This window comes from Nocardia sp. NBC_01730, from assembly GCF_035920445.1.
GTDB lineage: Bacteria > Actinomycetota > Actinomycetes > Mycobacteriales > Mycobacteriaceae > Nocardia.
The window spans coordinates 6,839,326-6,896,996 of record NZ_CP109162.1 but is presented as its reverse complement, the minus strand read 5'-3'; the positions used below and the strand labels follow the sequence as shown (position 1 = coordinate 6,896,996).

Here is a 57,671-nt window from a genome sequence, read left to right as displayed (position 1 = left end):
CACGGAGCACGGCCACTGGATCGGGTGTGGCGGTGACGGTCACGCGTGCACCTCGGCCACGGGCTTGGTGAGTTCGATGAACACCTCGTCCAGCGTCGGCCTGCGCAGAGCGATATCGATCAGTTCGATACCGGCCTCGTTGATTCGGCGCAATGCCTCGGCCAATGTCGCCGCACCGTCCGGCGCAGGCAGCGAAACCCGGTCCGCGGATTCGGCCACGGTGATCTCACCGAGTCCGGCGAGTGCGGCCGCCACCGCGGCCACGTCGTCGGCCTCGACCGGGACCACCTCGCAGCAACTGGTTCCGGAGCGAGCCTTGAGTTGATCGGCGGTGCCCTCGGCGATCACGGCGCCCTTGTCGATGACGATGATGTTGTCGCTCAACACATCCGCCTCTTCGAGGTACTGCGTGGTGAGCAAGATCGTCACGCCCTGCTCCTTGAGCGACCGCACCAGCGACCACAGACTCTGCCTGCTGACCGGGTCGAGGCCGGTCGTCGGCTCGTCCAGGAACACCACCCGCGGCGGGCGCACCAGCCCGCACGCGATGTCGATGCGCCGCCGCATGCCGCCGGAGTACTGACCGACCCGCCGGTCGGCCGCCGCGGTCAGCTCGAATTGTGCCAGCAATTCCTCGGCGCGCTCGCGAGCCGCCTTTCGGCGCAGCCCCATGAGGCGACCGAACAGCACCAGGTTCTCGCGACCGCTGAGCATCTCATCCACCGCGGCGTACTGTCCGGTGAGCATGATGGAAGCGCGCACCGCCTCCGCCTCGCGTACTACGTCGTGGCCCGCGACGAGCGCCCGGCCGGCGTCGGGCCGGATGAGCGTGGACAGGACGGAGACGGTCGTGGTCTTCCCCGCCCCGTTCGGACCGAGCACGCCGAGCACGCTGCCCGCGGGCGCCGTGAAGCTGACGCCACGCAGCGCCTTCACCTCGCCGAAGGACTTCTCGACGGCCTCGACGATGATCGCCTGGTCCGTATTCGATGCCAACGCCATATTCCCCGTCCTGGTACGCGCGAATATCCCTGTGGAACATTACTTTGGCAAGGCTAACCTATTTCTATCGGCCAAGCAGGGATACCACCTCGTCGAACGACGCCCCGCCCAGAATCGCGGTCACCGGCAGATCGCGCTTCAGATCCGACTCGATGCGTTTGCGCAAGTCCAGGGCCTGCAACGAGTCCAGTCCGAGGGCGACCAGCGGTGTCGACCCGTCGATGGCCTCCGACATGTCCATGCCCATCACCGCGCGAAGCGCGATGCGCACCGTTTCGGCGGTGTCGGTCGCCACCGTGACAGCGGAGGCCGCGGGCTCGGCGGGTGCGGCAGCTTCCAGGGTTCGCACCGCGACCGGGTCGGTCGGGACGGCAACCGGCGGGGCTTCGAACTCCAACTTGCCGAACAGCGGGCCGAACCCGAAGATGCTGAAGATCGCTTCGATCCGGTCCCAATCCGCAGTGGCCACGATGACGTTCTCGGCCCGAGTGGTGAACCCGGCCATGATCGCGCCGGCCGGATCCATCGGTACCAGGCCGCTTCCGCTGATCCGGTCGCGCACGTCCTGCCGGCTCATGCCGATCTCACGCCACAGCCCCCACTGCACCGACGTGCACGCGATGCCCCGGCTGCGGTACTGCGCGGCCGCGGCGTCGAGCATCCGGTTGACCGCCGAGTACAGCATGTGCCCGCGGCCTCCGATGGTCGCCGACAGCGACGAGCACAACATGATGCGGCCTTCGGCCGCGAGCGGGAAGTGCCGGACCAGCAGGTCGAGAGCGAGGGCTTTCGGGGCAGCGGCGGCGCGCACCGAATCCGGACCGACCTCTGCGGCCGCGGCGTAGTCGACCGCAGCGTGCACGATCAGATCCGCGGGCGTTTCACGGTATTCGGCGGCGAGTGTGCGCACAGCGGATTCGTCGGTCACGTCACACGACCGGACGACCACCTCGGTTCGGCCGAGTCCCCTGATCCGGTGGATCCGTTCAGCGGCTGAATCCGAGCCACCCGACCTGCTGATCAGGGTGATACGTCCGGCTCCGCCCCGCGCGAACTGCTCGCAGAAGTCGAGTCCGACTTCCCCCGTTCCGCCCACGATCACAACCTCACGCAGATCCGCGCCGCGCAACGGCCGGTCATCCGAAATAGGTTTGACGACAAGACGTTTAGCGTAAATACCACCGTCGCGCACCGCCAGTTCCGGCTCTTCGGCAACGTGGATCGCACCGGCAATCGCCTTTGCCGCCGCGGAAAGCGCTTCTCCCGGGGCCAGATCCAGATGTCGGAAGCCGACACCGATGTGCTCGGGCGCCAGGCAACGGAATCCGGCCTGTGCCGCCGCGTGGAACAGGTTCGGCACATCCGTGTCGAGCACCTGCTCGCCGCCGATGGTCACCAGCCACACGTCGCGCACGCCGTCGAGTTCCGGCAACCAGCCATCACTACCGAGGAACCCGGCCAGATCCGCTACCGCCGAATCGATGTCGGCGCCGGCTTGCTCTGGCAGCAAGACCACAACAGTGTCCACAACCGCACCGGTGCGGTTCGACATGGCGGCCAGGTCGATGACCGTCGCCCCCTGGCGCGGCGCGGCCTCCTGGATCGCGGACACCAGGTCACCACTGCGACCGGTGGGGTCGACCACCGCGACCGTCCGGGGCGGAACCACCGCCCGCCGACCGAGTCGCTCCCACACCTCGACAAGTGGGCGCACGGGTACCGTCTCGGCGACGGATTCCACCGCAGCCACGTCGGCCACCTGCGCCGGGTAGTCGAACGGCGCCCACAGATGTCTCGAGTTCATCTGGGTGTTCGGAAAGTCGAGCAGCGGAAGACACCCAGCGGCGCTCGATTCCGCGCGCAAAGCGGACCATCCGTAATCGAGGTCGTGCACGGCGGCGACCGCCAGATTCCTGGTGAACTCGCGAAGATCCTCGGCGGTGCGCCGTGACGTGCCGATCATCTGGAAATCGCGCGGTGTGCTGACCGTGCTCAGGTTCTCCATGATCGCGAGCATGAGCGCAGGATGATCGGCGATCTCGATGAAGGTGTCGACTCCTTGCGCCACAGCTTCGAGAATTGCCAGGTCGAATCGAACCCTGTTGCGTAGATTCCAGAACCAGTAGTCGCCGATCGGGAAGTCGGCGGAGATCGGCGCGCCGAGCGTCGCTCCGATACAGGGAATCTCGGTCTCGGCGAACACGGGATGGTCGAGTTCGTCGGCCAGGCCGTCGCAGAGTTCGCGGCGGAACTTGCTCACGATCGAAGTGTGCGCCGGGTAGGCGACGCGAATCTCTTTGGCGAACTTGCCCTCTTCGGTCAGCGTGGCGATGACATCGGACACCAGCGACAGCTCACCGGAGATGGCGATCACATGCGCCGAATTGACCACCGACAGTTCTGCCCAGCCCGACTTCCGCGCCAGGAGTGCTTCGCATTCCTCCCGGTCCACCCCGACGACCGCCATAGAGTACCGGCCTTCCAGACCTTGCTCATGGCAGATGGTTCCGACCAGGTTGGCCCGTAGCGTCACCACGCGCACACCATCGGCCAGCGACATGATGCCCGACACGCACGCGGCCGCGATCTCGCCCTGCGAGTGCCCGATGGTCACCGCGGGTTCGACACCCGCGGCTCGCCACATCGCCGCCAGGCCGATCATCTGCATGAACAGCGCAGGCTGGACGATCTTGACATCATCGGCCAGGTCGTCGTCGCCGAGCAGATATGACCGTGGCGATATCTCGAACAGCTTCTGGAAGATCACTTCGCACTCGTCCACGGCAGCCCGGAAGACCGGCGAATGCTCGTAGTACAGAGTTCCCATGCCGGGACGCTGGCTGCCCTGGCCAGGGAATACGTAGCCGACGCGGCGTGGACCGGCTGGCTTCGCGTTGGCCACAACGGCCGGATGCACACCGCCGGAAGCGATCGCCCGCAGTGCGTCCAACAGATCGTCGCGGCCGATCACCATGGCCAATGCGCGATGCCGACGGGCGACCCTGGTGCGGAAGATCATGTCGGCGACCTGATCCGGCGTCACCGCGGGTCGGCTCTCGAGATAGCCCAGCAAGGCGGTGGCCTCGCGGCGCAACGAATCGGCGGTGTCCGAGGACAGCAGCACCGGAATGCGACCGTCCGGAAGTCGATAGCTAGACATGGATATCCTCCAGAACGGGCATGCTCACGATCGCGTGTGCGTTGGTGCCTGCCACGCCGAAAGACGAGACCGCTCCGTAACGAACGCCGTCCCGGGGCGCCCAGTACTCGAGCTTCTCGGCCAGACGCACGCTCGACGAATCCCAATCCACCTTTCTGCTGGGATTGTCCGCGAATCTGGTCGGCGGGATGTGTCCGTGCAGACCACTGAGCAGCACCTTGATCAGGCCGAGCAGGCCGGCGGCGGCTTGTGCGTGGCCGAGGTTCGACTTGACCGAGCCGAGCAGCGGACCGTCGCCGGTCGGGTGCACGGCAGCACCGTAGATATGTTGCAGCGCAGCCAGTTCGATCGGGTCACCGACCGCGGTACCGGTGCCGTGGCCCTCGATCATCTTGATCAGTGCCGGCTCGATACCGGCGGCGGCGACGGTCTTTCGGATCAGTCGTTCCTGTGCCGCGGTACTCGGGACCGCGATCGGCGCGCCTTTGCCGTTGTGGTTGACCTGGGTACCCAGGATACGGCCGTACACCCGATGCCCCATCCGCCGGGCCCGCGACTCCCGCTCCAGCACAACCACTCCGGCCCCCTCGCCCCAGAGCGTGCCGTTCGCGTCATCGGAGTACGGTCTGCACTGCCCGTCGGCGGACAGCGCGTTGGCCTTCGAGAACTCGAAGAACCCGGCGGGCGAGCCGAGTACACACACCGCACCGGCCAGCGCCCATTCGCAGTCCCCTGCCCGAATCGCGGAGGCAGCCAGGTGCACCGCGGTCAATGACGACGCACACGCGGTATCCACGCTGATCGTCGGCCCGACGAGCCCGAGGCAATGGGAGATCCGGCCCGACACCGCGCCGGAAGCGGAGCCGGTCGCTCGGTAGCCGCTGTACTCGTTCACCTCGGCCCCGCGCGGGCCGTACTCGGTGTACGACACGCCCATATAGCAACCGCCGTCGTCACCGTCCAGCATCGCAGGGTTGATACCAGCGTTCTCCAGAGCACGCCATGCGACCCGCATCGCGACGCGCTGCTGGGGATCCATCGCGACCGCCTCGCGTGGTGTGATGCCGAAGAACATCGGGTCGAATTCGCCTGCGCCGTCGAGGAAGCCTCCGGCATCGGAGACCTGGCTCCAGCCCTCCACCTGTGACAGCGAGAGGAGCCGGTCGATCGGCCAAGCACGGTTCCGAGGAAAGGGCCCGGTCAGGTCACGCGATTCGGCGAGCGCGGTCCAATAGCCCGGCAGGCTGTCGATACCGCCGGGTGCCTCCACCGCCATGCCCGCGATGACGACCGGATCCGCTGCGCTGTCCGCCGCACTCATCGGCCCACCACCTGAACCGGTTCAGCGGAAAGGATTTCCGTGATGTCGGGCACGCGGTCGTACAGATAGAAATGCCCGCCGTCGAACATCGTCACCTCGAGCGACTGCTCGGTGTGCTGCTGCCAGGCGTACAGATGGCCGACCCCGACGAATTCGTCGTCGCTGCCGCCCATCGCGTGGATTCTGGTGCGCAGCTGGATATCTTCGGCGCAAACGTACCGATCGAAGGCGCGGTAGTCCGCTTTCAACGCGGGCAACGCCATGCGCATGAGCTCCCGGTTGCCGAGAACGTCGCCGCCGGTCCCGTCCAGTCCGTCGAGGTGGTCGAGCAGTTCCTCGTCCTCGGTCGGATGCGGTGGCATGTCGGCTACCTGCCATGGCGCCACGGCGCCGGACACGCCGAGCAGCCGGACCGGCACTCCTGCGGCCTCGGCACGCCTGGCGAACTCGAACGCGACCATCGTGCCCATGCTGTGGCCGAAGATGGTGATGGGAACGCCGCGGTTGAACGGCGACCGGGCGAATTCGTCGAATGCGCCGGCCGCGATGCCCTCGATGGTCTCCTCGGCGGGTTCGCGGACTCGATCCTGCCGCCCCGGGTACTGGAACAGAATGACGTCGAAATTCTCGCTGAGCCCTTTGGAGAAAGGCCGGTACGTCGATGCGCCGCCGCCCGCATGCGGGCAGATCAGCAACGGCGGGTTTTCCGCGGAACGCGGTTTGTGGAACTTCCGGATCCATCCGGGTGTAGATGCCATGAGCTAACTCCTGTCCAACTCCACGTTCACTGCCACATCCGCCGCATCACCAACATGCCGAGGTCTTCCTCGTCGATGACCAGCACGTCGCCGACCAGGCGGTCGGGATCCTCGGCGATGGCGAACAGTGTGTTGTGGAAGGCGGTTTCGATGATTTCGGCCTCGACCGCGTCGAACGAGTCCTCGGCGTAGAAGACGACGGCCTGTACGGCATCAGCGGGCAATAGCGAATTCGCGGGAAAGATCATCACCAGCAGCGCGTTGTCGGTGGCGCCACCACCTTCGAAGGAAACCAGCTCGAGCTGCTGTTCGCCCAGCAGCCGAGCTAATTCCTCCCGCCCCGGCGGATAGGACTGGAACACGAACATGCTGTCGAAGAGCCTTCGAGCGCCGGAGGCCCGGATCGCCGAGGTGAGGCGGTACTGGTGGAACTCCATGAGCTCCACGCGCCTGCGTTGAATTCTCGCGAGGTGTGCGCGCCAGGACTCATCCTCCCGAAACCCGATGGCTACCGGGAGGGTGTTGGCGAAGCAGCCGATGGCGTTGTCGACATCGTCGAGGTCGGCAGGCCTGCCCGACACCACCTCGCCGAAGACCGCCGAATCCTCGCCGGTCACGTGGCGGAGGACATTCGCCCACGCCAGTTGGCACACGACGCTGAACGTCGTGCCCAGTTCCGATGCGAGGCCGGTGAGCTTATCGACCACCGTGGCGTCGATCGGGGCAGACCTTCCGGTAGGTATGCCCGCACTGCCCGGCACGCGATTCGGCGCCACGACGCAGGGCCGCACGCCCGCCAGATAGTCGGACCACGCCGCTTCGGTGGCCGCCGCACGGTCCTGAGTCATCCGCAGGAAGTTCGCGAAGGTCTCCGGATTGCCGAGCGGCCGCGCGCCGGGGTGGGCGTACTCGGCGAAGATCTCCCTGGGCAGCAGTTGCCCCGACCATCCGTCGGTGAGCAGATGATGCGATGTCAGCACCAGCATGTGCACCTCGTCGGGCAGATGGATCACCGTCGCTCTGCTCAGCGAACCGAGGGCCAGATCGAACTGCTCGGCCTGATCCGCGAGCAGATACTCGTACAGCGGGTCCGGCGCATCCGGCAGTTCGGTGACATCGACCTCCCTGATGCCGATCGTCACCTGGTCGGCCACGATGGCATACGGCTGCCCGGAGTGCGACACCGAAACGGCAATGCGCAGGTTCGGATACCGGTTCAGCACGGTGTCGATCGAATGCGCCAGGCGAGTGATGTCGAGATCGCCACGGACGCCGATCATCGTCTGAACATTGTAGAAGTCTTTTCCCACGGCACCGAGCGCGGTGAAGTACAAACCGGCCTGCATCGGCGCCAGCGGATGGACATCGGTGTATGGACCGTACAGCGTCTGCCATCGGTCCAGATCCAGCTGCGTCACCTCTCGTGCCAGCACATCACTCGGTGTGAGCCGACGAACGGGGTTGTCGCGCACCGTCTTCGCGAAGTCACGCAACGCACCCGTCCAGAGATCGGCGAATTCGTCTACATCGGCGGCGGTCAGCGGGCCGTCCGGAAACCGGAACGAGGCGTGCAGAACGGGTGTGTCGTACTCGGTCAACGTCACGGTGTTGATGTCGAGCAGAGCTGCCGCGGGCATGGATTCACCCGCATGCCCACCGAGATAGCCGAACTCCGGTGCGGCGGCCCACGTCTGCACAGTGCCCTGCGATCCAGTGCGGACGAAGCGGCCCATGTAGTTGAACGAGAGCTGGGGGGATCGACTCTGCTCCAGTACCTTCCGGGTGTCGTCGCCGAGCCAGCGCAGCACTCCCCAGCCGATGCCGGAGTCCGGCACCGCGAGCAGTTGTTCCTTGACCGCCTTGACCGCGCTGACCATGTCGAGCTCGTCGGTTCGTCCCCCTTCGACATCGAGCTCGACCGGGTAGGCACTGGTGAACCACCCGACCGTATTCGCTAAATCAACACCGCTGAACAGGGTTTCGGCACGACCGTGCCGCTCCATGGTGCACGACACCGTCGCGACGTCCCGGTCCCGGGCGCGCCGGAACCGATGGGTGGCCACAGCCAGCGCCGCCACCTGAATGTCGAGGAAGTCGCACCCGAATGCCTGTGCGGCGGTGGTCATCAGGAATTTGGTGTCCTCGGCGTCCAGCTCCGCGGTCACTTCGCACAGCGCGCCCACGGTATCGATGGCTGGGTCGAAGCCGCGGCTGCCGAGCAGCGGGTCGGCGCTCTCGGCGATCGACTGCCAGAACGGCAGCGAGTCGACCACCGCGTCCGTGTGGGCGAGGCGGGCGAGATTCGTGTTCCAGGTCTGCACCGAGGTGCCCGCATCATCGGCCGAATGCGACTCGTGGTCCCACAGCTGCCGCAGGTCATCGTGGATGATGCGCCAGGAAACCCCGTCCACCACCAGATGGTGCAGCACCAGCAGCAGGCGCCCGGCCGACTTGTCTTCGGTGTGCACCCAAACCGCACCGAGCATGCGGCCCGCGGCCGGGTCGAGCGATTCGCTGACCTGACGCAACTGTTCGCGCAGCACCTCCGGTGCCGTGCGCTCCCAGGCAGCCCGCTCGATACCGATCTCGGCGAGCGACGGATAAGTGAAAGGCTCGTCGGACCCCGGTACGTAGTAGGAGGTTCGGCCGTCCGGACCCACCGCGATACGGGCCCGGAGCAGCGGGTGCTTGTCGACGATCTTCTCGACCACCGTTTCCAGACGCTCGAACGAGCAGTGCGCCGGCGTCACCACGGCCGTCGCCTGGGTGTAGGCGGAATAGTCGGCGGCCTGCTCGATCAGCTGGGTGGCGATCGGACCGAGCGGGATCCACCCGGTGCCGTCACCGGATTCCACCAGCGTAGGGGCGGTCGCCTCAGCCATCGGCTCGGTCGCGGCGGCGATCAGCGCTATGGTGCGGGCCTCGAACAGTGCGCTGGTGGTGATGAGCAGATCGCGCTTTTTCAACGCTGAAGCCATCCGGATCGCGCTGATGGAATCGCCCCCGAGCGCGAGAAAGTCGTCGTCGGCGGCCAGCTCGGTGGTTTCCGGGATGCCGAGGACCTGTCGGACCACGTCGGCCACCGCGTGCTCAGCAGCATCGCGCAGCGCCCGGCCGCGTCCGGTGCTGCCACCCAGATCCGGCGCAGGAAGCGCCTTCCGGTCCAGCTTTCCGTTCGCGGTGAGCGGCAGCGCCGCCAATCTCACCAGGGCTGAAGGAATCATGTAGTCGGGCAGCAGCCGCGCGAGATGTGTTTGGATCTGCCCGGCGTTGTCCGCGTCGGAGCCGGCCTCGTACGCCGAACCAGGTTCGGCCACGTAGTAGGCGACGAGCGTCGCGTCGGAGTCCCGCTTGACCGCAATCGCCGCGGCGGAGACGATGCCGGGCAGCTGGCGCAGTACCGAACCGACCTCGCCCAGCTCGATCCGGTGACCGCGGATCTTGACCTGATCGTCGACCCGGCCCAGGTATTCCAGACTGCCGCTGGGGTGCCAGCGCACGATGTCACCGGTGCGGTACATCCGCGCGCCGGGCTCTCCGGAGAACGGGCAGGCCACGAACGTCGCCGCGCTCAGCCCGGCCCTGCGGTGGTAGCCCTGCGCGAGTTGCGCGCCGCCCAGATACAGCTCGCCGGTGACGCCGATCGACACCTGCCGCAACTGTTCGTCGAGTACGTACACCGCCGAATTCGATTCCGGTACACCGATGAGTGCGGAGCGGAATTCCTCCGGCGCGGCCAGCGGGCCCGCGAAGTCCTCGTGGGTGAGGTCCATCGCCGCCTCGGTCGGGCCGTAGAGCCCGAGAACAGTACCGCCGAATACGCGGCCGGCTTCCTCGACCAGCGGCGGTGGAACCGCCTCGCCACCGAGGTAGACGAAGCGCATCGAGCGCAGCCGCGCCGGATCCGGCCCGGCATCGAGGAACGCGCGCACCACGCTGGGCACCAACGACAGCTGGGTGATCCGGTGCCGGTCGATGATGTCGGCCAGCGCCACTACATCCGCCTGCCACCAATCCGGCGGCGGCAGCACCGTCGCCGAGCCGGTGCACAGTGCGTTCACCAGCTCGAAGACCGACACGTCGAAGCCGATCGGCGCCTTCTGCAGAATCCGCTCCGCCCCGAAACCCAGCTGGTCCCGCATCCACTGGACATGGTTGGCGACCGCGCGGTGCTGGATCACAACGCCCTTGGGGCGCCCCGTGGTTCCGGACGTGTAGAGCAGATAGGCGGCGTCGAGCGGATGGAGCGGCCGGGCGAGCTCGTCGCGCCGGACCGGCGAACCATCCAGCCGGGCGAGATGATCGGCCACCCGCGGATCGTCGAGGTCAACCACCTCGATCTCGGTGACGATGTCGTGCTCCGGCGACCGCGCCGCGGCAACCGACCGGACCAGCAGGGCGGGTTCCGCGTCGCCCAGCATGAACTGGATGCGGTCGGCGGGATAGCTCGGGTCGATGGGGACATACACCGCGCCGACCCGGAGCACCGCGGCGAACACGACGGGCAGCCGCTCGCTGCGTTCGGCGAACACACCGACTCGATCGCCGGAGCGCACGCCCTGCTCGATCAGCAGGCGGGCGAATCTGTTGACCCGGGAATCGAATTCGGTGTAGCTCAGCTCGATATCACCGAACACCACCGCGACCCGATCCGGGTGAGCACGCGACGAGTCCCGGATCATGGCGTCGACCGTCGCCGGTTCGACCGGCACGATGGGGCCACGCGACCAGGTCTGGAGCGCGGCGCGGTCGCCGGCGGAGAGCACGAGCAAGTCGTCCACTCGACCGCGCGCGGCCGCGTTCGCCAGGGTCTGGTCGATGTAAGCGTGCAGCCGTGCGATCGTCGCGGCGTCGAACAAGTCGGTCCGATAGGTGATCTGTACATCGACCCGGTCGGCGTGCATGAAGACCTCGACCGCGATCGGCAGCAGCGACGCCCCGTGGTCGGCCAGCTGCCAGCGGGTGACAGCGCCGGGCAGCTGCGGTCCGTCGATCTTCTGGTGCAGGAAAAGCACCATGGTGTCGAACAGTTTGGAGCCGATGTTTCGGGTCGCGCGGTTCACCGCGCGGACAATGCCCTCTTGCGGAAAGTGCTTGTGCCGGAATGCCTCCGTGGTCACCGTACGCACCTGCTCCACCAGATCGGTGAAGGTGTCGGCGCCGCCGCCGGTGATGCGCAGCGGGAGCATATTGCTGAAATTGCCGATCAGCAACTCCATGCCGGACTCTTCGCGGTTGGCGACCGTCGTGCCGATGACCACGTCCGACTGGCCGGTGATCTGCCGCAGCGCAAGGTAATAGGCGGCCAGGAAGACCGCGAACGGCGTCGCGCGCAGTTCCGTGCTCAGACTGCGCAGATTCGCATCCGCCGCCCGGCCGAGCGGACGGTCCAGGCGGGTGCCGCGCTCGGTGACCGTCACGGGTCGCCGATTGTACGGCAGGTGCAGTTCGGGCACCTCGCCGTCGAACCGCCCCGCCCAGAACTCGATCTCGGCCGCGTGGTCCTGGGAGCTGAACCGGTCCTGCTCCCATTCGGCGAAGTCGGCGACCTGCAGGCGCAGCGGCTCGACCTGGACCGCGCCGACGAGCGCCGCGCGGTAGAACCGCTCGACATCCTTCGACAGTGCGGGCAGGGTCATACCGTCCCAAGCGATGTGCTGGATGACCACCACCACGACGAGCCTGCGCGCGTCGATTCGGACGAAACTCAGCCGCATAGACGATTCGTTCGACAGGTCGAATGTCTCGTGGGCGGCGTCCTCGACCAGGGCGGCCAGGCGCTGTTCCGCCGTGGCGACATCCACGGCGGTCAGGTCGACCTCGGTCACCCGCGGCGGCAGATCGGCGTGGATGAGCTGGTAGGGATTGCCCTGGTCGTCGTTGTGGTACGTGGTGCGCAAGACCTCGTGCCGCTGTACCAACGCCAGAAAGGACTGTCGCAAAGCGTCATCGACGACGTCGCCATCGAAGGTGAGCGCCAGGCAGAGGTTGTAGGCCGTGCTGTTCGGCGAGATCTGCTGGTGGGCCCACACATAGCGTTGACCGAAGGACAGCGCCGCGCGGGTCGGGTCCCGACGCACCGGCGCCGTCGCAGGGGCGGCCAACCCCTCCTGCGCGAGCCTGGCCCGCATCGCCTCTTGTAGGTCTTCCAGCGACTTCATCTAACTCGAACCAATCTTTGTACATCGAAAACTCCCGGGCGGACAGCGTGTTCCCGGGTCAGACCGCCGCCGGTTCCGGAATGGTCACCTCGGCGAGTTCGAGCAGAATCCGGCAGACCTGGGTCAGCCGGGAGGGCGTCTGCTCCGCCGCCGACAGCGCGGCACTGATCCGGCGCACGGTCCGGCCTTCGAGCACACTGGTAACACCGAACCCAGATACGGCGAGCAGACCGCGGATCTTCGCGGTCAGCGTGGTCGCGAGGATCGAGTTGCCGCCGATTTCGAAGAAGTCCGTGTCGACTCCGACTTTGTCGAGTCCGAGCACCTGGGCGGCGATGTACTCGACGGCCGCTTCGACCTCGTCGGCCGGAGGCACGTAACAGGTGCCTGCATCGGTGTCGCCCGAGGCGAGCAGTCTGCGGATGGCGGAACGATCGAGTTTGCCGTTGCCGGTGAGCGGGATATCGCCCAAAACCTCGATGAACTCGGGAATCATGTAGGCGGGCAAGAGGTCCCGCAATTCGTCACCGATCCGATCGGTGTCGATCGGACGGTATGCGGTCACCGCCACCGCCAGCCGGGCCGATTCGGTGATTACTGCGACGGCCTCTCGAATATCCGGCAGCGCGGTCAACGCCGACTCGACCTCCCCCAGTTCGACACGGTAGCCACGAATCTTGACCTGGTGGTCGGCGCGGCCGAGGAAGTCGACGGTGCCGTCCGGCAGGTAGCGCGCCAAGTCGCCGGTCCGGTACCACCGCACACCGTCGACTTCGACGAACTGATCGGCTGTCCGCGCAGAATCGCCCCGGTAACCGGCGGCGACACCGGCCCCGCCGATCCACAGTTCGCCGAGAACCCAGTCCGGACAGTCCTCGCCGCGCTCGTTGACCACACGCAGCCGAACATTGGCCAGTGGAGTGCCGTAGGGAACGTTCGCCCACTTGGCCGAAAAGTCGTCGGTGACCTCGCACACCGTGGAGTGGATCGCTGTCTCGGTGGTGCCGCCGAGCCCGACAAAGCGCAGTCCGGGTACCAGCTGCCGCATCCGCTGTCCGAGCTGGGTTTTCACCCGGTCACCGCCGGTCAGCACCAATCGCAGCGACGAAAGCTGCTCCGCCGTTGCGATATCGAGCAGCATGCCGATCAGTCCTGGCGCGCAGTTGATCACGCTGACCCGGGTGTCCGCGATCAGCGAGGCCCACGCCGCCGCGTCTCGATCGATCTCCTCGTCGACGCAGACCAGCGCACCACCCAGCGACAGCGGGCCGAAGATGTCCAACACCGAGAGGTCGAAACTCAGGGCGGACAACCCGATGAACCGGTCTTCCGCGCCGATCGCGAACCGCGTCGCGATCGCATCGATGGTATTGGCGGCGGCGCGGTGGCTTACCTCGACGCCCTTCGGCTCGCCGGTGGAGCCGGAGGTGAACAAAAGGTAGGCGTGCGCATTCGGTGCCGGACTGTGCGCACGATCGAGCCGCGGCCCGGTCAGCGCGTTGGCCGGCACGACGCGGGTCAGCTGCTCCGGGAGTTCGTCCGGCCCCTCGGTAATGACGACTCGCACGCCACCGCGTTCCAGAATCCGATCCCGGCGAGCCTGCGGCTGATCAGTGCTGATCGGCAGATAGGTCGCGCCCGCCGCGAGCACCCCCAGCACGGACGGAATCTGCCGGTGCCCCTTCGGCACGATGACCGCCACCGTGTCACCCGGGCGAACCCCGGCCTCGACAAGCGCGTGTGCCACCGCCAGCGCCTGATCCGACAGCTCGCCGTAGCTGGTCGCGCCGCCCTGTCGCCACAGCAGCGCGACCCGCTCCGGATGCTGTTGTGCGAGCGCGAAGAAAGCGTCGTGCAGGTTTCGCTCGCCCAATTCCGCTTCGGTGTCGTTCACCGCGGCACGCACCGCGCGTTGCTCTTCCGGCAAGGCGACCGCCAGATCCGCGGACCAGTCGGCATCCGGCTGGATGAGAGTTTCAAGGGTGCGGCGGAATTCGGCGAACATCGTCTCGGCGACACCCGCGGGGAGCGCGTCGCGCCGGATGTCCCAGTTGACCAGGAGCCCGCCGGCAAGCTCGACAACCTGCGCGTCCACATCGACCTGCGGCCCCTGCGACAGTATCCAGACCGGATCACCGAAGACACGGGTGACCCGCTCGGCGAACAACTCACCGAGATCGAGTCCGGAGGTGAAGACCACCGAGGGGGTCACCGGTCCGCCGCGCAGCCGGCCCAGATCGCGCAGCACGTCCAAGCCCTCGTAGGTGGAGTGCGCTGCGCAGGTGTGCAGTTCGCGCTGCAGCCGCTTGGCCCTGGCCACCATCGACTCCGCTTCGCGCGCGTCGACATCCACCAGCACCGAGTTGGTGAAATCGCCGACCACCCGATCGATGTCGTCATGCAGCGGTTCCCGCGCGAACAGCGGCAGGTTGAGCAGGAACCGCTGGTGCGCCGACCAGCGCGCGACCACCTCGCTGAACACCGTGGCCAGGGCCACCGCGGGGGTAACGCCGTTGCCGTGCGCGTTCTTGTACAGCCGGGCCTTCGCGGTGGCGTCGAACCAGTGGTGCAGGCGGATGCTGCGGGCAGGGTCGCGGCGCTCGCTCTCGGGAACCACCGGCAGCGTCGGAGTGTCGGGTAGCGTGAGAATCTTGTTCTCCCACCACTTCTCGTCCTCGGAGTTGTCCGGCGCGGCGCGCTTCTCGGCAGCGAGGTAGTCCCGGAAGGTGAACCCGATGGGACCGAGCGAGTCGTCGTCAGATTCGTACAGCGCGGCGAGATCGTCGAGAATCCGGCGGTAGCTCTGCGCATCCGCGGCGACCATGTCGACGTCGAGATGCAGCCGGTGTCCGCCGTCCGGAAGCAGGGTGACGGCGATATCCACCACCTGCCCGGCCGACACGTCCATGCGCTGATGGCTTTTGTCCTGGCGGATCCGCTCGAGTTCGGCGGCCACCGCGGTGGTGTCGGATTCCGCCCTCAGATCAGTGGCGTGGTAGACCGGAACCAGCGGCTCGGGCAGAATCCGCTGGGTGCCGCTGTCGAGGAACTGGGCCCGCAGCATCTCGTGTCTGCGAACCAGGCGGTCCACCGCCCGCCGCATCCGCTCCGCGTCCAATCCACAGCCATCGAATTCGACGTACAGATGGGCCGCGACACCACCAAGACGCTGATCCTGTCTTCGGCCGACCCAGTAGGCGTGCTGCATAGTAGCCAGCTCGAATTCGTCGGAGCAGGAGGCCTCTTCGGCGATGATGGCCTGCTGCGGAACGGCATCCGGGGCCACCCGACCACCAGCCAGCAGCTCCGTCCACGCGGCAATGGTCGGCTGGAGCGCCAGGCTGGAGCTGCGCACCTCGTAGCCCTGCTTACGCCAAGTGGCCGCGAGACGCATGAGCTTCATCGAGTGCATACCCAAGCCGACGAGATCGTCGTCGTAGTCGATCGTTTCAGGCGCTACGCCGAGATCCGCCGCCACCATGTCGCGAACTTCAGCCTTGTCGAGCATGGAACTCCTCACAACCAGCCTTGCAAGATATAAAGGCTAGCCTTGCCTAACCCGCATGCATCGTAACTCAAAACCTGACCCGAGAGGCAGAATGTGGTTTGGCTTACCTATCTTCAGAATGTCGACCGCCACCCGTACCCGAACCATCAAGGGCGGGCGGCAACCAGTCGGTCTTCGACGAAGCCGGACAACACATCCGACCAGCGGGAGATACGAGCATCGGCCTCGGCGTCGTCGAGTACGGCAGAGTTGATATCGAATTGGGCCACCAGGGAGGGCCGGTTGCCGCGGGGGATCACCACCGTAGAAATTTCGGCGGTGAAACGTTGAGGGAGATCGGGATGGGGCGCGATGCCGAATTCCGCAGTGAAATCCGACATCGGAACCGGCACCCATGGACCGTCGCCGGACTGCAGCACGTCGAATCGACCGAGGTGGTTCACGCGCAGCTGACCGCGAGCATCGAGCGTGCGATCGGTCAGAAACGGCCGACCCTGCCGCGCTGTCCAGTTCTGCGCATGGGCGAGCAGTACCAGGATCGTCTCTTCTATGTTGAACCAGCCCACTCTGCGGGTGTCGTCTTCCGCGGAACGACCGTGTGACTCCCTTGTCACCGCGACGCGGCCGGTGTCGTCAACGCTGTCGTGGAAGGTGAGCACGCAAGCCATGATGAGCACGTCCTCCAACGGCACCTCGGTGTCCGCACAGCGCGCGAGCAGGTACTCGGTGCGGTCGGGACCGAGTTCCACCACCCGTTGGATCGCATTGCCCGCGCGATCGGTGGCAGGGTCGGTGAACCGCCCGCCGATCGGAGCACCGAGGATCTCGGCTCCCGACGTCGGTGCGACAGTCGAGATGTCCTGCGTCAGTTCCTCGTTGATGGGACGCAAACCTCGGTCCAGCCGTCGCAGATCGTCGATGAGGACCAGCCAGGACACAACATCGACCGCGAGATGGTGGATCGACAGCAGCAGCCGCCGTGGCACCGGCCCGCGACCATTCGCCCCGTCACCGACAACCCCCTCCAACACGGTAGCGGCGATCATATGACCGGCTTCCGGATTCAGCCGCTCCACGGTGTCGCGCAGATGTTTCGCATTGTCCGTCGGATTTTCGGCGACAACGGATAACAGCGCCGCGGCGCTCGATGACTCCTCCACTACCAGCACGGGCCGGCCTTCCGCATCCGAATCCAGCCGGGACCGCAGCGTGGGATGCGCGGTAGCCAATGCCTCGAGTCGGTCGGCGATTTCGTCGACCGAAACACCGTCCGGCAACGAAATCACCTGGCTATGAGACAGATAGCGGAAGTTGCCATTGGCAATGATCTCGTGTGCAAGCGCCGCGAGTGGCAGAACCGTCCCCACGGGTGTCACCTCCGCCGCGGACTCACCGTGACCGAGTGGGCTGAGCTCATCGAGTCGGCGCGCAAGATCGCGGAGGTCCGCGGCGGCAAGGATGTCTTTCGCGGCGACGCGATAGCCGCTACCGCGTAGCCGGGAGACCAGATCCATGACCCCGATGCTGTCCACGCCCAGATCGACCAGAGTGTCCAGGATTCTGGCCCGACCGCAGTGGCCGGTGCCGGATTCGCCCATGGCAGCGATCAATCCGAGCAGGGCACGCTCGGTGTCGGTGGCCGGCTCCGCCACGGCGGTACCTGCGGCCTGTCCGGCCAGCAGCGCGGTGGCGGCGTGCACATCCAGTTTGTCGTTGCGGTTCAGCGGGATCTCGTCGACGTGCACGATCCGGCTCGGCACCAGGAATTGGGGCAGTCGCCGGGCCAGTTCCGAGCGGATCTCGGTGACCGAACGCTCGGCAACGACCAACGCGCCCAGCTTGGTTCGGCCGTTTTCGACAAACGCCAACGCCGCGGCGTGCCGCACGCCATCGAGCTCGCGGAGCACGACGGTCGCCTCGCCGGGTTCGACGCGATAACCGTTGATCTTGACCTGACTGTCGATCCGGCCCTCGTACACCACGGTCTGGTCCGCCACGCGGAGCACCAGATCGCCGGTGCGATAACGCCTTCCGGCCGAGCCCGCGACGAAGGCCGCCGCGGTGGCGCCCGGCCTCCCGAGATACCCGAGCGCGAGTTGCGCGCCCGACAGATACAGCTCGCCCTGACCGCCCGGCGGCACCGGGCGCAGACGATGGTCGAGCACTTCGGCGGTCATGCCGTCGAACGGGCGCCCGATCGTCGGTGCCGGATGGTCGTGCACATCGGCCATCAATGCTTCCACGGTGGTCTCCGTCGGACCGTAGAAGTTGATGACGCGGGTGGTGGGCAGCCCCTGCAACCGCTGCCAAGTATCCGAGCTGATCGCCTCGCCGCCGAGCGCGAGGACGGTCAGCGGGCAGTGCGGCGTGCCGTCTCGTTCGGTGAAAAGGCCCGCGACGATCAAGCGGCTCAACATCGATGGCGAAGTGTCGAAGATATCGATCCGGTGGCGCTCGATGGCGGCGACGATCTGCTCGGCATCAGTGCGCACCTTGTCGCCGAGCAGGACCACCGTGTGCCCGCTGAGCAATGCCACGGTCGGCTGCCACGCGGCATCGAAGCCGGTCGACCAGCCGTGCCCGACACGCAACGGACGACCGGTCCGCGCGGCCGCGGGTGCGAAGATCCGCCGCTCGTGGTTCGACCAGTGGTTGAGCAGCGCCCTATGGGGCACCGCGACGCCTTTCGGGCGGCCGGTGGTGCCGGAAGTGAATACCACATAGAAAGGCGTGTCCGAGGTCGCATGCGGTGCGTCGTGGGTGGCGGTGGGCTGGCCCGTCAAGCGGAGCCCACCCGCGTGATCCGGAATCGCATGTCGCACATCGATGCCCTGTTCACGCGCTCGGTCGAGCGCCTCGCCGAGAGATTCGTCGCCCAGCACGACACGGACCTCGGCCGAGCCGAGGATGTAGGCCAAACGGTCGGCGGGCGTGGCCGGATCGACATGGACGCAGAGTCCGCCTGCGTGGCCGATCGCGAACGGCGCGTGCAGCACTCGCCTGTCGCGCGGCAGCACAACCGCCACCGCATCGCCGCGCCGCAGCCCCGCGGCACGCAGACCCTCGGCCAAAGCCCGTACCGCCGAACCGAATTCGATAAACGACTGCTCCCCCGACTCGTCGATCACCGCGATCCGGTCGGCGGCACCGTCCGCCACGGCCAGCAGCGCTTCCTGGACGGTTGTCGGCATCGTCCCAGCCGTGGGCTCCCCCGTTCCGGCGAATGCCGGGTCCCACTCGAGGTCAGCGGAATCCGCATCCGCACCGGACCCGGGCCCGGGCAGGAACGACGGCGCGCCTTCGGACTTCAATGCCCGCCCCAGCACGGCGGTTTCGTCTTCGAGCAAAAGGTCCACATCACAGCAGCGGGCCACGTCGACGATCCGGCGCACCACGGCAAGCATCCTGCGCGCCAAGCGGTCCGGATCGAACCTGGTCACCAGATCGGGCCGGATCTCGACCCGAGTTATCAGCTCACCGTTCTCGATGACCGGTACCACCGCGAGGGGATAGTGGCTCGGCGAATCGATCCGGCGCGGCGTGAGCGTGGCGCCCGCACCTATCGGCATCTCGGCGGTGATCGACCCTATCGGGGTATTCTCGAACACCAGCAGCGTGTCGAAGAGCTGACCGGCACCGGCCTGCCGAGTGATCTCGGCGATGCCGAGGTATTCGTGTGGCCGCAACTGGGCGACGTCGCGCTGCAAGCGCGTGCCGAGATCTGCCGGTGACCGCTCATCGAGCCGCACCCGGACCGGAATGGTCGTCACGAGCGCGCCGACCAGGCGTTCCGCATTCGGCAGCGATGCGTCGCGGCCGGAGGTGGTCTGCCCGAACACCACGTCATCGCGTCCGGTCAGCCCGGAAAGCACACGCGCCCAGGCCATCTGGAGCACGGTGTTGATCGTGAGTCCGCGACCGCGGGCCCAGTTCGTCACCAGTTCGGTTTCCCCGCGGCCGAGTCGCGCTTCGCCGAGCGCGGGAATATCGGCCGGTGCGGGTGCGGCGATCATGGGCATCGGCGTCAGGTCCGCGAGTGCCGCGGTCCATGCGCGGATCGAGGCGGTGGTGTCTCGCGACGCCAGCCAGGCCGCGTGCTCGCGCAACGGCGGCGCGGACGGCAGTGTCGCGCCCTCGCCGCGGTGCAGCGCGATCAGATCGGCGAACAACAGCGGGATGGACCACCCATCGATGATGATGTGGTGTGCCGTGCAGATCATTTCGTACGCATGCTCACCCACGCGTGCGACAGTCACCCGGAACAGCGGGCCGCTGTCCAGATCGATGCGCCTGCGGCCCTCCTCCCGGTAGAGCTGCCCGGCGGCCGCGTCCGGATCGTCGGCTCGACGCAGATCGACCTCATGCCAGGCGATGCGCCCCGCCGAGGTCATGACCAGCACCGGGTGCGGAAGACCGTCGGCGAGCACCGCGCCGCCGAGCTGCGGGTAGCGGTCGAGCAAGTGGTCGAATGCCGTTCGCAGCGTGGACACCTCGGCCAGATTCTCGATCCGCACCACGAAGGTGACCAGGTACGGATCGACACCGTGCGACATCGTGCTGACTGAATACAACCCACGCTGCAAAGGCGACAGCGCGACGACGTCGAGGATTTCGGTGCTCACTCGGCGCCGAACTTCTTGCCGAGCGCGGCTAAGACGACCGGGTCGAGTCCCGACGCGCTCATCGGCGCGACCTGTGCCTCGACGGCCGCCGTGCCGGTCGCCGCGGTATCGCCTGCCTCGGTCAGCTGGGTGGCGAGTTCATGGATCGCGGGGAAGCCGAACACCGTCTGCACATCCAGCACATACCCACGCTCCCCGAGGTCGGTGACCAGGCGCAGCGCGGCAATGGAGTCGCCGCCCAGTGAGAAGAAGGTGTCCTCGCGGCCGATCTCATCGTCCTCGTCGAGGTCGAGTACCTTCCGGATCGCCTCCGCGACAACGAGTTCAGCCTCGGTCCGCGGCGCACCACCGAGTCCGGAGACACCCATCAGCGCGGGTGTCACCGCGGGCCGGGTGAACAGCGCGACGCCGGTTCGCTCGTCCCGTCCAGCGGCCCACGCCGAGCACAGCCGTTCGAGATGCCCGGCGAATTCGTCGATTTCGGGGTGACCCGCCAGGCGCGCCGAGAAATCGAGAGTCACCTTCGCGCCGTCGGCCTCGGTCGCGACGTCGACAACCAGATCCACGCCGAGCGGGCGAGCGGTATTCCGGATGATCTCGCGCGCCGTGTAGCCGCGCCCGGCGAGCTCGACCGGCCCGCCCGCGCGGACGCCGACCAGCACCTGGAACAGCGCCCCGGTCGCCACCGCGCCGGTGCCCTTCAGTTCATGGGTGAGCCGTTCGATCCGGGTCTGCGCATGCGTACGCGCCTGCGCCATACTCCTCGCGGCGGCCTCGACCAGCTCGCGTGGCGTGCCCGCAGGCGCCGAATCGAGCCGCAGCACCAGCTGATTGGCGAAGTTCCCGATCGCCGTCCCGGCGCCGGGAGCCGACCTGGCGGTATCGACGATGCCCACCGGAATGTCCGCACCCATCCCAGCGTCGCGCAATGCGCCGGCCAACAGTGCCGCGAACGCGGCGGCGGTGTCCTGACCGGCGACCAGCGCCGCGATGGTGTCGGGTGGGACGCGGAACACCCGCCGCGCAGCACCTTGCCGATCCGCGGATTCCCCAGCCGGGACGGCACGTTCGGGCAGCTCGGCCAGCCGGTCCAGCCAATAGGCCAGCGCCGGGTCAGTGGCCACGGTGGTCGCCAGCCCCTTCAACTGCTGCGCGACGAAACTCCGATACTGCGCCGCGGCAGGCTGGGCCCGCCCGTCGTCATAGGCCGCGAACAACTCAGTGGCCAGCAACTCGAGTGTTCGGCCATCGGCCGCCACCGGATGCACGGCGATCGAGACGACCGCGCGGTCCGGCAGCACATACCAGCGGATCCGAGTCGGAATCTCCCGTACTAGATCGAAGCGATGCTCCGCGTCCGCGTGCAGTGCGGCATCGAGTGCGGCATCACCGAGCCGGATGACCTCTACCGCCGACTCCGGCACCGGGACGACGCGCTGATAGGGAACGCGCCGATCATCCGGGAAGACGGTACGCAGGATTTCGTGCTCGGCCAGCAGTGCGACGGCGGCGTGGTCGAACGCACCCTCCTCGAGCTCGCCCGAGATCTCCAGCGCCAGAAACAGATTCGCGGCAGGCGTGCGCCGAAGACGTTCCGGAAGGAGTGCGGCCTGCTGCGCCAGCGACAGTGGCGCGCCGCGGTCACCAGTGATCTTGGTCGTGTTCTTGTTCCGCACGAGCGAATCTGGCATTGCGATCCTTCCGGGCACCGAAGCAGCCACTCCGAGGCGCCACTTCAGCCTTCTGCTACCGATCAAATCTCGGGCGTGCGATCACGCCAATATGCAGGTTAGCCTATCCTAATACATCCCGCGACTCCGGCTGTGCGGGTCGGGCCTACTTGCCTACCGCCGCGAACGTTGAATCGAGCCTGTCCAGGACATAAGGCACCGACAACGCGGTCGGCGTGTTGATAGCGCTGATCGTCACCGTGTCGACAAAAGCAATGCCGTTGTTCCGCACCGACGGCAAGTCCGCGTAGCCGGGCAGCTGCTTGAACTTCTCCTCGAAGGCAGGCATCGCGCCGCAGATCAACATGTCGGAAGTCAAGTCGCCCAGTCGTTCCGGCGACATGGCCAGCCGACCGCCGGTAGGCGCCTCGCGTGCGATCCGCTCCGGAATGCCCATACCCAGCCGGGTGAACAGCGCGGCCGAGCCGTCCTTCGGATCCGCCAGCACCATCAGTTGCGCGGGTCCGGTCAACATGCAGGTGAGGAAGGTCTTACCTTTCAGGCCCGGATAGCGCTCGGCCACCGCGTCGATGCGCCCGTCGACACTCGAGACGACCCGGCTCGCCTCACCCTCCCTGTGCAGCACCTTGCCGAGCGTGGTCACCTGGTCGGACCACTGGTCGACCTGTGCGTCGGCTGTCACGGGCCCGATGGTCGGCGCGAGCCGGGACAGCTTCTCATACATCGCCTTGTCGACCATGAAGCCGGGAACCAGGATCAGATCCGGCTCCAGCGCGGCGATCTGCTCGGCCACATCGGCACCCATGTTCAGCACCTTGGCCTGGCCCAGCGAGTCGGGTGCCCACGGCACCTTCGACTTCGCGCCGAGAGAAATGTTGTCGGCATAACCGACCGGAGGAACACCGAGCGCCAGGGTGGCGTCCAACCACTGGTTGCCGAGGGTGACCACGCGCTGCGGGGTGCCCTCGACCGTGGTCTCGCCGAGGCGGTGCGTAATGGTCACCGCGCCGGACCCGTTGTCGCTCCGGTCATCCGACCCACAGGAGACCACGGTGCACAGCAATCCCACCCCCATCATCGCGAGACAGGTCCGTCCGAGTACACCGCGGACGCGACCCGCCGTCATTCCGCCCAGCTTCATTCCGTCAACTCCTCAGCGTCACCGACCGGCGCGTGGTCGCGCGGGTCCAATACCAACCACCCCTCGGTGGTCCAGCGGGCGTGGTCTCCGGACCGAAACAACCGGGCGCCCGCCAGGAACGGGTCGGCCACGAATCGGTCCACGGCGGGCGTGCCGGCATAGCCGGTCGCCAGCGCGGCGCCGCCGACATACACCTCGCCGATCACGCCGGGCGGCACGGGTTGTCGCGACTCGTCCAGCACCAGAACCCGGCTGCCTGGAATCGGGCGAGTGCGTCCGGTGCCGTCGAGCGGACCGCGCGCCACCAGCCCCGCGCAGGCAGGCACGGTGTAGGCAAAGGTAGCGACCGATTCGGGCGCGACAGCGGCGAGGCGGACGGGGAGCATTGGGGCCGAATCGGTTCCGGTTATATCCCAGCGCCGGATGGTCGGCAGCAGCACACCATCGGCGCGCGCTATCCGGGCGACCGTCTCCGCGGAGGCGACCACATGTGTGACCGCATGGGTCACGATGACCTCGGCCAGCTCCACTGTATTCGCCCGCTGCGCTTCCGTGGCGACGATCAGCGTCGCACCGTCAGCGAGGGCGGCGAGCATTTCTACCGCCACCTGGGCATCGCTCCACCCGGCGGCAATCAGCCGGACATCCGCCGAGCCGTACGCGGGATCCGAGTGCCTGCAGCGGTGTTCGGCGGCGACCGCACGGCGGTCCGCGACGGCGGCCGCCAGAGCGGCACCGGACAGCACGACGGTCTCCGACCCGGTACCGACCACGAGACCTCGGTCCGGAGCAATGCCGCCGAGGGCGGCCAGCAGCGGAACCAGCCGGTCGACCGACACGCCCGCCGCCGTTCCGTGGTCCTCCACTCCGGCGTCCAGGCGTGCGAACAGCTCCTCGTAGGTGAGAGCCAGTGCGCCGCAACGCACTGCGATCCGAATGCCAGGAATCGCACGACCACGGCGGACCAGTTCGGTGATCTCTGGAATGTCCGACAGTTCCACACCGGTCGCCCACTCACCGAGCATGCGGTGGCGCTCATCGGCGGTCAGCACATCCGGCGCGGCAACGGGAGTCGCCTCGATCAGCGCGGCGAGTCCCACGACGGTCGGCGCACCGAAGAGGACACGCACATCGATCTCGACGCCGAACTCGGCGCGAAGCCGCAAAACCAGCCGGTTGGCCAGCAGCGAATGCCCGCCGAGTTCGAAGAACGAGTCATCCGCGCCGACGCGGTGCAGACCGAAGATCTCCGCATACAGCTCGGCGACGCGAATCTCGATGGCAGTGACTGGTTTCCGGTAGCCGCGGTCGGTGCACCGCACGGGCGCGGGCAGCGCGCGCTTATCCAGCTTGCCGTGCGTGGTGAGCGGGATCTCGTCGAGCACGGCGAACGCCGACGGAACCATGTACTCGGGCAGGCTCGCCGCGGCGTGCGCGCGCACCTGCTCCAGGTCGAGGCCGGTCCCGTCGACCGGGACGAGGTAGGTGACCAGCATCGTCCCCACCGCCCCGTCCGCCACCGCGATCACCACACAATGACCGACATCCGGATGGCTCGCGATCGCGGCCTGCACCTCGCCGAGCTCGATACGGAACCCACGCACCTTCACCTGGTCATCGGCGCGGCCGACGAACTCGAGCTCACCGTCGCCATTGCGGCGGGCCAGGTCGCCGGTGCGGTACAGCCGCTGCCCAGGGAGAAACGGGTCGGCGACGAACCGTTCCGCGGTGCGCCCACGGCGGTCGAGGTAGCCGCGAGCCAATTGCGCACCGCCCAGATAGATCTCACCGACCACACCAGCAGGAACCAGCTGCAACCGCTCATCGAGCAGGTACACGTAGACATTGCGATTCGGGACGCCGATCGGCACGATGCGGGTGCCCTGCGGGCCCTCGACCGGCATATGCGTCGCCGAAACCACCGCCTCGGTGGGGCCATAGTGATTACGCAGTTCGGCGTCGAAGACACCGGCGAACCGGTCAGCCACCTCGCCGAGCAGCGCCTCGCCGCCGACCGGGACATGCCGCAGCGCCCGCCACTCGCGCACATCGGGCAGCAGCAGGAAGGTGCTCAGCATGGACGGAACCATGTGCAGCACGGTGACGCCGCACCGCGCGATCAGGTCGGCGACATAGGGGATGTCGCTGAACGCGCCGGGTTTCGGAATCACCAGCCGCGCGCCCACAGTCAACGTGACGAAGATGTCGAGCAAGGAGGCGTCGAAGCTGACCGACGACGACTGTAGCAATCGGTCCGCTGCCGTAATCCCCCACTCGGCGCTGAACCCCTCCAGGTGGTCGGCGATGGCAGCGTGCGAAACCAGCACACCCTTGGGCGTTCCTGTCGATCCCGAGGTGTAGATGACGTAGGCGAGATTGCCGGGACGCAGCGGGCGCACCCGGTCGTCATCGGATGGATTGCGCTCGGGCAGGCTGACACTCGCCTCTTCCGCGGCCGCCAATTCGACCGAGCCGAGCAGGATCCGGGGCCGTGCATCCCGGTCGATCAGATCGATCCGCTCGTCCGGATAGGCCGGATCGATCGGCAAGTAGGCCGCGCCCGCTTTGAGCACGCCGAGCGCCGCGACCACGAACTCCACCGAATTGGTGATACGCAGCGCGACGATGTCCTCGGCACCAACTCCCTGTCCGATCAGCCAGTGTGCCAAACGGTTTGTACGGCGGTTCAGCATCGCGTAGGTCAGCTCCACATCGGCCCCGTCGTGCTGGGGCGCGACCACCGCGACCGAGTTCGGCGCCGCCGACACGCGGCGCTCGAACAGCGCGACCATGGTGGTCGGCGAGGTGTCGACCAGTTCGCCGCGCGACAACGCGAGCAGCAGTGCGCAATCGTCGTCACCGAACATGTCGAGATCGCCGATGCGGCCGTGCGGCTCGGCAAGCGCACTGTCCAGCAGCTGCTCGTAGTGCATCAGCAACTGCTCTACCAGGCCGCGCTCGAACTGATCGTCCCAGTATTCGGCCTCGATGCGGGGACCCGCCTGGTCGAGCACGACGGTGAGCCGCAGCGGGACCGGCGCCACCGGGCTGCCGAGCTCGAGCGGAATCGCGGTGCAGCCGCCGAGCTCGAGTCCGCGACCGCGCTCACACACCCCGAAGCCCAGGGGTACCAGCTGTTCCAGACCGTCCCGGCCACCGGTGCGATTCGGATTCACGGCGTGGATGACCCGATCGATGCCGACCTGCCGGTGCGCGAACGCCTCGGCACACATATCGCGCACGGTCGCGGCGACATTCGCGAAGGTGTCCGCCGATCGCGGTGTGGCACGCAGCAGCAGAGTATTGCCGAAGTAACCGACAACCGATTCCGCGGCGGCGTCGCGGGTGCTCGCCGGAACCGCGACCAGAAAATCCGTTGCCGCGGTGTAGCGGTGGATCACCGCGTGATACCCGGCGAGCAGCACGGCGAACGACGTGGACGCGTGATCGCGAGCGAATGCGTCCACCCGGGACAGGAGTTCACGCGGCAGCTCTCTGGCACAGCGCCCGGTCCGACGTGTTCCGCTTGCGGACAGCGCTTTGCCCGGCAGCACCGGCGACTCCGGCAGCGGACTCAGGAGCCGGCGCCAGAATTCCACCGCGGCGTCATCGGGTTCGGCGTCATCGAGCGCCGCTGCCTCGGCGAATAGCTGTGGCGGTTCGGACAATTGGGCGCCGCTGTAGGCGGCGTTCAGATCGGCGGCGAAGACAATCCACGAGCGGTCGTCCCACGCGATGGTGTGCGCCACGAGCACCAGGACGAATTCCTCCGCGCCCGTGCGGATCAGCGTCATCCGCATCGGGGCATCGGTGGTCAGATCGAACGGTCGGCCGAGTTCGCGCCGCGACAGCACCTCGAGCCTACGTGCACGGCTCGACACGGGCAGCTCGGAAAGATCGTGTTCCTGCCAGCTCGAAGGACCGTTCCGCACGATCTGGTAGGGCTCGCCCTCCGCGTCGAGCCCATAGGTGGTGCGCAGGATCTCGTGCCGGGCGACAACTACCTCGGCGGCGGCGCGTAGTCGTTCGGGGTCCAGTGAGCCGGTCAGCCGATACGCGATTCCGATATTGAGCGTGACGTCCTCGGGATCGCGGGTCTGCAGGAACCAGGCGCGCCGCTGTGCCGAAGACAGCGGTTTTTGCTCGCCTGCCGACCGGGTGGGCGTCGCTGCGCTGCCGATCAGCCACGATGCGGCTCGACGGCGCTGCGAACGCTTCGCGTCGTTGGCTATGGTCGACATGAATTCCTTCGACCTCCCAGGTCGGACATTTGATTCCGGCAGGCTTGCCACGAATAGCGGCTCACTCCGGTGCGTCGGTGAGATATCCCCCGCGCGTGAAGAATTCGGCTCCAGAGTGTTCGACGCCATCCGCTGTGCGCACACGGGTGATCACCAGGCCGCGGTTGCGTCCACGAATCGCGTCCGACCCGCACACCACGACACCGCCGCTTTCCTGGACCACTACCCGCCCCACGGTGCCGCCGTAGCGTGCCGCGGACACCTCGGCGGCCAGAATCTCGACCTTCTCGCCGCGGTAGCTGCTGAACGCGCGCGGATACGGTTCGGACAGCGCGCGCACGAAGCGCTCCAGATCGACCGCGGACAACGACCAATCGATCCGGCTGTCGCGCGCGGACCGCTTGTGGAAGTAGGTTCGCTCGGCCTTGTTCTGCGGCCGCCACTGCGCGGTACCGGACTCGAGGGCGCTCAGCGCCTCTCGCAGTGCGCCGGGAATCAGCTCCATCCCGGCTTCGACCAGCTCGGTCCCGGTGGCGGTCGGCCCGATCGGCAGCGAGCGCTGCACAAGGATGTCGCCGGTGTCCAACTGCTCGTCCATGCGGTGCACGGTGAGCCCGAATTCGGACGCACCGCTGATCAATGCCCACAACACCGGCGAGAAGCCGGTGAACTTCGGTAGCAGCGAGTCGTGCAGATTGAGCGTGCCGTGCGGCGGCAGACTGTACAGCTCCGACGGCATCCAGGTGTACCAGCTGTTCACCACAATGACATCCGGCTCGGCCCGCTTGACCAGATCGATGGTCTCCGTGTCGGCCCGTTCGGTCAGATGCACCGGAATGCCGCGCTCGCGGGCCAGTTCCTCGACCGAATCCGACCAGATCGCCTTGTAGGACTGGGCACTTGCCGGATGGGTCACCGCGAGCACCACCTCATGCTCCGAATCGAGCAGAGCCTGCAGGGTTTTACGGCCCCAGGTCTGGAAGCCGAACGACACGATACGCATGAACCGAACTCTCATCCTCGATGGCCAGTAAGGCTAGGCTAGCCTATCTATGAGCGGACGTTGGGGCGGCCCGCCTGATCGACCCGGATCCGACCGGCTCCGTGGAAAGCACCCGATCCGAAAGTTCGCCGAGGCAGCTGAGGTTCGGGAAACCCGGCCCCTGAGCCAGACCCGCGAGATTCGGCAGATAGAGCTTCGCCTCGAGCCCGGACACCGCCAGGTCATGGCCGATCGACGCCTCAATCCGCGCCTGGGTGATCGGCCCGCCGATCGCCAGCTCGACCAGGTCCGCGGCATCCGCGTCGAACATGTCCAAGAACCACAGTGGCTGCCCCCCGGTCGCGTCGACCACGAGATCGAAGGCATGCACCTGGTCCGGGCGCTGCTCATTGCGCAGGGTGAGCGCGATGCCCTCGCCCTGCTCGACTACCCGCACGACCCGCCCCTGCAGGTGGTGAACACGGCTGTCGCCCAACAGGTTCTCCTGCACCCGCACCGAGAACACGCCGCGGTCGGTGCGCCGGACCACGTCGCGGCGCTCCGCGATGCTCAGCGCCCGCCACTTGACCGGATCGCTGTACAGCGAGTTCTCGAAGTAGCTCTCGCCACGGGTGTAGATCGTGGCCGAGGGCGAGATCACCGAAACGGTCAGCACGTCGTGGCGGACCAGTTCGTCCATCGCCGAGCCGCCGGTCTCGCCGCCGCCGATCACCGCGGCCCGCGACGACACCGGCAGCTGGCGACGGCCCGCGAGATCCCAGAAGTCCGCGATGCTCAACACCTTCGGGTGGTCGACCAGCGCGCGCCCACTGTCGCCCGGTCCGGTGATCATCAGCCGGTCCGCATCGATCTCGGCGACGACACCATCCGCGTCGATCACCGAGACCAGCCAGCCATCGGCCGCCGCGGAGATCTTGCGCACCGAACCGAGCACGAGCTCGACATCGGTCTTCCTGGCGACCCACTGCAGGTATTTGGCCCAGACATGATGCTGCGGACTCGGGCGGCCCCTGTCGATCCATTCGGCGAACATGCCGCGCTCGACCAGGAACGACGTCCAGCTGAAGGCCATCATCGCGTCGTTGATCGCACTGTTGTGCCTGCGCGACCAGGTCGAGCGGTAAGGAAAACCCACATCCTTCTCCGGACTGGTGCCGAGCCGGTGCCGACCATCGGTCCAGCCGCCGCTGGACAGCCAGTTACCGCCCACCGCATGCGATTCCACGACGATCACCTGCGGCGCGGGCAGACCCAGCTCGCGCAGTACATGCGACTTTGCCGCGACGGCCATGGCCTTCGGCCCCGCACCCACCACAAGCAGTCTGTCCACCGGTTCTCCCATCTGTGATTCCAGCCACCACACAGCTATCGGATCGAGCATTCAGCTGCGCAGACGGTCGCCGGCGTCTCGCGAACCTCACGGCATCCTATTTGGCGTCCGCCCATATTTGCATAGGCTTACCTTATATTGCTAGGAGTACCGCTGCCGCGGCGAAAACCCAGGCGCCGGACGACCGCACACCGAACGAACGGAAACTCAGATGATCAAGCGCTCCACGCGCGCGGCAATCGCCGCGTTCGCCCTCACCGCCGCCACCCTGGTCGGCACCATCGGCACCGCCGCGACCGCGACCGCAGCGCCGTCGATCGCCCACACCGCGGCACCGTCGGTCGGTGAGCTGCAGTCCAAGCTGCAACTGGTGCTGAACACCGGCGCGTCACGCGCAGGCCGGGCCGCGGAGCTGGAAGCAGGCGATCCGGGTGTGTCGATCGCGGACCAAGTCGCGGCCAGGATCGCGATGTTCCCGAGCTACCGCTGGTCGGTCGTCGGCCCGGTCGACGCGCATGGCGACAGTCTCACCGCCCAGCTGAAGACCGCGGTCGACGGCTTCGAGGACCTCCCGCTCATCGAGGTGTCCTGGCGTCAGATCGACGGAACCTGGAAACTGACGCGCGAAGCTTTGTGCACAGTCGCCTACTACGCGTCGGTGCCCTGCGCCGTATAGGCCACCGCCGCACCGGCATCGAGTCCCGGCGCTCGGCGTCGGCGGATCCGATCGCCCGGGACTTCGCCGCATCAATTCCACGGCATCCACCACAAGACTTTCGAGTTTACTTAGGCTAACCTTAGCCACATGGGCAAAGGAACCGAGGGCTTGCTTCTGAAGGTGTGGCGGGCAGACGACTACCGACTCCGCGTCACCTCCACCGAAAGCATTACCAACGCGTACCAGCGAATCGGCTTCACTGCCGGTGGGCTGCTCGCGGACCATCCGGTTCATCCCACACAGTGGATCCGCCTGTGGATCCCGGATACCAACAGTGAGAAGCTTTATCAGCGCGGTTACACCCTGGTCGATCAGGATCCGGCCGGCGACCGCTTTCACATCGAATTCGCCCTGCACAGCGGCCCGGCCAGCGAATGGGCACGGCGCGCGAAGGTGGGCGACGAGATCGAGGCCGCGGTGCTCGGCTCGGACTTCCAACTGCCCGATACGACACCGAGCGAATACGTCGTCTTCGGCGACACCGCCTCACTGCCCGCGATCAACTCGCTGCTGGATGCCATCGGCGACACTCCAGCTCGGATCTGGCTGGAGTGGCAGGACGAGTCCGATAGGACACTGCCGGTGCGCAACAAGCCACACCACCAGGTGACCTGGTTACAGCGCGTCGACGACGGGCGGCTGCTGCGCGAGCAGGCACACGAAATATCCTGCCCGCAGGACGCATACGGCTGGGTCGCCTGCGACGGCCACACCACTCGTTCGATCGTCAAGACCCTCAAGGCCGCCCACGGATTGCCCAAGACCGCGATCAAGTCCCGCGCCTACTGGAAGTAGCTCGCACCCCGCAACCGGATCGCCGGAGCGCGGCGTCTTCCCCGCCGCTCGCACTGTTTGTGTAGATAGTCGCGCCCTGCTGTTGCCGCGACCGCACCCGCAGTCGTCGGGGAGGATTCCATGGAGGCGCGGCCCGTCGGCAACGGGTCAGACCGGCGTGGGCTCCAGCCGCCAGCCGGACGCGCGCGACCGCTCGTTCCAGAAGTCGGCGTAGCGGCCACCGAGCTCCAAAAGCTCACTGTGCGTGCCACGCTCGACGATGCGGCCGCCGTCGAGAAAGAGGATCTGGTCGGCGTGCGCGATGGTTGCCAACCGGTGCGCGACGACGATCACCGTCTTGCCGCTGGTCAGCTCGTGCACGCCGCGCACGACGACTGCCTCGCTGTGTGGGTCCAGTGCACTTGTCGCCTCGTCCAGCAGCACGATCGGTGCATCCTTCAGCAACGCGCGGGCGATCGAAACCCGTTGCCGCTCACCGCCGGACAGGGTGGCGCCGCCCTCGCCGACAACAGTGCCGTATCCATCCGGTAGCCGTTCGGCGATCTCGTCCACGCGCGCCGCCTCCGCCGCCCGGCTCAGCTCGACATCGGTGGCGTCCGGCCTGCCGATCCGAATGTTGTCCGCTACCGACCGGTTGAACAGGTAGACGTTCTGGAAAACCAGCGATAGCTGGTTCAGCAGCGTCTCCGATGGCTGCTCCCGCACATCGTGCTCGCCGACCACGACCCGGCCGGACTCGGCGTCGTAGAACCGCGCGGCCAGCCGCAGCAGCGTGGTCTTGCCCGCACCGCTCGGCCCGACGATCGCCGTCGTGGTGCCCGCGGGCACACTGAAGGTCACCTCGGACAGGATGAGCTCGCCCGGCCGATAGCCGAACGACACGTTGTCGAACACGATGTTCGACCGACCAGGCGTAACAGGCGTAGTCGATTCCGGAAGTGTGGGTTCAGCGAGCAGCTCGGTGACCCGGTCGGCCGCGGCCGCGGCCGCGCGTAGACCGTTGCCCAGCTGCGCGGCCTGGTTCAGCGGCTCGATGAAGCGGGAGCTGACCGCGATCAACGCGATGGCGGCGGCGACCGAGATCGCACCGTCGGTCGCCCGACTCACCACGACATAGGTGAGCACCAGGAAGACCGCCTGAACGAACAGGGCGAAGACGATCAGGCCCGGCACCGAGGTGAACACCATCCGCGCGCTCGCCGCGCGCTGCCGGTGCAGCGCGCCATCGAGCGCGCGATTGCCTGCGCCGACCGCACCGAAGGCCCGCAGCACCGGCTGCGCCTGCGCGAACTCGACCACCCGCGAATCTGCTTCGGCCGCCGCGGCGTGCACCCGCTCGTCGGACCGGGTGTATGCGCCGTTGGCCAGTCCATTGACCAGAAAGAGCACCGGAGCGGCGAGCAACATGGCCAGCGAGATGCGCCAATCGATCAAGAGCATGCCCACCGCGACACCGAGCGGAACCACGATGCTGGTCAACACCTTGGCCAGCAGATAGGCGATGGCGCCTTGGATCTCGCGCACATTCTCTACGGCAATGCGAGACAGCGGCCCGGTGCCGCGCGTTTCGAACCAGCCCAACGGGAGTGCGTTGAGGTGGTCACCGATCCTGGTCTGCAACCCGCGCTGCATGCCGACCGCTATGCGCAGACCGATCGTCGCCTGCAGGTATCCGAAGACGGCCATGGCCGCGACGGCGACCAGCATCAGCAGCGTCCAGAACCACGCGCGGCCGAGGTCGTCGTCGAACAACGCCTCCAACACCGGCACCAACAGGAGATAGGCGATCGACTGGCACAGTGCCTGCGCGGTGATCGCGGCGAGCAGTTTCGTTGTCAGCGGTGCGAATTCATCCGGAACAAGCCCGAGCATCTTGCGAATCATCGCATTTCCTCGCTTTCGATCAGCGCAACCTCGCGCAGCGCCGCCTCGTTGATCTCCCAGAGCCGTTGATAGGTGCCGCCCGCGTCACGCAACGTTCGATGGTCGCCTCGCTCGACCAGGATTCCGTTGTCCAGCACCAGAATCTGGTCGACGCCGGTGACCGTGTGCAGGCGATGCGCGATAACCAGCACGGTCCGCCCTGCGACCAGCACGGCCAGCGCATCCTGCACAGCGGCCTCCGATTCCGGATCGGCGAAGGCCGTCGCCTCGTCCAGCACGAGCACCGGGGTATCCGCGAGCAAAGCGCGAGCGATCGAAAGCCGTTGCGCCTCACCACCCGACAGGCTCGCATCGATGCCGATCTCGGAGTCGTAGCCACGCGGGAGCGCCATGATCCGATCGTGGATCTGCGCTGCGCGCGCCGCCCGCTCCAGCGCGGCATCATCGGCGTCTTGCCTCGCCAACCGCAGGTTCTCACGGATCGTGCCACGGATCAGCCGGACGTCTTGGAACACGAAACCGACCGTGCAATACAGCTCGTCGGTGGAGTACTCGCGAATATCGCGCTGCGCGATCGTGATTCGACCGGAGCCGATATCGTAGAAGCGCGGCAGGAGCTTGGCGAGCGTCGACTTGCCCGATCCGCTCGGGCCGACCAGCGCGGTAATCGTGCCCGGCCGCAACTCGAGGTCGATATCGCGCAGCACCTGGTGATCGCCGCGGTAACCGAAGCAGACCGACTCGAAGCGAACCAGCCCCGCCTCGCCCATGCTCGAATGCTGCGCCGAAGTGCCGGCGCCGGAACGCAACTCGGGCGTCTGCTGCAGTTCATACAGCCGCACCGCCGCAGCGCCCGCAGCGCGCAGCGCCTGCCCGCCGTAGCCGAGGCCGAGCAGCGCGCCACCGAGGCCGAGGCCTGCCAGCAGGAACGGCAGCACATCCAGCGGCGCCAGCCAGTCCAGCTGCACCGCGGCGAGGCCGGCCACCACGATCACCACCATCACGAACACCGGCGCGACCACGATGTCGGAAGCCGACTGCAACCGGATCATCGGCGTCTTCCAGCGGTCGAGGCTTCGTGCCTGGCCCTCCACCGCGTCCCGGAACTCGCTGTGCGCCTTCCCTGCCTGGCCGAATGCGCGCACCACCTGGATTCCGTCGACGAACTCGATGGTCGCCTCCTGGACTCGCCGCTCCCAGCGGTTGTAGATCGCAAGGCGATCCCGGCTGTCCTGATCCATCATCTTGCTCAACGCGATCGCATAGGTCGCGAGCGGAATCAGCAGCACCAGGGTGAGCCGCCAGTCGACGGTGACCAGGTAGCCAAGGGTGACCAGCGGAACGATCAACGCGCCGACGAACTCCAGCCGCGCGTGCGCCACCAGGTAGTGCAGCGCCTCGACGTCGTCCTGCAGGTACTTCTTCACCTCGCCGGAACTGCGCTCACCGAACCAGCCGAGCGGCACCCGGGTGAGCTTGGCGGCAAGCAGCCGCCGCACTGTCAGCTGGTAGCCGGAATCGACCAGATGCGACCAGGTCAACGCGAGCGCTTGCAGCAGGCCGCGCACGACGAGCACGATCATCGCCGCCCAAAGCAGCTTCCAGACCCGATCGGAGTCCGGGTGGTCGGCGAGCAGTTCCCGGCACGCCTCGACGATCAGCACGAACGGCACGACGGTGCACACCGAGGCGATCGCCATGATGATGCTCGCGAACGTCAGCGTTCGGCGGACCGGCGCGAGGATCTCCTTGCGCGCCAACACCTCCCGCTGCTGGCGTTCCTGCTGCACCGCTCGCGGCGGGCAGTTCCCCGCCTCCGCGGCCGACAGCGACCCGACCTCCACCGTCATATGCCCTTGCCTCTCGACCATCATGGTTCTGCCACCAGAATCGGACCTATCTTCACAGAGAACAGGTCCAAAAGATAGGTTAGGCTAAGTTGAGTGACGGTCGGCCCCACTGCGCGACGGCCGTCTCGGCGTGCATCTCCAGTCCTCGGCTCTGCCGGCGCGTCGGATGGCACCGGAGGTGGGCCGGGCCGCGGACTCGCCCGCCGCCGACGTGCACGCGTCCTGCGCGGCGGTTGCCCGCAACCTCGCGTGATCTGCTCGCGCCCCCTCGGACTAGGGTCGATGTCGATGAGAAGGCGGCAGCAACCGCCGTTGCCGAAGCGGCACGGCTTGGATCCGGCCCGGCTGCGACTGCCGGAGCACGGCGACTGGGCGACGATTCGCGACCACCTCGTCGAGCGGCTGCCCCGGGTGCCCACCGCGCGGATCGACGAACTGCTGCGCGCGGGCGGCATCGTCGACCTCGACGGCCCGATCGCGCCCGACGCTCCGTACGTGCCGGGTGGCGCGGTCTGGTTCCATCGGGATCTGCCCGAGGAGGCGACGGTGCCGTTCGACATCACCATCGTGCACCGCGACGACGATCTACTGGTGATCGACAAACCACACTTCCTGGCCACCATCCCGCGCGGTAAGCACATTCTGCAGACCGCGCTGGTGCGGCTGCGCCGGGAACTCGATCTGCCCGACCTGATCCCGGCACATCGGCTGGACCGCGTCACGGCGGGTCTTCTGCTGTTCGTCATCAACCCGGCCCGGCGCGGTGCCTACCAGACCATGTTCCACAAGCGCGCAGTTCGCAAGGAGTACGAGGCGCTCGCTCGGTTCGATCCCGGACTGACGCTGCCGCGCGTGGTGCGCAGCCGGATCATCAAGGAGAAGCAGGTGCTCGCGGCCCAGGAGGTGCCGGGTGAACCCAACGCGGAGACCGAGCTCGAACTGCTCGAGCACCGCGACGGGCTCGGTCGCTACCGACTGCGCCCGCGCACCGGCCGCACCCACCAGCTGCGGCTGCATATGAACAGCCTCGGCATCCCGATCCTCGGGGACGACTTCTATCCCGTGCTCACCGACAAGCCGGTCGACGACTTCACCCGGCCGTTGCAACTGCTGGCCGCGTCGCTCGAGTTCACCGACCCGCTCAGCCGTGCGCCACGCCGCTTCGAGACCACGCGCACGCTGCAAGCCTGGACCGATCCGGAAGGATGGGCCGGCTGACGGCACTCGGGTCGGCAGGCCCTGACTCGGGACGCGGTGGCTCGGCCACGCCCCGCACGGGCCCCACCACCGAGTTCCGCGACATCCGAGGTCCTGTCCCCGGACGGCCCACACCTCGACCGACTCGGATGGCACCGAGAAATGTGACCCATCTGGCAGTGGAACCACGGCCCCCGGCGTACCTGCCGCCGATCCGTACACTGATCGGGATGTCCCAGCACGATTCCGCAGCGCCGACCCATCCCCGCCACAAAGTTCACGCGTACATCGACGTGGCCGTCGTCGTGATCGTCCTGGCAGGCACCAATCTGATCGCACACTTCACCACAACATGGGCGAGCATCGTCACGGTGCCGATCGCCGCCGTCGCGCTGCTCGCGCTGGTACGCAGGCGTGGTCTCGGCTGGTCGGAGCTGGGGCTCTCACCTCAGCACTGGCGACGCGGTTCGCGCTACGCACTCGGTACGGTGGCGGTGGTTCTCGCGGCAGTGGCGATCGGAGCGGCACTGCCCGCCACCCAACCGTTCTTCCTGGCCGACCGCTACGCGACCATCTCCGGCGCGTTGATCGCCTCGATGATCGTCATCCCATTGCAGACGGTGATCCCTGAGGAACTCGCCTTCCGCGGTGTGCTGCATGGCACACTCGACCGCGCGTACGGTGCACGCGGAGTCTTCGCGGCGGGCTCTCTCTTGTTCGGCATGTGGCACATCGCGTCCTCACTCGGACTCACCTCGGGCAACCACGGCCTGACGGGATTCGTCGGCGGTGGGATCGCCGGGCAGGTCCTCGGGATCCTGCTCGCGGTGCTCGCGACGGCCGCGGCGGGCGTGGTGTTCACCTGGCTACGCCGCCGCAGCGGCAGCCTGCTGGCCCCGATCGCGCTGCACTGGTCGATCAATGGCGCGGGCGCACTCGCGGCAGCGGTCGTCTGGCACACCACACTGACCTGATCCACCACTCATGATGGCCGCCCGCGAGAGAATCACTCGATATTCGCCGTCGCGCCGACCTTTCCATCCGGGGCCAACGGGGTTTCCGGAGGCGGTTCAGGCGCGAGCCGGAGTGAAATAATCGAACCAATTTTCGACACCGAACGCCAACGGCGAAAAGCGCCGCTCACCCGGATTTTTCGGCCGCATGGGGAATTTCGGCGGCCCGGCGTGTCGCCGTCGCTCCCGAACGCATGACATTGACCTCGGACAGAGGCCGGTTTAGTCTCACTCGGATCACACATATGTTCGAGCGACTCATGTCTCCACCGATCGGCATGACACCTGCTCTTGGGAAGGCTCGCGATGCCCGACGAACTGTCGCACGGTAGTTCCGAGATCGCCGCGCTGGCACAGCGGGTCGAGACCGCGCGCGGCAAATTGCCCCTGCAACACGACCCGGCGCTGTTGCAAGTATTGTCCGAACGCGAAATCGCCGCGGAACGCGAACTCGCGGAATGGATTCGCGCGCAACGACGCAAGCAGCAGCGCAGTGCGATCGAAGCGGAACTGGCCGCCGAGAAGCGCGACCGCAAGTCGGCGGCAGCCATTCGCCGCTCCGATGACGCCGACGCCCGCTGGCATCGACGCGCGTTGGCGGCACGGCGGCGAGTGTCCAGCGCGGACGCGAGACTGGCGCAGCTCTACCGGCGAGCCGAATGGTCGTCGCGAGCGCTGATCGCCGTCGTCGTACTCGGCATGGTGTGGGCCGGGGTCAATGTGCAGCACAACCTGGTGCCCAGCGGCGACATGTCGGATCCGCTGTACTGGTTGAGCTACGGCATCGAGGCGATGATCTCGATACCGATCATCACGATCATGGTCGCGGCGACGACAGCCGCACGGTGGGGCCGGGAACTGGCGCGCGGCAAGGTGATCTTCTTCGAGACAGCGCTACTTGGCACGACCATCGCACTCAACGCGGGACCACACCTCGCCGCGGGCGATCTCGGCCGCGCCGCCGAGTACGCGATCGCCCCGGTGATGGTCGGCGTCGTGATCTGGCTGCACGCGTGGGTATCCGCACGATACGCGGTGCTGATCGATGGCGCGCCGGTGGTCGAGCGCGACCCGCAGACGATTCGGATCGAAGCGGAGCTCGCCCCGGAGACAACTTTTGACAGTGGCCGCTATCGGCCGCTCGACGGAAGGGACGGTTCGGCGAACGCCGGCCGATTTCGGTGCGACGGAAATGCAGACGCAGCGCATCTGAGCCGTGGTCTCGCGGCGGATCACGTTGCTTCCGGAGCGCCGGTCCACCGGCCCGACACCCGGGACGTTCAGCACTCCGTGAACGACGACACCGTCGTTCACCCCGGTGTGACTCCCACCATCACGGCAGCTTTCACTCGAACCGACGCCTGGCGCGAGTCGGCCGTCACCTCGATAGCGACGAATCGACCCGCCGCAGCACCGGCCGACGATGCGAAGCCGTCCAGCAGCAACGCAGTCGATCTGCCGACCAACGGACAGGCCAAGTCCCTATCGATCAACGTTCATGCGGCCAACGACCATGCGGTCAATGGTCACGCGGTCAACGACGACCATGCGGTCAACGGCCCGCGTTTCACGCCGACGAACCATACGAACCGCGAAATCCCCGAGACGTCGATCACTTCCGGCCGAGCCGCCGAATCATCGAGTGACGGACACGCGGTCGCACCGCATACCGACAGCCCGATATTCCCGCAGGCCATAAATGGCCACACAGTTGCGAGCTCCGCCAACGGCTATTTTCACGACCTTCCGATCGACCGGCACACGGCCGCTCGGACCACCAACGGGCACACGGCGCCGCCTGCGAAGAACGGGAGCGCTGCTCCCGCGGTCGTCAGCGGCGAGAAGGCGACGGCCCCGGCCGACGATCACCCCGTTTCCTCGCTCGCCAAGTACGTCTTCGGCCTTCCGCCCGAGGAACACACCACCCCCTCGGCTGATGACCCGACGGCGCACTCTTCATCGACTGATGTGCAGGGTGAACCATTCAGCCCGGCGGGCTGGTCTTCGTCCGCCGACCCGGACCACGCACCGGTCGACGCGATGGGCAACGACGACAAGTCCGGCGCCAGCGCGAACAAGCCGACTGGGCTGACCGCGAATATGCCTGCCTCGCAACAGATCTCGATCGATGAGGTGCACGAGTTCACGGTCCGCGAGCGACCCGCCGCAGCGGACGGCAACACGAACCAAGCCTCGAACGGCCTTCCGCCACAGCAGCTCCCGAGTCCCGAACACGGTAGTCGGCCAACCGATCGAGCTCATCGCGGAGCCGATGCCGTCCAGCACGAGAGCCGCAATACCCTCGAGCCCATCCATACACTTCCCGTGGTGCCCGCCGGCACTGTTTCCCAGCAGAACACGAGTGCCACTGCGCCGCGGTCAGCACGCGGGAAATCGCTTTCCACCGAGCAGGGCGACCGTTCCGCCGACGCGGAGAGCGAACAACTCGTCCTCGAGGAAGCCCCCGAACCTGCTCATCCGAACCTGCGTTCCGAACCGATGCCGATCCTCGAGCCGGACGAGGACCAGGACCTGCCGATCGAGTCCGACGAAGCCGACACCGATGACGACGAGATCTCGGCGATCGCACGAGCCATCACCGGCAGGCATCTGTCGAATCTGCCGCTCGAGGAAGTCAGGGAGATCCTCGCCCTCGCCGACCAAGGCGGTACCACCCCTGCCATCGCCAACGAGCTCGGAGTCTCCCGCTCCGCGGTCACCCGCGTCCTCGACTCGGCGATCAAGGTCCACCGCCCCTACGCCATCACCGGCTGACCACACGACCTTCTAGCAGCGCAGGCACAGTCGACTGCGCCGAGCTCAACTGCTGCTCCCACCACCACAGCCGCTTCCACCACCACAACTGCTCCCACCGCCGCAACCGCTACCGCCACCGCAGCCACTGCCACCGTCGCCGCCGGAATCCCCGCCACCGTCCCCTGCGCTCCAACCGCGCCGACGGCGTCGCTGTCTGCCGCTGGACTGACCGCCGGCAATGCCGATGATCAGGATGAACACGACCGCCACAACCGCCACGATGAGCAAGAACTCCATGGGTGAACGCTATCCGCCCACCTACTGGTGTGTACCGATTCCGCTGCTGAAAGGGCTGTGCCCTCGGGAATTCCGAGCGCACAGCCCTGTTCCGGTTACTCAGCCGCGCTGTCGCCCCAGCTCTACTAAGACCCGCTCGCCTTAGCGGCCGAGGTTTGCTCAGCTCCCCGGTAGTAGGTCGCAGGCTCGTCGTATCCCGCTCCTCGCGGCCCGCCGGACTCCGAACCACCCGGCTTCCGGTCACCGTGCCCGGGCCACCACGCCTTGTGCCCGATCATCGCCGTGAGCGCAGGCGTGAAGAACATCGCCATGACGAACGCGGCCATCGCGATACCCACCGAGATGGCGAAGCCCATCTGCGCGAGCACATTGTTCCCGGCCAGCATCATCGACGCGAACGTACCCGCCAGGATCACCCCTGCGGCCGCGATGGTCGGCCCGGTGTGCCGCAGTGCCAGCGCCGCAGCTTGTTTCGGCTCGCTGCCTTCGCGCGCCTCCTCCCGCAGCCGGGCAACCATCAGGATGTTGTAGTCGGTGCCGAGCGCGACCACGAACAGATACATGATCACCGGCAGCGTGAAGATCAGGCCTGGCTCGCCGCGGAAGTGCTGGAACACCAGCACGGCGGCGCCCAGCGTTGCGGCGAACCCGAGAAACACCGACGCCATCAGATACCACGGCGCGACCAGACTGCGCAGCAGCAATCCGAGCACGATCATGATCAGGATCGCCGCCACCGGGAACACGATCGCGTAGTCGCGCGCCATCGCATCCTGGAAGTCGACGAACACCGAGGTCAACCCGCCGACCACGGCCGTAGCATCCGCGGGTGCCGCCGAGTGCGCGACATCCCGGAGCGGCCCCTTGACCGTATCGAGCGCGGCGTCCGACTCCGGTACATCGGAGAGCGTCACCACGAAATCGGCAATCGTCCTGTCCGCGGACAACTTCGGCTCCGCCACCTGTCCCACGCCCAGCACCGCGCCCAGCGCGCTGCGGTAGGAGGTGAGCTGATCGACAGTCAATTCGCCACCGCCGGACCGCAGCAGGACATCCGAGGGCTGGGTTGTTCCCGCGGGCATCCCTTTCACCAATTCCTTGCTGTAGACCACGGATTCGGATGCTTCCGAGGTCGACCCGGAGCTGAGATCGAAGGTCGGGTGGAAGCCGAAGGCCAACACCCCGAGCGCGACAAGCACACCGCCGGAGACCACCGCGAAGGCGCCGGGCCGCCGGCCGAGCGCATTGCCGACCGCGGCGAACCGCGCACCCTTCGGCTCGGTTCGCCATGCCTTGGAAGGCCAGAACACCTTGGTGCCCAGCAGCGAAACTACCGCGGGCACCAGCGTGAGCCCAGCCACCAGCGCCACCGCGACCGCGATCGCCAGCGCCGGACCGAGCGCACGGAACATGCCGAGCGTGGACAACACCAGCGCCATGAACGCGATGATCACCGCACCCGCCGCGGAGGTGATGGCCTCACCCACCCGAGTAACGGCGTTGATCATGCCGGTCTTCGGATCCTCACCCGCACGCAGCCGCTCGCGGTAGCGGAACATCAGAAAAAGGATGTAGTCGGTGCCGACGCCGAACAGGACGACCACCAGGATGGCGTTGATCGAAGCGTCGATCTGCAGGTCGAATGCCTTGGCCACCACGGCGATCAACCCGCCGACCATGCTGGAGATCGCCCCGATCACGACGATCGGCAATAGTGCGATCACCGGACTTCGGAAGATGACCAGCAGCAGCACCAGGATCAGCACGATGGTGGCGACGCCGATGATGGCCATGCCCTTCTCGCTGGATTCCTGCTGGTCCAAGACCTGAGCCGCCTGACCGGTGATACCCGCCTTCAGGTCGGTGCCCGCCACTCGCTTCTTCAGCTCCACACGCAGCGCCTTGACCGCGTCACTCTGCGTGGTATCGCTCGGATTGGTCACCTTGGTCATCTGCACCGCGATGATTTGGATCAGCCGGTTCTCCGAGGGAGGCGTCGGCTGTATCGCGGTGACGTCCTTGATCTGCGCGCCGAGCAGTTCGGTGCCGATCGACGCGACCGAGACCGCGTCAGCTTCGGTGAGCGGCGCCCCATCCGCCCGCGCGAACACGATGATCGCCGCGGGCGCGGAACTCTGTGGAAATGCCTTCTGCTGCAGTTCCAGTGCTTGGATCGACTCGTAATGCGAAGGAAGAAAGGCGGATTGGTCGGTCGTCGATTTCAGTTCCGGTGCCGAGGCCACCACCGCGATGGCGAGAAGCACCCACAGGCCGATCACCTTCCACGGATTGTGGACGACCATAGCCCCAAGTCGTGCGAACATCTGCGGAGATATCCTTTCCCGATTTCGTAAATGCTGGGGGTAGTTCAGATTCCGAGATTCTGAGAGGCCGGGTTCTCGGCCACGTCGACGACCGTCCGGTAGATGCGCTCCGGGATCCGCCCCTGCAGCTCAGCCGGCGAATCCACAATCTCGACCAGGTAGTCACCCCACTCTCGGTCACCGCCGCCGAACCCGAACAGGTCCCGCCAGCCCTTCCAGTCGGTCCAGTTGGTCACGGCCAGATCACGCCAATTGAATTCCTGCCGATGCACCACGAACTTGCCCTTGCGGCTCACGAAGACCCGCACCACCTCCATCCCCACCTTGCTGTACTCCCGCGATTCGCCGAGCAGCCTGCCGAAAAAGCGCTGTCTGCGCGCGCCGCCCGGCCCGACCCTCAGCACGATCTCGCGGACGTCGTCCACCCCGCCAGGCTCGGCGGACTCCTTCACGCAGGCTACGCCGCCGACCGGCTCGTCGATCGCATCCGCGCTGGTCGGGTTTTTCGGATCGATGGTCATGCCAATTCCCCATTTCGATAAATCAATACGCATTCACGCATGCGTATACCGTCGGCGGCCCCTGCCGGAATCTCGCCGCGCCGGTGTCGATTCGGTGTTGTCGGCGACGCTTCAGCGTCCCGTCTGGATCACTATAAGTAGATGTATACGTATAACGCAAGGGTGGGGACTCACCCCTGGGCGGGGCAGTGGCTCATGGCAGGTCCAGGATGCTGTCCGCTACCTCGCGACCCGCTCGGATCGCCATACTCACTGATCAGCATTACAGCGGCACCGAATTCGCCACTTGGCGCGAAACTCTGCCGTGCAGGCCTGCGCCAACGCAGACACTCACGACAGCAGCGGGCAGGTTCTCGAAGTGGCCCCGCCAGAAGAGCACCGTTGCTTGCCCTTCTCCAGCCCGACCAACCGCCAGCGCCTGGTGGCCGACAGCGGGCGGAGCCCCAGCACCGCGACACGGCCGCCGACGCCGGCGCTCTCGTTCTCCTCAGCTGAGACTTCGACGGGCCGTCTCAGTCATCCACCGAGCCCTGCACAGTCGAGCAGATAAGTAATCAGCGGCTGGTAATACTCTGGGCGGACTCCGTCGTCGAGCGGAACGGTCACGGCAATCTTGCCTTCGGCCTGTCCGGCGAACAGTGCCGGGTCGTTGCAGTCGGCGAATCCGACGGTCTCGATGCCTGCTTCGCCTGCCGCACCGGCCCAGCCATGATCGGCTATGACCAGATCGGGCCAGCGGCGGGGCTCGGCGTCGCTCAACTCCCGAAGTACCGCCCGCATGGGGTGCGGGTCATGGGTGTGTTTCAGCCTGCCGTCGGTGCCGAGCGCGGCAACCCCTGAGGTATAGACGATTTCGCGACTCTTCGGCCCACCGGGAGTGCTGACCTGATACGTCCACCCGGCGGCAGGTGCCAGCACCGCACATCCCGCCGCGCGCAATGCATCCTCGACAGCTCGATAGAGGCCCATGAGCGTCTCCGGATGCCCGGTCGCCAGGATCACCGTCTCCCGACGGCGGGCCGCAAGCCCGATCCGCGAGCCCACCGCCTCGAGCGCATCGATAGTCAGGTCCGCGTCGATGGTGTCGACGCCCCGCAGATGACGGGGGTCGGGGCTGACCCCACACAGCCGCGCCATCATGTCCAGAGTCTCGGCGGACGTCCAATCCTTCAGCGCCAGCCCGAACTGATACCCCGGGTCCTTCTCCACCATCTTGCGATAGTTCGCGAGATTCCCCTCCCTAGGAGTCGCCACCTCCCCCGCGATCCGCGTCTTCAGCAGATGCTTCCGCAGTAGCACTCGGTCATAGGATCGGCCAGGTCGAGTCACGTACCCCACCGTCCACACCTCCATGGCCGTCACCAGCACCAGCTGAGGCACCGAGCGTAGTCAAAGGGCGCCTCCGCTTCGCCCCGAAGCCACCATTTCACTACCCGACGATGATGGCTCCGCTCTGTCAGCGTGTCAGTTCATCCAGGGCCGCAAGGAACCAAGCCCGGCCAAGCCCAACCCCGGCGCTGCTGAGCAGCGTGGCTTCCCACTCCTGGTCTGGTGTCGTGAACACAGCCTGGAAGGGACCGTATCGTTCGTCGATCCAGCCGAGCTGTATGTCAAGACCGCCGTGGCGGATCTGCTCCCGCTGGCCGGGGTGCGGTTCCGGGTCAGCGGGAATCCGGAGGCCTCCTTTGCCGGGCCGTTGGGCGATAAGCCGGAGCTCGACGCCCCGATCCCGACCGCCGTCGTAGATCACTTCGATCTCTGCGCGGTTGTCGTCGAGTTGGATGTGTGCGGCGCTGTCGAGGTCGAGGCCGGCGAGTGCGACGGGGAAACCCTGATCGGCCACCCACCCGGTGGAAGACCAGTTCGCCTGGTGTGCGCCGCGTCGAAATGTCCAGAAGCCAATGGGTACGACCAGTTGCGCCGCATCGGCGTGGCGTGCCCAGTAGCTGAGCTGCGCATGTGAAGTCGCCGCGATCGCTTTCACTACACCAGCGTCGACTGGATGCAACGCCTGGTAGAGACCGAGCAGTTCGAGTTCGGTGAAAGTGCCTTCCAGCACGGACAGTTCGATGGTGGTTCTGCCCAATCGCGCGGAAGCAGCTTGATTGCCCAGGAAATCGACGCCGAACCAGACAACATGGGTGTCGTCGATGGGGACGGCGTGCGTATGGGATTTCCAGAGACAGGGCTGATCGAACGCAGGGAATGCCCAATCGTAATAGAACTGCTTGATGCGCAGTGTGCGATCGGTCCCGGCAATTTCGAATCGATAGGAAGAGAGGTAGTTGCCGTCTCGCGGACCCCGGTCTTCGATCGGCTCTACCGGCATTCCGGGAGGAGCCTCACGGCGCAGGGTGCCGGAAAGTAGTTGGCATTCGGCGGGCAAGCGTTCAGGTATCCATACGATGAAGTTGCACCAAGCCTGTGCCTCTGCAGGAGTAACCGTTGGTGTCAGGTTATCGAGGTCGGACGCGTTAGCGCACGTGCGGTGCTGCCACATCGGCTCGCAATTCCTGTCTCATTCGAAGATCGCCGGTGTCGGCGTCATGATTCCGTCGGGATCGTATCGGCGTTTGGCTCGCTGGAACGCAGCGTAGTAGTCAGCATACTGACGCTGCCAGTCGGCCGGACCGAACTCCGTCGCACCGAGGGGGTAGAGGGTGCCGCCGATGTCTCGCGCCCACTCATACCAACGGCGATTAGTCGCTTTTCGTGTTCGAACATATTGCGCGTCGACGGTCTTGCCGAAGCTGTCCGAAGAAACTGCGACCAAACACAGATGCCGCCCCAGCGCAGGGTCGGGTAGGCGCAGACCTGGCAATCGGAAGGCATCCCGATGCTTGCGGAACAGCAGCACAGTCGACGACCGGCTCCACTCACGTTCGCCGATCTCGTCGAGCAAACCGATGGTGACGTCCTCGAAATCGCTTCCCGGCCCAGGATCGGGCAAAAAGTTGTCCGACCACAGTTTCAGAGAGTCCGACCAACCGTGACGTTCGTGTTCGGCATAAAGGCGGTCGATCGACACGACGCGCTCCGGATAGGTCTCCTCCATGACGCTGACCGGTGTGCGACTGAGGCCACGCATCAGGTATTGGTCGTCCGGCGGGTTGCCGCTGGTGTAGTAGACGTTGGCGCCGAGGTCTGCCGTAGGCCCATCCGGCCGCCATTTCCAGCGCAGCAGCTGCTCGTCGATTCCGTCGCGGTCAGCCAGGATGCGTTGGTCCGCGAACGCTTCGCGCAGTTCGGAGTGCTGGTAGCGCAACGTATAGCCACGCACAAGAGGTGCCACCGGGACCATACTCAATCTGGCACGAACGATCACCCCGAACTGCCCGAGTCCACCGAGGACTGCCTCGAACAGATCGCTGTGCTGATCCGGAGAACAGGTGAGCAGCTCGCCGGCACCGGTGACGACCTCGAGTTCCTCGACGGATTCAGCGACCGAGCCGCCGACCCGGATCGTGCTGATACCGCCGACGGACAGGACGCCACCGACGGTGAGCCGCACGACAGCGGGTACACCCGTTCGCACTCTCAGCCCGTGTGCGAAGCCGACATCGACAACATCCTGCCAGAGTGCTCCGCCCTGCACATCTATGCTCGCAGTGCCAGTTCGAGGGTCCTTACTGACATCGAGCACTTGATCCAATGACCGCATGTCGATCGCGAGACCGTTCACCAGGCATTGGCCGAAGCTGGTATGCGCGGTGCCGCGCGGTGCCACCTGGATATTCTGTGCACGGCAGTACTGGATCATCCGAACGACGTCGTCGAAGGTGCCTGGTCGCAGAATCGACGTCGGTCGGATGCGGACTGTGTTGCCCTGGTCGTGAGCTGCGGCCTCGAGTGCGGCGGTGTCGTGCACCAGTGTGCCGGTCAACTCAGGTGTTCGAGGCCGGCCGGTGAATCGAACCGGTAGCGCAGCCGGTCCACGGCTGGACAGGCTCGGAATCCATTGCTGTTCATCGGTCGCAAGCTGTGGTTCGAGCGCAATTACCGCCTGTAGTGCCGCGGTGACGACAAGTGGGGTCAGCGACGACCCGGTACAGAAGTGCCTACCGAAGCCGAACCCGAGGTGCTGAACACCGGTGCGCTCCAGGTCGAGACGGTCGGGGTCGTGGAACACTTCCGGGTCGTGATTGGCCGCGCGCAACATAGCGAAGACGAACTGCCCTGCCTGGATAGTCGTTCCACCGATCTCGACATCCACCTGTGCACACCGCAGCGACGCCATCGACGGTGAGTCATACCGCAGCAGCTCTTCGACTGCCGCACCGATGAGTTCAGGACGGGTGCGAAGCAGCTGTAACTGAGTCGGGTTACGCAGCAGTGCCACCAGGCCGTTGCCGATCATGTGGCGAGCGGCTTCGTGGCCCCCGATCATCACCATCGAGACGGACTTGGCTGCTTCATCCACATCGAGGATCTCCCCTCGATCCAGGCTCGCTCGCAGCCTGCCGACGAGACTGTCCCCCGCGGTGTCCGCGACCTCGCCGATCAGCGCACGGGCATAATCGCCGCACTCCACAAGACTGGTGTGGGCGGCATCCACGATCTCTTCGGTCACGATCCCGGACCCGAACAGCCGGAAAACGTTGTCACTCCATCGCCTGACCTGGCCAACCAGCTCAGGAGGGAAGCCGATGAGCCGCGCGTTCACGAGTCCCGTGAGTGGTTCGGCGAGGTCGGCCACGACGTCGAACTCACCGCGTGCGCTTGCTTTCGACAGCAGCGCGTGCACCGTCTGGTCCACGAACGGAATCACAGCGCGAACCGCTCCCGGAGTGTAGGCCGGGCCGATGACCGTGCGAAGCCGACTGTGATCGGGCTCGTCGGTGAAGATCATCCACTTGGACAGCAGCCGGTAACAATCTGCGAGCTTCTCCCGCGCCTCGGGCGGGGTCGCTCCACGAATACGTCCGTTGCGATCGACCGAGAAGCGGGAGTCGTTGAGTACCGCGCGCACATCCTGATAGCGGGTGAGCACCCATGCCTCGAGGGTCGGCTCCCAGTGCACCGGATCTTCAGCGCGCATGCGATGGAAAACCGGATCCGGCTCGGCAAAGAAGGCGTCGCTGAACAGGTCGTAGGTCGAGCTCACAGATGAGGGCACAGCACAGTCTCCGCGTATGAGGTATCCATGTACTCCCGCACCACATGGATCTGCCCATCACAGACCTGAAATACCATGCAGTACTGGGTGTCATAGGCAAGGCCGGCAGCGCTGGTACCTTCTGCGTGCACCTCGGCGACCACGTGGTCTCCGTCGGCCATCACATGCAGCGGCTGCAGTTGCAACGTGCCGGGCTGGAACAACTTGCGGGCGCCAGGCATCAGAGACTCGACAATGGCTCGCTTGCCGACCGTCGTTCCGGACACCGGTAGCCGACCCCAGAGCGTGAAGGTGGCGTCATCGGCCAATAGCTCCTCCACCGCCGCGCGGTCTCCAGCATTGGAAGCCGCGAGATACCGCAGCACAACCTCGACACCGGCACCGGTGCTCACCGACGGCTCATTCGGCCGGGTATACACAGCGGAATCCAATCTCGTTGTGCCTATCGGTCAGCAGATCTTTGCCGCGGTAGTAAGTCGTCAGGCAGACCGGCGGCGAAGTCCAGGTACCACCGCGAAGGACATAGAAGGCATCCTGACGGTTCATGAACTCGACCGGTCGGCGGCCTCGGAAGAACGGGTCCATGTCCTTACGGCTGAAGAAGTTGGTCCGGGTCATCTCCCAGACGTTGCCGGCCATGTGCAGCAAGCCGTACGGACCAGCACCCTCCGGGAAGCTGTCGGCAGGAAACACCGGCCTCGCTGGGAAGTCCGCTTCCGTGACGGTGACCAACAACTGCTCCAGTTCAGCGAGATCGCTGACGCGGGTATCGAATGCCCGCTCGACGAAATTTGCGCGCTCGGGTTCCCAGGTATTCCCCCAGGGATACACCCTCCCGTCGCAGCCGCGCGCCGCCTTCTCCCATTGGTCCTCGCTCGGCAACATGCCACCGGCCCAGTTGGCGAATGCCCACGCGTCATACCAGTCGATGCCGACTACCGGGAGGTCAGGATCGTTGAAGCGTGCGTCGTGCTGATGAGCTGAGCGATGGCGTTCTTGTCCGTCCGGCTGATCCGGGTGGTCGAACGCCGTGCTGTCACCGATCTCATCGAGGAATTCCTGGTAGCGCCGGTTGGTCACTACGGTGCGATCGATAAGAAATGCGGGCAGATCGACTGAACGCGGCGGGTTGTCCGAGTCGTCCATGTTAAAGGGGCCGACCGCTTGCGCAGGTGCGCCAGCGGTGAACAGCCCGGCGGGGATCTCGACGACGTCCTCATGCCTGCGTGCGGGCCGAACAGTATCGGCTTTGGCACGCAGCTCGGCAAAATGTTCGTCCTCGAGCCGACGCAATTCTTCCGGATCACGGCTACCCAGAATCGAGATCAGTGCACGCTTGGTAAACGCGGCACCGCACCCGACAGGTTTACGAACGTAACCGTGTCGCATGAAATTGCTCGGCCAACCCGAGATACGGATCAGATCCCGCAGGGCCTCTTTTGTTCTCAGTTTCCCACATAGCTGAATAGCAGTGAACGACACCCAATCCGTCTGGTCATGAGTGGCTGCAATGATGGCCTCAACGGCCGAATCGCGCTCCCCGAAAGACTCGGCGAGATAGCGAATCGCTGACGCGCGAATGGGCCAATCCGGATGATTACACGAAAGAGAAATCAACAATGAGAGCGTTTCATCATCAATGGGGAGTTCACGCCACTCAGCGCTGATTTTCTCTACCGCAACCCAATACTCGGCATCAGTGCAATCATCAATGCCAGAGAACTGCTTCAACTACATCAGACTCTCTGCTATATCAGCTATCAGTGGGGGTTCGAGTGGACAATCACCACTTCGTGGCGATTTCGCCCTCGTCGCGAGAATCCAGGAATTGCTCGTCCGACATGGCGACCTCCTTATTTACATTGTGATCCGATGGCTCTTGGATTGCGTAAACATAACGCACGGTCCGCTACCTTGTCAAGGTTTCAATTCACGACTCCGACACGGCAATCCCGGCGCGGAAGGAAACCCGGCAGTAGCCACCATCAGCTCCCAAACCCCTTCCAGCACAATACATTTCAATAGCGCATCCACGCAACACTTGTCGCGAGTTCTACCGATACCGAATGTGTTGATATGTCAAATGTTGACTTCCCAGAAATGAGAAACAGACCTTCGAGTTCGACTTGTCAGCCGTGCAGCGAGATTACTCGGTCTTCCGGCACCTCGACCGACCGCCAGCGCTTGGTTGCCGACAGCGGACGGGTCTCCATCAGCTGAACACGGTCACCGATACCGGCGACCTCGTTCTCGTCGTGCGCCTCCCCCTTCGAGGTGGTGCGAATGATCTTGCCGTAGAGCGGGTGCCGGTCACGGTTCTCCAACTCGACAACGATCATCTTGTTCATCTTGTCCGAGACAACGCGGACACCGCGAGCTCCCTGCGATCCTCGGCAGCGCACTATCGAGCGAGGCGAATATCCACCTGGCCACAAGCTACCCGAGTCTGCTTCCGCGATAATCGATGACAAAGGGCCGTCGACTCGGAAAATTCCTAGTCGACGGCCCTTTTCAGACTGAGGAGGCTCTTACTTGGCCTTCTCCAGCACCTCGACCAACCGCCAGCGCTTGGTCGCCGACAGCGGACGGGTCTCCATCAGCTGAACACGGTCACCGATACCGGCGACCTCGTTCTCGTCGTGCGCCTTCACCTTCGAGGTGGTGCGAATGATCTTGCCGTAGAGCGGGTGCCGGTGACGGTCTTCCAGCTCGACAACGATCGTCTTGTTCATCTTGTCCGAGACAACGTAGCCGACACGAACCTTACGGCTGTTGCGCTGCCCTTCCACGTTTTCGCTCATGCCGCATCTCCCTTGCCAGCGGGTCCGGTGGCCAGACCGAGCTCGCGCTCACGCATGACCGTGTAGATGCGCGCGATCTCGTGACGGACGACGCGCAGACGACGGTTGTTGTCCAGCTGACCCGTCGCCATCTGGAAGCGCAGGTTGAACAGCTCTTCCTTGGATTCGCGCAGCTTGGCCACCAAATCCTCTTCGGTGAGCTCGCGGAGCTCTGCGGCCGGTGTTCCGGTAGCCATCAGAACTGCTCCTCCCTGGTCACGATCCTGCACTTCATCGGGAGCTTGTGCATCGCGCGGCGCAGAGCCTCACGAGCGGTCTCCTCGTTCGGGTAGCTCATCTCGAACATCACCCGACCGGGCTTGACGTTCGCGATCCACCACTCCGGCGAACCCTTACCGGAACCCATGCGGGTCTCGGCAGGCTTCTTGGTCAGCGGACGATCCGGGTAGATGTTGATCCAGATCTTGCCGCCGCGCTTGATGTGGCGAGTCATCGCGATACGCGCCGACTCGATCTGCCGGTTGGTGACGTAGGCAGGCTCCAGTGCCTGGATGCCGAACTCGCCGAACGCCACCGAGGTGCCGCCCTTGGCCATGCCGGAACGACCCGGGTGATGCTGCTTGCGGTGCTTCACCTTGCGAGGCATCAGCATGCGTCAGCCCTCCTGTGTCTCTGCCGGAGCGTCGACCACAGCGGTGGCGGCGCGCCCGGCCTCGGTGCTGGTCGCCGTAGTACCGGCGGAACCGGACCGACGCGGGCGGCTCGGCCGCTCCCGGCGCGGACGCTCGGGCGCGGCGGCAGCGGCGGCCAGCTCACGCTTGCCACCGACGATGTCGCCCTTGTAGATCCAGACCTTCACGCCGATGCGACCGAAGGTGGTCTTGGCCTCGTAGAGGCCGTAGTCGATGTCGGCGCGCAGCGTGTGCAGCGGCACGCGACCCTCGCGGTAGAACTCCGAGCGCGACATTTCGGCGCCACCGAGGCGGCCCGAGCACTGCACGCGGATGCCCTTGACGTTCGGCGAACGCATGGCCGACTGGATGGCCTTGCGCATCGCGCGACGGAATGCGACACGGTTGGACAGCTGCTCCGCGACGGCCTGCGCGACCAGCTGCGCATCCGACTCAGGGTTCTTGACCTCGAGGATGTTCAGCTGGACCTGCTTGCCGGTGAGCTTCTCCAGCTCGGCACGGATGCGGTCGGCCTCCGCGCCGCGCCGGCCGATCACGATGCCGGGACGCGCGGTGTGGATGTCCACCCGCACGCGGTCACGGGTGCGCTCGATCTCGACTTTGGAGATGCCTGCCCGCTCCATGCCGGTGGCGAGGAGCTTGCGGATCGCGACGTCTTCCTTCACGTAGTCCGCGTACTGCTTGTCCGCGTACCAACGCGACTTCCAGTCGGTGGTGATACCGAGGCGGAAGCCATGGGGGTTGATTTTCTGTCCCATTTACTTTGCCCCTCCCTTCCGGCGGTTACGAGTGGATCCACCGGCGGTGGGGATGCTCTCGACCTCGATGGTGATGTGGCTGGTGCGCTTGCGGATGCGGAACGCACGGCCCTGGGCACGCGGCTGGAACCGCTTCATGGTCGCGCCCTCGTCGACGTAAGCCGTCGAGATGACCAATGTGGACGGGTCAAGGCCAAGGTTGTTCTCGGCGTTGGCCGCGGCGCTGGCGACGACCTTGGCGACCGGCTCGCTCGCGGCCTGGGGCGCGAACTTGAGCAGGGCGAGGGCGTCCTCGACGCGCTTGCCGCGGACCAAGTCCACGACACGGCGTGCCTTCATCGGAGTGACGCGAACGTGCTTGGCGGTCGCGCGCGCAGTCAGGTTCGACGGCGCCGTCAGCAGTGTCTGATTGCTCTTCGCTTCGCTCATCGCCGCTTGCTCTTCCGGTCTTCCTTGACGTGGCTCCTGAACGTCCTGGTCGGCGCGAACTCACCGAGCTTGTGTCCGACCATGTTGTCCGAGACGAACACCGGCACGTGCTTGCGGCCGTCGTGCACCGCGAACGTGTGCCCGATGAAATCGGGGATGATGGTCGAACGACGCGACCAGGTCTTGATGACCTGCTTGGTGCCCTTCTCGTTCTGTACGTCCACCTTCGCGAGGAGGTGGTCGTCGACAAACGGGCCTTTCTTGAGGCTGCGTGGCATTTCTTACCTCCTCCTTCAGCGCTTCTTGCCGGTCTTGCGGCGGCGGACGATGAGCTTGTCGCTCGGGCGGTTGGGCTTGCGGGTGCGGCCTTCCGGCTGACCCCACGGCGAGACCGGGTGACGACCACCGGAGGTCTTGCCTTCACCACCACCGTGCGGGTGGTCGACCGGGTTCATGACGACACCACGGACCGTGGGGCGACGACCCTTCCAGCGCATGCGGCCGGCCTTGCCCCAGTTGATGTTCGACTGCTCGGCATTGCCGACCTCGCCGACGGTGGCGCGGCAGCGCACGTCGACGCGACGGATCTCACCGGAGGGCATACGCAGCGTGGCGTAGGGGCCTTCCTTACCGAGCAGCTGGATGCTCATGCCCGCGGAACGGGCCATCTTGGCACCGCCGCCCGGACGCAGCTCCACGTTGTGGATGGTGGTACCGGTCGGGATGTTGCGCAGCGGCAGGTTATTGCCCGGCTTGATGTCGGCCGTGGGGCCGGACTCGATCGGCGTGCCCTGCGTCACACCCTTGGGGGCGATGATGTAGCGCTTCTCGCCGTCCACATAGTGCAGCAGCGCGATGTTCGCGGTCCGGTTCGGGTCGTACTCGATGTGCGCGACCTTGGCCGGGACGCCGTCCTTGTCCAGGCGACGGAAGTCGATGACACGGTAGGCCCGCTTGTGCCCGCCACCACGGTGACGAGTGGTGATGCGGCCGTGGGCGTTACGACCACCGCTCTTGGACAGCGGACGCAGCAGCGACTTCTCGGGCGTCGACCGGGTGATCTCCGCGAAGTCCGAGACACTGGCGCCACGACGGCCCGGCGTAGTCGGCTTGTACTTACGAATTGCCATGAGTTCTTCTCTGCTTTCTGGGTTCCCAGGCGCTTACGCGACCGGGCCTCCGAAGATCTCGATGGGCTTGCTGTCGGCCGAGATGGTCACGAGCGCGCGCTTGGTGTCTTTGCGCTTGCCGTAACCGAAGCGGGTCCGCTTGCGCTTGCCCTGACGGTTGGCGGTGTTGACGCTGGTGACCTTCACACCGAAGACCTTCTCGACGGCGATCTTGATCTGCGTCTTGTTCGAGTCCGGGTGCACCAGGAAGGTGTAGGTGCCTTCCTCGATCAGTCCGTAGGACTTCTCCGAGATGACCGGCGCCAGCAGGATGTCGCGGGGGTCGGCGATGGTGGTCACTTGCTCTCCTCCTGTGCCACCGCAGTGTCCTGCGCAGACTCCGCGGGGCCGTGAACGAAAGTGTTCAGAGCCTCGACGCTGAACACCACTTCGTCGCTGTTCAGCACGTCGTAGGTGTTGAGCTGATCCGGGGCGATCGGCTGCACGTTCTGCAGGTTCGCCACGCTCTTCCACGCGGCGATGTCCTCGCGGCCGACGACGACCAGGAACTTCTTGCGGTCCGACAGCTCGGCCAGGAAGCTCTTGGCGGTCTTGGTCGACGGCGTCTGTCCGGCGACCAGCTCGGCGATAATGTGGATGCGCTCGTTGCGGGCCCGGTCCGACAGGGCACCACGCAGGGCGGCGGCCTTCATCTTCTTCGGGGTGCGCTGGCTGTAGTCGCGCGGCTGTGGGCCGTGCACGGTGCCACCGCCTGCGAACTGCGGCGCACGGGTCGAGCCCTGACGGGCGCGACCGGTTCCCTTCTGGCGGTACGGCTTCTTGCCGCCACCGGAGACCTCGCCGCGTGTCTTCGTGCTGTGCGTGCCCTGACGGGCCGCAGCCAGCTGCGCGATGACGACCTGGTGCATCAGCGCGATATTGGCGGTCACGCCGAAGATCTCCGCGGGGAGCTCGACGGTGCCGTTGGTCTTGCCGCCGATCTCCTTGACCGGCAGCGTGAGGTCGGCGGACTTCTCTACGTCCGACTTCTTCGTGTCCACGCTGGTCATGCGTGCGCACCACCCTTCACGGCGCTCTTGACGATCACGACGCCGCCCTTGCGACCCGGGATCGCTCCCTTGATCAGCAGCAGGCCGTTCTCGGCGTCCACCTTGTGAACCGACAGGTTCTGCGTGGTGACGCGGTCGTTGCCCATCCGGCCCGACATGCGCATGCCCTTGAACACGCGGCCGGGGGTGGCGCAGCCACCGATGGAACCCGGGCGACGGTGCACGGCCTGCGCACCGTGCGAGGCACCCTGACCACGGAAGCCGTGGCGCTTCATGGTGCCCGCGAAACCCTTGCCCTTGCTGGTGCCGGTGATGTCGACGTAGGTGCCCTCTTCGAACACGTCGGCGTTGATCTCCTGGCCGACCTCGAAGGTGGAGGCGTCCGCGACGCGGATCTCGGCGACGTGGCGACGTGGCGTGACACCGGCCTTGGTGAACTGACCGGAGACCGGCTTGTTCACCTTGCGCGGGTCGATGGCGCCGAAAGCGACCTGGACGGCGCTGTAGCCGTCCCGCTCCACGGTGCGAATCTGGGTAACGACGTTCGGTCCGGCCTTGATGACGGTCACGGGAACGACGCGGTTCTTGTCGTCGAAGACCTGGGTCATGCCGAGCTTGGTGCCCAGGATGCCAGCCGCCGGCCTGTTCTTGTTGTCAGTCATATCTCGAGTCCCCGTCACTGAATGTTGACGTCGACGCTGGCCGGCAGGTCGATGCGCATGAGCGCGTCCACCGTCTTCGGCGTCGGGTCGAGGATGTCGATAAGGCGCTTGTGCGTACGCATCTCGAAGTGCTCGCGCGAGTCTTTGTACTTGTGCGGCGAACGGATGACGCAGTACACGTTCTTCTCGGTCGGCAACGGCACCGGGCCCACGACGCGTGCCCCGGTGCGGGTCACCGTCTCCACGATCTTGCGCGCAGATGCGTCGATCGCCTCGTGGTCATAGGCCTTGAGCCTGATGCGGATCTTTTGTCCCGCCACGCTAAGTGTCCTTTTCTCCGCTTTCCTTCGTGGCCCGGAAGCTGGCTACACCAACCTTCTGGACCACCCTCAATTTGCACAGCCCGAACACACGAAGACGTCTCAGAGTCGAGACCATGACCAGGCACGCCCGGTCCTCGCCGCTGTTCATCTGTCATGGTTCTCCGGTCCACGCGGTCGGGCGTGTCGCCCGTCCGCTCATTCCTCGGCCCCGGATCTACTTCATCTCAGGCCTGGAACACTGTCCCGGACGTACCCACGCCGGAAACCCAGCGAGGTACAAGATTGGGTACTACTCGCCCCGCTCGGCCACAACCCGTTCCGCACGGAAACAGGCGGCCCGCTGCAAGGCAACCCGAACAGTATGCCCGACGCACTCGCACACTACAAATCTGGGTCTTTGGCCGCGAAGGCGCGGCGTGTTCGCGGCCCCCTGGTGACTCGCGTCCGAGCGACCGCCGCTGGCGACTTCGTCGCGGACGCGTCGGCCGCTCGGACGCGAGCCGGGCCGCGAACGGGGAATGCTCGATCTCGCTGCGCTCGGAAGCGGGAGTTGGGCCTGTGCGGCGTGCTTGGGGACGACTGTGAAACCGGGTGTTTGCCGCTACTGGGCGTGCGGAGGTTGCGTTGGGGTTGCAACCGGAGGAGCTGAACTTACTTCCAAGTAAGATGCAGCTTATGACGAAAGAGACCGTGACCTACCGCGGCTGGAAGAAGCTGCCGGACAACCGGCTGGGGCACGCCTTGTTCTCCCTCGGGATGGTGGCCCGGGTGCCGTACTTCGGCACCGTGCTGCCTAGCGTGGTCCGGCTGGAGCCTGGGCTGTGCGAGGTGACCTCGCCGAAGTGGTTCGGTATCCACAACCATCTGGGCACCTTCCACGCCATCGCGGCATGCAATCTGGCGGAGGTGGCGATGGGCATGCTCAGCGAGGCGACCGTTCCCACGACCCACCGGTGGATTCCGAAGGCCATGAACGTGCGGTACCTGGCCAAGGCCGAGACCGGGCTTCGCGCTGTCGCGAAACTGCCCGAGGTTCCGGACTTCGCGACCATCACCGAAGGTTGCGATCTGGTGGTGCCGGTGTCGGTCTACGACAAGAACGGCCTCGAAGTCGTGCATGCCGACATCACCAACTGGGTGACGCCCAATTGACGCGCTCCCCCGCCGGAAGGTGGGGATCCCGGTCCTGGCAGCTCACGCCGCGCTTCCGGCGGGTTCCTGATTCGACGCCGCGTGAAATACTTGTGCGCCGATCCCGTCGCGTATCGGCCACTTTCACATGAGCCCGCGCCACGCGGGCGCGAGCCTTGACCCTGTTGGCGGATCCCTTTCCTTGCGGGACAACACTTTCTGCATCTTGCCAATTCAGATCAGTCAAAGCTCGTTGTAGAACAACCGCCGATAATTCCGACAGCCG

39 protein-coding genes and 2 pseudogenes (2 of these 41 only partly in view) are annotated in these 57,671 nt (G+C 66.1%); 6 read left to right on the top strand and 35 right to left on the bottom strand.

The window, feature by feature from the left end; genetic code table 11:
- The 13 genes from OHB12_RS28950 to OHB12_RS28890 all read right to left on the bottom strand — a co-directional run.
- On the bottom strand, positions 1 to 43 hold the start of the coding sequence (locus OHB12_RS28950; protein WP_327112527.1) for an ABC transporter permease. Its footprint begins 746 nt before the window's first position; the window shows 43 of its 789 coding nt (coding positions 1-43); its start codon is at positions 41 to 43; its stop codon lies off the left edge, out of view.
- Positions 40 to 996 carry an ATP-binding cassette domain-containing protein gene (locus tag OHB12_RS28945; protein WP_327112525.1) on the bottom strand — a complete coding sequence of 319 codons (957 nt, stop codon included), beginning with the start codon at positions 994 to 996 and terminating at the stop codon, positions 40 to 42. Before OHB12_RS28945 ends, OHB12_RS28950 begins: the two co-directional genes overlap by 4 nt.
- A 70-nt stretch (positions 997 to 1,066) precedes the next feature.
- Positions 1,067 to 4,162 carry a nocobactin polyketide synthase NbtC gene (nbtC, locus tag OHB12_RS28940; protein ID WP_327112523.1) on the bottom strand — a complete coding sequence of 1,032 codons (3,096 nt, stop codon included), beginning with the start codon at positions 4,160 to 4,162 and terminating at the stop codon, positions 1,067 to 1,069.
- The gene (locus tag OHB12_RS28935; protein WP_327112521.1) at positions 4,155 to 5,483 is read right to left on the bottom strand and encodes a beta-ketoacyl [acyl carrier protein] synthase domain-containing protein; all 1,329 of its coding nucleotides are present in this window, start codon (positions 5,481 to 5,483) and stop codon (positions 4,155 to 4,157) included. The genes nbtC and OHB12_RS28935 overlap by 8 nt, the downstream gene beginning before the upstream one ends.
- Positions 5,480 to 6,241: a thioesterase II family protein gene (locus OHB12_RS28930; RefSeq protein ID WP_327112519.1), complete on the bottom strand. Its 762-nt coding sequence runs from the start codon at positions 6,239 to 6,241 to the stop codon at positions 5,480 to 5,482. The genes OHB12_RS28935 and OHB12_RS28930 overlap by 4 nt, the downstream gene beginning before the upstream one ends.
- A gap of 26 nt (positions 6,242 to 6,267) precedes the next feature.
- Positions 6,268 to 12,402 (bottom strand): non-ribosomal peptide synthetase, encoded by a 6,135-nt coding sequence (locus OHB12_RS28925; RefSeq protein ID WP_327112518.1) that lies wholly within the window; start codon positions 12,400 to 12,402, stop codon positions 6,268 to 6,270.
- Between the two features lie 58 nt (positions 12,403 to 12,460).
- The gene (locus tag OHB12_RS28920; RefSeq protein WP_327112516.1) at positions 12,461 to 15,910 is read right to left on the bottom strand and encodes a non-ribosomal peptide synthetase; all 3,450 of its coding nucleotides are present in this window, start codon (positions 15,908 to 15,910) and stop codon (positions 12,461 to 12,463) included.
- 146 nt (positions 15,911 to 16,056) lie between these two features.
- Positions 16,057 to 20,532, bottom strand: a complete 4,476-nt coding sequence (locus OHB12_RS28915) for a non-ribosomal peptide synthetase (protein ID WP_327112514.1) — start codon at positions 20,530 to 20,532, stop codon at positions 16,057 to 16,059.
- A complete protein-coding gene (locus OHB12_RS28910) occupies positions 20,529 to 22,223 on the bottom strand; it encodes a condensation domain-containing protein (protein WP_327112512.1) in 1,695 nt (564 codons plus the stop codon). The genes OHB12_RS28915 and OHB12_RS28910 overlap by 4 nt, the downstream gene beginning before the upstream one ends.
- A gap of 145 nt (positions 22,224 to 22,368) precedes the next feature.
- Complete coding sequence (locus OHB12_RS28905; protein ID WP_327112510.1) at positions 22,369 to 23,364, bottom strand: ABC transporter substrate-binding protein; 996 nt, start codon at positions 23,362 to 23,364, stop codon at positions 22,369 to 22,371.
- Positions 23,361 to 27,605 (bottom strand): non-ribosomal peptide synthetase, encoded by a 4,245-nt coding sequence (locus OHB12_RS28900; RefSeq protein WP_327112508.1) that lies wholly within the window; start codon positions 27,603 to 27,605, stop codon positions 23,361 to 23,363. Before OHB12_RS28900 ends, OHB12_RS28905 begins: the two co-directional genes overlap by 4 nt.
- 61 nt (positions 27,606 to 27,666) lie before the next feature.
- Complete coding sequence (locus OHB12_RS28895) at positions 27,667 to 28,608, bottom strand: methionyl-tRNA formyltransferase (RefSeq protein ID WP_327112506.1); 942 nt, start codon at positions 28,606 to 28,608, stop codon at positions 27,667 to 27,669.
- Positions 28,609 to 28,651: 43 nt separating this feature from the next.
- Complete coding sequence (locus OHB12_RS28890) at positions 28,652 to 29,950, bottom strand: SidA/IucD/PvdA family monooxygenase (RefSeq protein ID WP_327112504.1); 1,299 nt, start codon at positions 29,948 to 29,950, stop codon at positions 28,652 to 28,654.
- 199 nt (positions 29,951 to 30,149) lie between these two features.
- Between OHB12_RS28890 and OHB12_RS28885 the strand changes: the two genes are divergently transcribed.
- Together OHB12_RS28885 and OHB12_RS28880 are read left to right on the top strand one after the other, a co-directional pair.
- The gene (locus OHB12_RS28885; protein ID WP_327112502.1) at positions 30,150 to 30,614 is read left to right on the top strand and encodes a hypothetical protein; all 465 of its coding nucleotides are present in this window, start codon (positions 30,150 to 30,152) and stop codon (positions 30,612 to 30,614) included.
- A 129-nt stretch (positions 30,615 to 30,743) separates the two neighbouring features.
- Entirely contained in the window at positions 30,744 to 31,451 is a 708-nt protein-coding gene (locus tag OHB12_RS28880; RefSeq protein ID WP_327112500.1) for a siderophore-interacting protein, read from the top strand.
- A gap of 147 nt (positions 31,452 to 31,598) precedes the next feature.
- Here OHB12_RS28880 and OHB12_RS28875 read toward each other — a convergent pair whose 3' ends face one another.
- Both OHB12_RS28875 and OHB12_RS28870 read right to left on the bottom strand, forming a co-directional pair.
- Positions 31,599 to 33,335 (bottom strand): ABC transporter ATP-binding protein, encoded by a 1,737-nt coding sequence (locus OHB12_RS28875; protein WP_327112498.1) that lies wholly within the window; start codon positions 33,333 to 33,335, stop codon positions 31,599 to 31,601.
- Positions 33,332 to 35,185, bottom strand: a complete 1,854-nt coding sequence (locus OHB12_RS28870; RefSeq protein WP_327112496.1) for an ABC transporter ATP-binding protein — start codon at positions 35,183 to 35,185, stop codon at positions 33,332 to 33,334. Before OHB12_RS28870 ends, OHB12_RS28875 begins: the two co-directional genes overlap by 4 nt.
- Positions 35,186 to 35,473: 288 nt before the next feature.
- Between OHB12_RS28870 and OHB12_RS28865 the strand changes: the two genes are divergently transcribed.
- The 3 genes from OHB12_RS28865 (at position 35,474) to OHB12_RS28855 (ending at position 40,170) form a co-directional block, all read left to right on the top strand.
- Entirely contained in the window at positions 35,474 to 36,403 is a 930-nt protein-coding gene (locus OHB12_RS28865) for an RluA family pseudouridine synthase (protein WP_327112494.1), read from the top strand.
- 209 nt (positions 36,404 to 36,612) lie between these two features.
- Positions 36,613 to 37,356 carry a CPBP family intramembrane glutamic endopeptidase gene (locus OHB12_RS28860; RefSeq protein WP_327112492.1) on the top strand — a complete coding sequence of 248 codons (744 nt, stop codon included), beginning with the start codon at positions 36,613 to 36,615 and terminating at the stop codon, positions 37,354 to 37,356.
- 345 nt (positions 37,357 to 37,701) lie between these two features.
- On the top strand, positions 37,702 to 40,170 hold the full coding sequence (locus tag OHB12_RS28855) for a hypothetical protein (RefSeq protein WP_327112490.1): 2,469 nt from the start codon (positions 37,702 to 37,704) through the stop codon (positions 40,168 to 40,170).
- Positions 40,171 to 40,574: 404 nt separating this feature from the next.
- Here the strand turns inward: OHB12_RS28855 and OHB12_RS28850 are convergent, their stop codons facing one another.
- The 19 genes and pseudogenes from OHB12_RS28850 to rpsJ all read right to left on the bottom strand — a co-directional run bounded on the left by OHB12_RS28850 (position 40,575) and on the right by rpsJ (position 56,251).
- Entirely contained in the window at positions 40,575 to 42,773 is a 2,199-nt protein-coding gene (locus OHB12_RS28850) for an MMPL family transporter (RefSeq protein WP_327112489.1), read from the bottom strand.
- A 44-nt stretch (positions 42,774 to 42,817) separates the two neighbouring features.
- Entirely contained in the window at positions 42,818 to 43,294 is a 477-nt protein-coding gene (locus tag OHB12_RS28845) for an EXLDI protein (protein ID WP_327112488.1), read from the bottom strand.
- Between the two features lie 516 nt (positions 43,295 to 43,810).
- Positions 43,811 to 44,674 carry a phosphatase gene (locus OHB12_RS28840; RefSeq protein ID WP_327112487.1) on the bottom strand — a complete coding sequence of 288 codons (864 nt, stop codon included), beginning with the start codon at positions 44,672 to 44,674 and terminating at the stop codon, positions 43,811 to 43,813.
- A 76-nt stretch (positions 44,675 to 44,750) separates the two neighbouring features.
- Positions 44,751 to 45,794, bottom strand: coding sequence for a hypothetical protein (locus tag OHB12_RS28835; RefSeq protein ID WP_327112486.1), 1,044 nt, complete (start codon positions 45,792 to 45,794; stop codon positions 44,751 to 44,753).
- 18 nt (positions 45,795 to 45,812) lie between these two features.
- Positions 45,813 to 48,410: a cytochrome P450 gene (locus tag OHB12_RS28830; RefSeq protein ID WP_327112485.1), complete on the bottom strand. Its 2,598-nt coding sequence runs from the start codon at positions 48,408 to 48,410 to the stop codon at positions 45,813 to 45,815.
- On the bottom strand, positions 48,395 to 48,802 hold the full coding sequence (locus tag OHB12_RS28825) for a nuclear transport factor 2 family protein (RefSeq protein WP_327112484.1): 408 nt from the start codon (positions 48,800 to 48,802) through the stop codon (positions 48,395 to 48,397). Before OHB12_RS28825 ends, OHB12_RS28830 begins: the two co-directional genes overlap by 16 nt.
- Before the next feature lie 7 nt (positions 48,803 to 48,809).
- Positions 48,810 to 50,141 carry an SUMF1/EgtB/PvdO family nonheme iron enzyme gene (locus OHB12_RS28820; protein ID WP_327112483.1) on the bottom strand — a complete coding sequence of 444 codons (1,332 nt, stop codon included), beginning with the start codon at positions 50,139 to 50,141 and terminating at the stop codon, positions 48,810 to 48,812.
- 398 nt (positions 50,142 to 50,539) lie between these two features.
- A pseudogene (gene rpsQ, locus OHB12_RS28815) lies at positions 50,540 to 50,779 on the bottom strand (30S ribosomal protein S17); the annotation flags it as partial.
- A 159-nt stretch (positions 50,780 to 50,938) separates the two neighbouring features.
- A pseudogene (gene rpsQ / locus OHB12_RS28810) lies at positions 50,939 to 51,187 on the bottom strand (30S ribosomal protein S17); the annotation flags it as partial.
- Between the two features lie 20 nt (positions 51,188 to 51,207).
- Complete coding sequence (rpmC, locus tag OHB12_RS28805; protein WP_327112481.1) at positions 51,208 to 51,447, bottom strand: 50S ribosomal protein L29; 240 nt, start codon at positions 51,445 to 51,447, stop codon at positions 51,208 to 51,210.
- A complete protein-coding gene (gene rplP, locus OHB12_RS28800) occupies positions 51,447 to 51,863 on the bottom strand; it encodes a 50S ribosomal protein L16 (protein WP_327112480.1) in 417 nt (138 codons plus the stop codon). Before rplP ends, rpmC begins: the two co-directional genes overlap by 1 nt.
- A gap of 3 nt (positions 51,864 to 51,866) precedes the next feature.
- On the bottom strand, positions 51,867 to 52,661 hold the full coding sequence (gene rpsC, locus OHB12_RS28795; protein ID WP_327112479.1) for a 30S ribosomal protein S3: 795 nt from the start codon (positions 52,659 to 52,661) through the stop codon (positions 51,867 to 51,869).
- Entirely contained in the window at positions 52,662 to 53,090 is a 429-nt protein-coding gene (rplV, locus tag OHB12_RS28790; protein WP_327112478.1) for a 50S ribosomal protein L22, read from the bottom strand.
- Positions 53,087 to 53,368 (bottom strand): 30S ribosomal protein S19, encoded by a 282-nt coding sequence (rpsS, locus tag OHB12_RS28785; protein WP_327112477.1) that lies wholly within the window; start codon positions 53,366 to 53,368, stop codon positions 53,087 to 53,089. Before rpsS ends, rplV begins: the two co-directional genes overlap by 4 nt.
- A gap of 15 nt (positions 53,369 to 53,383) precedes the next feature.
- Positions 53,384 to 54,220, bottom strand: coding sequence for a 50S ribosomal protein L2 (rplB, locus tag OHB12_RS28780; protein ID WP_327112476.1), 837 nt, complete (start codon positions 54,218 to 54,220; stop codon positions 53,384 to 53,386).
- A gap of 33 nt (positions 54,221 to 54,253) precedes the next feature.
- Positions 54,254 to 54,559 carry a 50S ribosomal protein L23 gene (rplW, locus tag OHB12_RS28775; RefSeq protein WP_014981657.1) on the bottom strand — a complete coding sequence of 102 codons (306 nt, stop codon included), beginning with the start codon at positions 54,557 to 54,559 and terminating at the stop codon, positions 54,254 to 54,256.
- On the bottom strand, positions 54,556 to 55,269 hold the full coding sequence (rplD, locus tag OHB12_RS28770; RefSeq protein ID WP_327112475.1) for a 50S ribosomal protein L4: 714 nt from the start codon (positions 55,267 to 55,269) through the stop codon (positions 54,556 to 54,558). The genes rplW and rplD overlap by 4 nt, the downstream gene beginning before the upstream one ends.
- The gene (gene rplC, locus OHB12_RS28765; RefSeq protein ID WP_327112474.1) at positions 55,266 to 55,931 is read right to left on the bottom strand and encodes a 50S ribosomal protein L3; all 666 of its coding nucleotides are present in this window, start codon (positions 55,929 to 55,931) and stop codon (positions 55,266 to 55,268) included. The genes rplD and rplC overlap by 4 nt, the downstream gene beginning before the upstream one ends.
- Positions 55,932 to 55,945: 14 nt before the next feature.
- Entirely contained in the window at positions 55,946 to 56,251 is a 306-nt protein-coding gene (gene rpsJ, locus OHB12_RS28760; protein WP_003938093.1) for a 30S ribosomal protein S10, read from the bottom strand.
- A gap of 678 nt (positions 56,252 to 56,929) precedes the next feature.
- Here rpsJ and OHB12_RS28755 point away from each other — a divergent pair.
- Entirely contained in the window at positions 56,930 to 57,406 is a 477-nt protein-coding gene (locus OHB12_RS28755; RefSeq protein ID WP_327112473.1) for a hotdog fold domain-containing protein, read from the top strand.
- Positions 57,407 to 57,628: 222 nt separating this feature from the next.
- Here the strand turns inward: OHB12_RS28755 and OHB12_RS36480 are convergent, their stop codons facing one another.
- A protein-coding gene (locus OHB12_RS36480; protein ID WP_442799876.1) for a helix-turn-helix domain-containing protein crosses the window boundary here: on the bottom strand, positions 57,629 to 57,671 show its 3' portion. Its footprint extends 236 nt past the window's final position; 43 of the gene's 279 nt are visible here — the last part of the coding sequence; its start codon lies off the right edge, out of view — the gene reads right to left on this strand; the stop codon is at positions 57,629 to 57,631.

Coding starts and splice junctions, on each gene's coding strand:
- nbtC (WP_327112523.1), bottom strand. CDS start 4,162: ATGTCTAGCTATCGACTTCCGGACGGTCGCATTCCGGTGCTGCTGTCC.
- OHB12_RS28935 (WP_327112521.1), bottom strand. CDS start 5,483: ATGAGTGCGGCGGACAGCGCAGCGGATCCGGTCGTCATCGCGGGCATG.
- OHB12_RS28930 (WP_327112519.1), bottom strand. CDS start 6,241: ATGGCATCTACACCCGGATGGATCCGGAAGTTCCACAAACCGCGTTCC.
- OHB12_RS28925 (WP_327112518.1), bottom strand. CDS start 12,402: ATGAAGTCGCTGGAAGACCTACAAGAGGCGATGCGGGCCAGGCTCGCG.
- OHB12_RS28920 (WP_327112516.1), bottom strand. CDS start 15,910: ATGCTCGACAAGGCTGAAGTTCGCGACATGGTGGCGGCGGATCTCGGC.
- OHB12_RS28910 (WP_327112512.1), bottom strand. CDS start 22,223: ATGCCAGATTCGCTCGTGCGGAACAAGAACACGACCAAGATCACTGGT.
- OHB12_RS28905 (WP_327112510.1), bottom strand. CDS start 23,364: ATGAAGCTGGGCGGAATGACGGCGGGTCGCGTCCGCGGTGTACTCGGA.
- OHB12_RS28900 (WP_327112508.1), bottom strand. CDS start 27,605: ATGTCGACCATAGCCAACGACGCGAAGCGTTCGCAGCGCCGTCGAGCC.
- OHB12_RS28895 (WP_327112506.1), bottom strand. CDS start 28,608: ATGCGTATCGTGTCGTTCGGCTTCCAGACCTGGGGCCGTAAAACCCTG.
- OHB12_RS28890 (WP_327112504.1), bottom strand. CDS start 29,950: ATGGGAGAACCGGTGGACAGACTGCTTGTGGTGGGTGCGGGGCCGAAG.
- OHB12_RS28885 (WP_327112502.1), top strand. CDS start 30,150: ATGATCAAGCGCTCCACGCGCGCGGCAATCGCCGCGTTCGCCCTCACC.
- OHB12_RS28880 (WP_327112500.1), top strand. CDS start 30,744: ATGGGCAAAGGAACCGAGGGCTTGCTTCTGAAGGTGTGGCGGGCAGAC.
- OHB12_RS28875 (WP_327112498.1), bottom strand. CDS start 33,335: ATGATTCGCAAGATGCTCGGGCTTGTTCCGGATGAATTCGCACCGCTG.
- OHB12_RS28870 (WP_327112496.1), bottom strand. CDS start 35,185: ATGACGGTGGAGGTCGGGTCGCTGTCGGCCGCGGAGGCGGGGAACTGC.
- OHB12_RS28865 (WP_327112494.1), top strand. CDS start 35,474: ATGAGAAGGCGGCAGCAACCGCCGTTGCCGAAGCGGCACGGCTTGGAT.
- OHB12_RS28860 (WP_327112492.1), top strand. CDS start 36,613: ATGTCCCAGCACGATTCCGCAGCGCCGACCCATCCCCGCCACAAAGTT.
- OHB12_RS28855 (WP_327112490.1), top strand. CDS start 37,702: ATGCCCGACGAACTGTCGCACGGTAGTTCCGAGATCGCCGCGCTGGCA.
- OHB12_RS28850 (WP_327112489.1), bottom strand. CDS start 42,773: ATGTTCGCACGACTTGGGGCTATGGTCGTCCACAATCCGTGGAAGGTG.
- OHB12_RS28845 (WP_327112488.1), bottom strand. CDS start 43,294: ATGACCATCGATCCGAAAAACCCGACCAGCGCGGATGCGATCGACGAG.
- OHB12_RS28835 (WP_327112486.1), bottom strand. CDS start 45,794: ATGTGGCAGCACCGCACGTGCGCTAACGCGTCCGACCTCGATAACCTG.
- rpmC (WP_327112481.1), bottom strand. CDS start 51,447: ATGGCTACCGGAACACCGGCCGCAGAGCTCCGCGAGCTCACCGAAGAG.
- rplP (WP_327112480.1), bottom strand. CDS start 51,863: ATGCTGATGCCTCGCAAGGTGAAGCACCGCAAGCAGCATCACCCGGGT.
- rpsC (WP_327112479.1), bottom strand. CDS start 52,661: ATGGGACAGAAAATCAACCCCCATGGCTTCCGCCTCGGTATCACCACC.
- rplV (WP_327112478.1), bottom strand. CDS start 53,090: ATGAGCGAAGCGAAGAGCAATCAGACACTGCTGACGGCGCCGTCGAAC.
- rpsS (WP_327112477.1), bottom strand. CDS start 53,368: ATGCCACGCAGCCTCAAGAAAGGCCCGTTTGTCGACGACCACCTCCTC.
- rplB (WP_327112476.1), bottom strand. CDS start 54,220: ATGGCAATTCGTAAGTACAAGCCGACTACGCCGGGCCGTCGTGGCGCC.
- rplD (WP_327112475.1), bottom strand. CDS start 55,269: ATGACCAGCGTGGACACGAAGAAGTCGGACGTAGAGAAGTCCGCCGAC.
- rplC (WP_327112474.1), bottom strand. CDS start 55,931: ATGACTGACAACAAGAACAGGCCGGCGGCTGGCATCCTGGGCACCAAG.
- OHB12_RS28755 (WP_327112473.1), top strand. CDS start 56,930: ATGACGAAAGAGACCGTGACCTACCGCGGCTGGAAGAAGCTGCCGGAC.